This is a genomic window from Rhodoferax sp. MLSD5-FHT05B10, assembly GCF_058793415.1.
This window is the reverse complement of record NZ_JBXAFT010000011.1, coordinates 1-56293: the sequence shown is the minus strand read 5'-3', so window position 1 is coordinate 56293 and position 56293 is coordinate 1. Positions and strand designations below refer to the sequence as shown.

54 protein-coding genes and 3 tRNA genes (1 of these 57 cut by a window edge) are annotated in these 56293 nt (G+C 65.2%); 27 read left to right on the top strand and 30 right to left on the bottom strand.

The features are described 5' to 3' along the window. The 4 genes in view from AC1Q5W_RS15125 to AC1Q5W_RS15110 are tightly spaced (at most 5 nt apart) and all read right to left on the bottom strand, a layout consistent with a single transcriptional unit that may run on beyond the window. Positions 1–1438: the 5' portion of an urea transporter gene (locus AC1Q5W_RS15125; RefSeq protein ID WP_492645269.1), read on the bottom strand. Its footprint begins 791 nt before the window's first position; only the first 1438 of its 2229 coding nucleotides appear in the window; it begins with the start codon at positions 1436–1438; its stop codon lies off the left edge, out of view. Continuing rightward, the gene (locus AC1Q5W_RS15120) at positions 1438–2871 is read right to left on the bottom strand and encodes a type III PLP-dependent enzyme domain-containing protein (protein WP_492645268.1); all 1434 of its coding nucleotides are present in this window, start codon (positions 2869–2871) and stop codon (positions 1438–1440) included. Before AC1Q5W_RS15120 ends, AC1Q5W_RS15125 begins: the two co-directional genes overlap by 1 nt. After that, positions 2868–3956 (bottom strand): ATP-grasp domain-containing protein, encoded by a 1089-nt coding sequence (locus AC1Q5W_RS15115; protein ID WP_492645267.1) that lies wholly within the window; start codon positions 3954–3956, stop codon positions 2868–2870. The genes AC1Q5W_RS15120 and AC1Q5W_RS15115 overlap by 4 nt, the downstream gene beginning before the upstream one ends. Positions 3957–3961: 5 nt before the next feature. After that, a complete protein-coding gene (locus AC1Q5W_RS15110) occupies positions 3962–4255 on the bottom strand; it encodes a PqqD family protein (RefSeq protein WP_492645266.1) in 294 nt (97 codons plus the stop codon). A gap of 411 nt (positions 4256–4666) precedes the next feature. Here AC1Q5W_RS15110 and AC1Q5W_RS15105 point away from each other — a divergent pair, with 411 nt between their 5' ends. Then, positions 4667–5542, top strand: coding sequence for a dienelactone hydrolase family protein (locus AC1Q5W_RS15105; protein ID WP_492645265.1), 876 nt, complete (start codon positions 4667–4669; stop codon positions 5540–5542). 24 nt (positions 5543–5566) lie between these two features. Here AC1Q5W_RS15105 and AC1Q5W_RS15100 read toward each other — a convergent pair whose 3' ends face one another. From AC1Q5W_RS15100 to AC1Q5W_RS15075, 6 genes are read right to left on the bottom strand one after another with little or no spacing between them, the layout of a single operon-like run. Next, positions 5567–6238, bottom strand: coding sequence for a CBS domain-containing protein (locus AC1Q5W_RS15100; RefSeq protein WP_492645264.1), 672 nt, complete (start codon positions 6236–6238; stop codon positions 5567–5569). Positions 6239–6272: 34 nt separating this feature from the next. Beyond that, entirely contained in the window at positions 6273–7511 is a 1239-nt protein-coding gene (gene hemW / locus AC1Q5W_RS15095) for a radical SAM family heme chaperone HemW (RefSeq protein ID WP_492645263.1), read from the bottom strand. Then, positions 7508–8116 (bottom strand): RdgB/HAM1 family non-canonical purine NTP pyrophosphatase, encoded by a 609-nt coding sequence (gene rdgB / locus AC1Q5W_RS15090; protein ID WP_492645262.1) that lies wholly within the window; start codon positions 8114–8116, stop codon positions 7508–7510. The genes hemW and rdgB overlap by 4 nt, the downstream gene beginning before the upstream one ends. Before the next feature lie 43 nt (positions 8117–8159). Next, on the bottom strand, positions 8160–8888 hold the full coding sequence (gene rph / locus AC1Q5W_RS15085) for a ribonuclease PH (protein WP_492645261.1): 729 nt from the start codon (positions 8886–8888) through the stop codon (positions 8160–8162). Between the two features lie 40 nt (positions 8889–8928). Further along, positions 8929–9843 (bottom strand): PP2C family protein-serine/threonine phosphatase, encoded by a 915-nt coding sequence (locus tag AC1Q5W_RS15080; protein ID WP_492645260.1) that lies wholly within the window; start codon positions 9841–9843, stop codon positions 8929–8931. Beyond that, a complete protein-coding gene (locus tag AC1Q5W_RS15075; RefSeq protein WP_492645259.1) occupies positions 9840–10847 on the bottom strand; it encodes a serine/threonine protein kinase in 1008 nt (335 codons plus the stop codon). The genes AC1Q5W_RS15080 and AC1Q5W_RS15075 overlap by 4 nt, the downstream gene beginning before the upstream one ends. A 78-nt stretch (positions 10848–10925) precedes the next feature. Between AC1Q5W_RS15075 and AC1Q5W_RS15070 the strand changes: the two genes are divergently transcribed. The 4 genes from AC1Q5W_RS15070 to AC1Q5W_RS15055 all read left to right on the top strand — a co-directional run bounded on the left by AC1Q5W_RS15070 (position 10926) and on the right by AC1Q5W_RS15055 (position 15093). Next, positions 10926–11840, top strand: a complete 915-nt coding sequence (locus AC1Q5W_RS15070) for a YicC/YloC family endoribonuclease (RefSeq protein ID WP_492645258.1) — start codon at positions 10926–10928, stop codon at positions 11838–11840. Positions 11841–11874: 34 nt separating this feature from the next. After that, positions 11875–12495 carry a guanylate kinase gene (gene gmk / locus AC1Q5W_RS15065; protein ID WP_492645257.1) on the top strand — a complete coding sequence of 207 codons (621 nt, stop codon included), beginning with the start codon at positions 11875–11877 and terminating at the stop codon, positions 12493–12495. A 16-nt stretch (positions 12496–12511) separates the two neighbouring features. After that, the gene (gene rpoZ / locus AC1Q5W_RS15060) at positions 12512–12715 is read left to right on the top strand and encodes a DNA-directed RNA polymerase subunit omega (protein WP_492645256.1); all 204 of its coding nucleotides are present in this window, start codon (positions 12512–12514) and stop codon (positions 12713–12715) included. Positions 12716–12813: 98 nt separating this feature from the next. Next, positions 12814–15093, top strand: coding sequence for a RelA/SpoT family protein (locus AC1Q5W_RS15055; protein WP_492645255.1), 2280 nt, complete (start codon positions 12814–12816; stop codon positions 15091–15093). On the opposite strand, the gene greB is transcribed toward AC1Q5W_RS15055, so the two are convergent. From greB to AC1Q5W_RS15020, 7 genes are all read right to left on the bottom strand, one after another. Continuing rightward, positions 15090–15656, bottom strand: coding sequence for a transcription elongation factor GreB (gene greB / locus AC1Q5W_RS15050; RefSeq protein ID WP_492645254.1), 567 nt, complete (start codon positions 15654–15656; stop codon positions 15090–15092). The two genes, AC1Q5W_RS15055 and greB, sit on opposite strands and share 4 nt — an antisense overlap. 68 nt (positions 15657–15724) lie before the next feature. Then, positions 15725–15801, bottom strand: a tRNA-Arg gene (locus tag AC1Q5W_RS15045). A 75-nt stretch (positions 15802–15876) separates the two neighbouring features. After that, on the bottom strand, positions 15877–16752 hold the full coding sequence (locus AC1Q5W_RS15040) for a beta-keto acid cleavage family enzyme (protein WP_492645253.1): 876 nt from the start codon (positions 16750–16752) through the stop codon (positions 15877–15879). Next, positions 16749–18713 carry an acetyl/propionyl/methylcrotonyl-CoA carboxylase subunit alpha gene (locus AC1Q5W_RS15035; RefSeq protein ID WP_492645252.1) on the bottom strand — a complete coding sequence of 655 codons (1965 nt, stop codon included), beginning with the start codon at positions 18711–18713 and terminating at the stop codon, positions 16749–16751. Before AC1Q5W_RS15035 ends, AC1Q5W_RS15040 begins: the two co-directional genes overlap by 4 nt. Then, positions 18710–19528, bottom strand: coding sequence for an enoyl-CoA hydratase/isomerase family protein (locus tag AC1Q5W_RS15030; protein ID WP_492645251.1), 819 nt, complete (start codon positions 19526–19528; stop codon positions 18710–18712). The genes AC1Q5W_RS15035 and AC1Q5W_RS15030 overlap by 4 nt, the downstream gene beginning before the upstream one ends. Positions 19529–19539: 11 nt before the next feature. Then, complete coding sequence (locus tag AC1Q5W_RS15025) at positions 19540–20691, bottom strand: acyl-CoA dehydrogenase family protein (RefSeq protein ID WP_492645250.1); 1152 nt, start codon at positions 20689–20691, stop codon at positions 19540–19542. Positions 20692–20738: 47 nt separating this feature from the next. Continuing rightward, positions 20739–22349, bottom strand: coding sequence for an acyl-CoA carboxylase subunit beta (locus AC1Q5W_RS15020; protein WP_492645249.1), 1611 nt, complete (start codon positions 22347–22349; stop codon positions 20739–20741). Between the two features lie 181 nt (positions 22350–22530). On the opposite strand from AC1Q5W_RS15020, the gene AC1Q5W_RS15015 reads away from it, so the two are divergent. Together AC1Q5W_RS15015 and AC1Q5W_RS15010 are read left to right on the top strand one after the other, a co-directional pair. After that, the gene (locus AC1Q5W_RS15015; protein WP_492645248.1) at positions 22531–22827 is read left to right on the top strand and encodes an SCP2 sterol-binding domain-containing protein; all 297 of its coding nucleotides are present in this window, start codon (positions 22531–22533) and stop codon (positions 22825–22827) included. A gap of 20 nt (positions 22828–22847) precedes the next feature. Continuing rightward, positions 22848–23363: a MerR family transcriptional regulator gene (locus AC1Q5W_RS15010; RefSeq protein WP_492645247.1), complete on the top strand. Its 516-nt coding sequence runs from the start codon at positions 22848–22850 to the stop codon at positions 23361–23363. A 202-nt stretch (positions 23364–23565) separates the two neighbouring features. Here the strand turns inward: AC1Q5W_RS15010 and AC1Q5W_RS15005 are convergent, their stop codons facing one another. The 3 genes from AC1Q5W_RS15005 to hrcA form a co-directional block, all read right to left on the bottom strand. After that, a complete protein-coding gene (locus AC1Q5W_RS15005) occupies positions 23566–24294 on the bottom strand; it encodes a hypothetical protein (protein ID WP_492645246.1) in 729 nt (242 codons plus the stop codon). A gap of 106 nt (positions 24295–24400) precedes the next feature. After that, a tRNA-Ile gene (locus AC1Q5W_RS15000) sits at positions 24401–24477 on the bottom strand. Between the two features lie 24 nt (positions 24478–24501). Continuing rightward, a complete protein-coding gene (hrcA, locus tag AC1Q5W_RS14995; RefSeq protein ID WP_492645245.1) occupies positions 24502–25506 on the bottom strand; it encodes a heat-inducible transcriptional repressor HrcA in 1005 nt (334 codons plus the stop codon). 28 nt (positions 25507–25534) lie between these two features. Here hrcA and AC1Q5W_RS14990 point away from each other — a divergent pair, with 28 nt between their 5' ends. From AC1Q5W_RS14990 to rapZ, 3 genes are read left to right on the top strand one after another with little or no spacing between them, the layout of a single operon-like run. Then, complete coding sequence (locus tag AC1Q5W_RS14990) at positions 25535–26431, top strand: NAD kinase (RefSeq protein WP_492645244.1); 897 nt, start codon at positions 25535–25537, stop codon at positions 26429–26431. Between the two features lie 2 nt (positions 26432–26433). After that, complete coding sequence (gene recN / locus AC1Q5W_RS14985; RefSeq protein WP_492645243.1) at positions 26434–28083, top strand: DNA repair protein RecN; 1650 nt, start codon at positions 26434–26436, stop codon at positions 28081–28083. 4 nt (positions 28084–28087) lie between these two features. Next, positions 28088–28978 (top strand): RNase adapter RapZ, encoded by an 891-nt coding sequence (gene rapZ / locus AC1Q5W_RS14980; protein ID WP_492645242.1) that lies wholly within the window; start codon positions 28088–28090, stop codon positions 28976–28978. A 21-nt stretch (positions 28979–28999) separates the two neighbouring features. Here rapZ and mutY read toward each other — a convergent pair whose 3' ends face one another. From mutY to mutM, 3 genes are read right to left on the bottom strand one after another with little or no spacing between them, the layout of a single operon-like run. Continuing rightward, positions 29000–30055 (bottom strand): A/G-specific adenine glycosylase, encoded by a 1056-nt coding sequence (gene mutY, locus AC1Q5W_RS14975; RefSeq protein ID WP_492645241.1) that lies wholly within the window; start codon positions 30053–30055, stop codon positions 29000–29002. Between the two features lie 2 nt (positions 30056–30057). Continuing rightward, entirely contained in the window at positions 30058–32013 is a 1956-nt protein-coding gene (locus AC1Q5W_RS14970) for a dynamin family protein (protein ID WP_492645240.1), read from the bottom strand. Positions 32014–32064: 51 nt separating this feature from the next. Next, positions 32065–32880 (bottom strand): bifunctional DNA-formamidopyrimidine glycosylase/DNA-(apurinic or apyrimidinic site) lyase, encoded by an 816-nt coding sequence (mutM, locus tag AC1Q5W_RS14965; RefSeq protein WP_492645239.1) that lies wholly within the window; start codon positions 32878–32880, stop codon positions 32065–32067. 37 nt (positions 32881–32917) lie between these two features. Between mutM and AC1Q5W_RS14960 the strand changes: the two genes are divergently transcribed. From AC1Q5W_RS14960 to AC1Q5W_RS14925, 8 genes are all read left to right on the top strand, one after another. Continuing rightward, complete coding sequence (locus AC1Q5W_RS14960; RefSeq protein ID WP_492645238.1) at positions 32918–34651, top strand: tetratricopeptide repeat protein; 1734 nt, start codon at positions 32918–32920, stop codon at positions 34649–34651. Then, positions 34648–35151 (top strand): lipoprotein insertase outer membrane protein LolB, encoded by a 504-nt coding sequence (locus AC1Q5W_RS14955; RefSeq protein WP_492645237.1) that lies wholly within the window; start codon positions 34648–34650, stop codon positions 35149–35151. The genes AC1Q5W_RS14960 and AC1Q5W_RS14955 overlap by 4 nt, the downstream gene beginning before the upstream one ends. Before the next feature lie 24 nt (positions 35152–35175). Further along, entirely contained in the window at positions 35176–36039 is an 864-nt protein-coding gene (gene ispE / locus AC1Q5W_RS14950) for a 4-(cytidine 5'-diphospho)-2-C-methyl-D-erythritol kinase (protein ID WP_492645236.1), read from the top strand. Between the two features lie 14 nt (positions 36040–36053). Continuing rightward, positions 36054–36130 (top strand) — tRNA-Gln (locus AC1Q5W_RS14945). Between the two features lie 77 nt (positions 36131–36207). After that, positions 36208–37185 (top strand): ribose-phosphate pyrophosphokinase, encoded by a 978-nt coding sequence (locus tag AC1Q5W_RS14940; RefSeq protein ID WP_492645235.1) that lies wholly within the window; start codon positions 36208–36210, stop codon positions 37183–37185. 127 nt (positions 37186–37312) lie between these two features. Beyond that, on the top strand, positions 37313–37960 hold the full coding sequence (locus tag AC1Q5W_RS14935; protein WP_492645234.1) for a 50S ribosomal protein L25/general stress protein Ctc: 648 nt from the start codon (positions 37313–37315) through the stop codon (positions 37958–37960). Between the two features lie 108 nt (positions 37961–38068). Beyond that, positions 38069–38737, top strand: coding sequence for an aminoacyl-tRNA hydrolase (gene pth / locus AC1Q5W_RS14930; protein ID WP_492645233.1), 669 nt, complete (start codon positions 38069–38071; stop codon positions 38735–38737). Beyond that, positions 38734–39138, top strand: a complete 405-nt coding sequence (locus tag AC1Q5W_RS14925) for a hypothetical protein (protein ID WP_492645232.1) — start codon at positions 38734–38736, stop codon at positions 39136–39138. The genes pth and AC1Q5W_RS14925 overlap by 4 nt, the downstream gene beginning before the upstream one ends. Here the strand turns inward: AC1Q5W_RS14925 and AC1Q5W_RS14920 are convergent. The 4 genes from AC1Q5W_RS14920 to rsmD form a co-directional block, all read right to left on the bottom strand. After that, positions 39135–39392, bottom strand: coding sequence for a YfhL family 4Fe-4S dicluster ferredoxin (locus AC1Q5W_RS14920; protein ID WP_492645231.1), 258 nt, complete (start codon positions 39390–39392; stop codon positions 39135–39137). The genes AC1Q5W_RS14925 and AC1Q5W_RS14920 overlap by 4 nt on opposite strands. A 109-nt stretch (positions 39393–39501) precedes the next feature. Then, the gene (locus AC1Q5W_RS14915; protein WP_492645230.1) at positions 39502–39951 is read right to left on the bottom strand and encodes a universal stress protein; all 450 of its coding nucleotides are present in this window, start codon (positions 39949–39951) and stop codon (positions 39502–39504) included. Between the two features lie 43 nt (positions 39952–39994). Next, positions 39995–40492 (bottom strand): pantetheine-phosphate adenylyltransferase, encoded by a 498-nt coding sequence (gene coaD, locus AC1Q5W_RS14910; RefSeq protein ID WP_492645229.1) that lies wholly within the window; start codon positions 40490–40492, stop codon positions 39995–39997. 38 nt (positions 40493–40530) lie between these two features. Then, complete coding sequence (rsmD, locus tag AC1Q5W_RS14905; protein ID WP_492645228.1) at positions 40531–41184, bottom strand: 16S rRNA (guanine(966)-N(2))-methyltransferase RsmD; 654 nt, start codon at positions 41182–41184, stop codon at positions 40531–40533. Between the two features lie 358 nt (positions 41185–41542). On the opposite strand from rsmD, the gene AC1Q5W_RS14900 reads away from it, so the two are divergent. Further along, positions 41543–42124 (top strand): hypothetical protein, encoded by a 582-nt coding sequence (locus AC1Q5W_RS14900; protein ID WP_492645227.1) that lies wholly within the window; start codon positions 41543–41545, stop codon positions 42122–42124. A gap of 326 nt (positions 42125–42450) precedes the next feature. Here the strand turns inward: AC1Q5W_RS14900 and AC1Q5W_RS14895 are convergent, their stop codons facing one another. Beyond that, a complete protein-coding gene (locus AC1Q5W_RS14895) occupies positions 42451–43800 on the bottom strand; it encodes a M16 family metallopeptidase (RefSeq protein WP_492645226.1) in 1350 nt (449 codons plus the stop codon). Positions 43801–43807: 7 nt separating this feature from the next. Further along, positions 43808–45292 carry a M16 family metallopeptidase gene (locus tag AC1Q5W_RS14890; RefSeq protein ID WP_492645225.1) on the bottom strand — a complete coding sequence of 495 codons (1485 nt, stop codon included), beginning with the start codon at positions 45290–45292 and terminating at the stop codon, positions 43808–43810. Between the two features lie 29 nt (positions 45293–45321). Here AC1Q5W_RS14890 and ftsY point away from each other — a divergent pair, with 29 nt between their 5' ends. From ftsY to AC1Q5W_RS14855, 7 genes are all read left to right on the top strand, one after another. Continuing rightward, the gene (gene ftsY / locus AC1Q5W_RS14885) at positions 45322–46392 is read left to right on the top strand and encodes a signal recognition particle-docking protein FtsY (RefSeq protein WP_492645224.1); all 1071 of its coding nucleotides are present in this window, start codon (positions 45322–45324) and stop codon (positions 46390–46392) included. 25 nt (positions 46393–46417) lie between these two features. Then, positions 46418–47644, top strand: a complete 1227-nt coding sequence (locus tag AC1Q5W_RS14880; protein ID WP_492645223.1) for an ABC transporter substrate-binding protein — start codon at positions 46418–46420, stop codon at positions 47642–47644. Positions 47645–47723: 79 nt separating this feature from the next. Next, positions 47724–48824: an SMP-30/gluconolactonase/LRE family protein gene (locus AC1Q5W_RS14875; RefSeq protein WP_492645222.1), complete on the top strand. Its 1101-nt coding sequence runs from the start codon at positions 47724–47726 to the stop codon at positions 48822–48824. A 79-nt stretch (positions 48825–48903) separates the two neighbouring features. Next, positions 48904–49365: a hypothetical protein gene (locus AC1Q5W_RS14870; protein ID WP_492645221.1), complete on the top strand. Its 462-nt coding sequence runs from the start codon at positions 48904–48906 to the stop codon at positions 49363–49365. Between the two features lie 86 nt (positions 49366–49451). Next, positions 49452–50150, top strand: coding sequence for an alpha/beta hydrolase (locus tag AC1Q5W_RS14865; RefSeq protein WP_492645220.1), 699 nt, complete (start codon positions 49452–49454; stop codon positions 50148–50150). A gap of 15 nt (positions 50151–50165) precedes the next feature. Further along, positions 50166–51443 carry an Hsp70 family protein gene (locus AC1Q5W_RS14860; RefSeq protein ID WP_492645219.1) on the top strand — a complete coding sequence of 426 codons (1278 nt, stop codon included), beginning with the start codon at positions 50166–50168 and terminating at the stop codon, positions 51441–51443. A gap of 117 nt (positions 51444–51560) precedes the next feature. Next, a complete protein-coding gene (locus tag AC1Q5W_RS14855) occupies positions 51561–54503 on the top strand; it encodes a putative bifunctional diguanylate cyclase/phosphodiesterase (protein WP_492645218.1) in 2943 nt (980 codons plus the stop codon). A 31-nt stretch (positions 54504–54534) separates the two neighbouring features. Here the strand turns inward: AC1Q5W_RS14855 and AC1Q5W_RS14850 are convergent, their stop codons facing one another. Further along, positions 54535–55230 carry an N-acyl amino acid synthase FeeM domain-containing protein gene (locus tag AC1Q5W_RS14850; protein ID WP_492645217.1) on the bottom strand — a complete coding sequence of 232 codons (696 nt, stop codon included), beginning with the start codon at positions 55228–55230 and terminating at the stop codon, positions 54535–54537. 242 nt (positions 55231–55472) lie between these two features. Here AC1Q5W_RS14850 and AC1Q5W_RS14845 point away from each other — a divergent pair. Beyond that, a partial coding sequence (locus AC1Q5W_RS14845; protein WP_492704233.1) for an ABC transporter permease family protein occupies positions 55473–56293 on the top strand: 821 nt, incomplete at its 3' end.

The following is a 56293-nucleotide window of genomic DNA, read 5'->3' as shown; positions in this document are numbered from 1 at the left end:
GCGAACGCCCGGAGTTGCCCACCAGTCCCAGGTAGTTTCCGGTTTCCACGCGCGCGCCGGGCGCCACGGCAACGGTCCCCTGCTGCAGGTGGGCCACCAGGACCCAGCCGCCCTTGTCCAGGCGAATGACCACGAAATTGCCCCACTTGTCGGCGTAGTTGCACTCCCCCATCGCGTTGTCCGCCACCGTGTTCTTGATGCGCTCCACGATGCCCGAGACCGGCGAGAAAACACTGGCGCCCCAGATGGAGCCCGACGCCGACGGGCGCTGGAAGTCCAGGGCGTGGGAATAGGCGCCCGTGTGGCTGAGATCGCCCGCGAACCCCTGTGAAATCTTCAGCTCGCCCGCCACCGGAACCGCCAGCAGCGAAAAGAATGGCCCGAACCGCTGGTACCAATAGGCCGCCAGCCACCACCGCTGTTCCGGCGGAATGTCCGACGCGAAACTCTGGCGCACGACAGACCGGTCCCGGGTGAACGCGCCCACGCCCACCCAGATCGCCACCGCGGAAGACACCGGCAGATAGGCAATCGCCGACCAATCCAGCGCGTACTGCAGCACCAGGGCAAAGAACGAGGCGGCACACCCGCCCACGACGGCCACCAGCAAGCTCAGCCGGCCCGGCAGGAACACCACCGAACCCAAGGCCATGCCGGTGATGAAGTAGTTGTATGACACCGGCAACCAGTAGTACACCAGATGCATCTGCTGGAACGCGAGCGCCACACCGACCCCGCTGATCCAACCTGCCAGTCCGTTGAGGAACATGGTCCGGGACCACAGCAGTATGGCCACGCAGACCAGCAGACCGACGCCGACTTCGGACGTGTACATCAGCGATCCCATTGACCGCAGGAAACTCTCTCCCCAGCCGGTTACGTCATGCGGCAGGGGCCAGGCGGGCATGGTGTTGGCCGCAACGACCGTGCATTGCGGGCAGACCTTGAACAACATGATGGCCACCAGGCAATAGCCCCAGAGCAGCGGCGGAAAGACGCTCCTGGAAAAGGCTCGCATCAGGGCGGCAGACACCATGGTGGCAGCCAGGGCCGCGGCAGCCGCCATCCCCAGCCGCGGGCCCCAGGCCAGTCCCAGGCCGCTGGTCATCCAGCCCGTGACAATGGCCGCCATCAGGGCATTGGCCTTCAGCCCGCCCCCCAGAATGGGGGTTTCGTGGATCCGCAGCATGCGCTTGATCAGCGCCCCGGTGGCCAGCCCCACCAGCGCAAAGACGGCATAGGACGGTTGGCGCAAAAGGGCGATCCACAGCAGGAGCCCGATCAGAGGGTCCGGAATGAAGAAAATGCCGCCGAGAACCCGCCCGAACGGCGTCAGCAGGGGGTCGAATTTTCTGCGCAGGGCGCTACCCGCCCGGGCCAGCGCCTTGCCCAGGCCGGCCGATGCCGGAACCCGCAGGGTCGCAGAGTCAGCAGCCATTACGCCTTGCCTCCCAGATGGGCCGGGAGCCGTTCGGGGCGCTGGATGTCGTCCAGGACCTCGCGCGCACGAATGATTTCCGGTTTTCCGTTCGCGTCGATCAGGACGACCGCGGGGCGGTAGCAGATGAACTGCATGGACTGCGACAGGTTGTAGGCCCCCACCGGATGCAGGGTGACCACGTCGCCCACGCTCAACGGAGGCAGGTCCACGCTATAGCGCACCACGTCAATGGACATGCACAGCGGGCCGTAGAGCCGCACCGGAGAAGGCGGCGCATTGACCACGCGCGCCGGCAGAGCATTGATCTGGTACCAGGTGGCGGTGTAGAGCAGGTTGACCCCGGCATCCATGACATAGCTCGCCCGTGCCTGCTCCCCCAGCAACATCTGGTCCTTGTAATCGCGCCCGGTAAGGTCGGCGTTGACGGCGACCGGGTGGCGCACCCCCTTGATGGCCACCACCGAGGTCAGCAGATAGCCGGCGTCATCCACCAGATGGCGCCCGCTCTCAAAACGCAGTTGGGGGCGCTTCTTGGCGGGCAGGCGGTTCAGCACTTCGGCAATGGCATCGGCATACGCCTCGATCGGAGGGATCACCCGCTCGGCCGGTCCCTCCATTCCGTGCAGCAGGCTGTGGGACGGGAAACCACCCCCCAGGTTGATGCAGGGAACAAGGTGCTGGTGCTCCGCAAAGATCTGCTCGCGCAGTGCCACCAGCTTTGCCGCCGCCACCGCATAAGCTCCGGGAGCCAGGATATAGGTTCCGATGTGCGTATGCAGCGTGTGCAGCCGCAGCCGGGAATTCCTGGCAACCCGATCGGCCGCACGCCCGGCCTCCCCGTTCTCCACCGAGAAGCCGAACTTGGACCAGACAGGCCGGATGCCCGCGTCCAGCCAGACACGGATGCCCACATCCAGTGGCTTGCTGAGGTGGCGGGTGAGCTCCTCGACCAGGCTCAACTCGTCCCAGTTATCAATCTGGATCAGGGCTCCCTCGCTGATGGCGCGCTCCAGAATGCTGCGGGGTTTGTACGGCCCGTTGAAAATGATGTTGCCACCCGGAATGCCGAGCTTGCGTGCCTTGTGGTACTCGAAATCGGAGACGACCTCGGCCATCCAGCCTTCCTGGTGAAAGACCGTGCAAATGGCGTTCAGATAGTTGGTCTTGTACGACCAGGCAAATTGCGTGTTGTCGTAGCGGCTGCGAAACGCCTCGCGCATGCGGCGGGCCTGGTCGCGCAGGCTGTTCTCGGAAAAGACAAAGAGTGGCGAACCAAATTGCGCAATCAGCTCCGTGACTGAAACACCGTCAATCTCCGGCAAGGTGGGTGAGCAGGCACCACGCGCATAAAAATTGCGCTCGGCCTGCGCGTCCAGCGCCTGGCGGCCCAGTTCGGCGCCGACGCTTGGGGGGAGGTATTCGCTGCTCATGACGTGCTTCCAGTTGGGACGGGAACGGGTTGAAGAACGCGCTCGCCACGGCTGGCCATGTCAGCGAAGTCGGCAAAATCACCCGTGAGATCGACGCAGTGGCGGACAAACATCTGGCCTGCCACAGGCGTTTTCAGATACGCTGGAGCCTGGCCCAGCAGGCGGTCCACCAGCAGGGCAGGGAGATTGCAGCCAATCTGGGACGGGAAGTCGATCCACGCCGGGAAACGGGGATTGATTTCCATGAGCGCATAGGGCTTGCCCGCTGCCTTGAGAAACTCCAGCTCGAACGGCCCGTTCCAGCGCAACCCATGGATGATGCGCTGCGACAGCTCATCAATTTCCGGGTTTTCGACCACGATGCCGCCATAGCCCTTGCCATGCGCTGTGCGCAGCAGCTTGCGAATGGTGCAGCTCTTGACAATACGCCCCCGGCCATCGCCCACGCCGGTCACGTCGTACTCTTCGCCGGCAACGGCCTCCTGCACGACCAGGGGCCATCCCCAGATGTTGACAATGTCTTCGTAGGCCAGCGCCAGGTCCGCACGGGACTTGACCAGGTGCGCGTTGTACAGACGGCCCTTGACGTAAACCGGATAGCCGATTTCCGCGGCACATTGCTCAACCTCCCAAGGGTTCTTGGCAACTTTGGTAACCGGTGACGGAACGCCGATGCGCTGGCAGAAATCGTACAGACCCGCCTTGCTGCTGGCCTCAAACGAGGCCGGCGACGGAAGAATGCACCCAATTCCCCACTCCTGCAACTTCGGGGCGATGCTGCTGAAGTTTTCAAGCTCCGAATCCAGGCAGGGAATGATGAAACCGATGTCTTCCTTCTGGCGGATGGCGTCCAGCCGCTCCTGCAGGGCGGCTGCGCCTGCCCCCGGAAAAGGTATCAGGTAGGCGGCATCCGGATGGTCGAGCCCCTGCCCATACAGGCTGCTCTCCATGGGGTCGTAGGAAAGCCCGATGAGGCGCAGGCCAGGAAAGCGCCGGCGCAGGCTGGCGATGACGGCTGCACCCGGCTGCGGATTCTCACCGCGGTGTAACCCGGTAACAGCAACGGCTTTGATCTGGATTTTCATGGTTTTCACTTCACCGGTTCGGTGTCGAGCAGTCCCAGCGCGGTCAACTGGTTCAGCAAGAGTTCCGTATCCCGCACGGCGGTCGCGTGGTCCACCCCGTAGCGCGCCATGATCAGGTCGGCAAACTCTTCTGTCCTGGCACCGGCATCCCGTGCACGCAACAGGTAGTCCGCTGTCGGGCTCAGCCGGTAAAACATGCCCGAAGCGGTGTTCAGGACAAACGAATCGCCATAGAAACGCAGCGCATCCGCGGGCCGCGCCGCCGGGGCGCCTTCCGCATTCTTTTTCTTCCCAGCCACGTTATTCCCCATTCATGATCGGTATAGACAAAGACTAAACACTTTGCGCGCCCGATAATTGACAAAACTCAACGTGCAACACCGGTCGGCAGTCTCCTCTGAGGCACCTTGAAAACACCCCTGTTTGTCCCTATATTGAGTGTGGGTAGTGAGAATCGACTGAAAGCCGCCCAGTGGACTCCTTGGACAATGGGGGTCAGGCGGTAGGTAAATCGTTTACCCGGCGTTCACCGCTACCTGATGTGAGCAATCGCAACCATGACCGAACCTGTCTACAGAACCCGATGGCATATGGCAGCTACGCTGCTGGCCCCGTTTTTCGACCGACGCAAGGGCGAAAGACGGTCTGCGGGCGCTGCATCTCCCACCGGGGCACCGGTGGCGGAAAGGCGGGGGGACAGACGGCGCCTGGTGAGCGTCGCGCTGTGGAGCATGCCGTCGCTGTTCCTGCCGGCGGCCCACGCCGGTGAAAAGGTCATGTTTGAGGCCAGCCGCGCCTACTACGCGGACCATGTAACCCTGCGCGCCGACATCTCCAAACCGGCGGGCGAAGGCCCGTTTCCAGCCGTAGTGCTGATGCATGGCTGCGGTGGCTGGCAACCAGCCGTGCGCTACACCATGAACTCCTACGCCGACTTCCTGGTCAGCAAGGGTTTTGTCGTCCTGAACCTCGACAGCTTCGGTCCCCGCAGCATCGGTGGCGGCAAGGTCTGCGAGAACGTCAGCAAGCAGGTCGATGCGCTGGATTACCGCACCTACGACGCCTACGACGCCCTGAAGTACCTGCAGTCCCTGAAGTACGTGAACCCCAAAGGCATCTTCCTGATGGGCCAGAGCAATGGCGGCAGTGTGGCCATCAACGTGGCACTGGGCGATGGACCGCGTGAAATGAAAGCCAAGGACGGCGGTTACCGCGCGGTCGTGGCCTACTACCCCTGGTGTGGTTCATTTGGCAACCGCCGCATCGAACTCGCCAAACCCCTGCTGGTTTTCGGTGGCGGGCAGGACAGCTGGACTCCTACACAGGAGTGCGAAAACGCCCGCTCCACCGGTGCATCGCTGGATGTGAAGGTGTACCCGGAGGCCGCACACTCGTTTGACCTGGAAATGGTGCCGCAGCGGTATCTGGGTAACTTGGTAGGCCTCAACCGGCCCGCGGCAGACGACAGCCGGGAGCGCATGCTGTCCTTCTTCATCAAGCACATCGACGGTTACGGCTGGCAAACCACGGCCCAAGCGCCTGGCACGCAGCGCACCGCGCAGCTGGCTAACGCCAACGTCCAGTAAACCTGCGGGGCCGACTTCCGGCCCTCAGGTCCACAAATCCAGCGGCGGGTCTGCCACCACGGCGCGCAGGATGTCCGAGCGCGATACAAAGCCAGTCACCTGCCCGTGGTCGTCCACCACTGGCAAACCGGGCAGGCCGGTATCAAGCAGCACGCGAGCCACCCGGCGAATGTCGGTGTCGGCCGCCACGCTGGGCACCGGCGTCCACATGACCTCGGAGACGTTCTGCAGCAACAGGGCACGCCATACCAGCGCATGGCTCTCCGGGCCGGGCAAGCGCTCCGGGCGCATCAGGTCGGCACGCGACAGCAAGCCCACCAGCACGCCGTCGCGGGCCACGACCGGTGCCTGGCCCAGGTGGTTTTTCGCCAGCACCTGCCAGGCCTGCTCGACCGTGAAGGTGTCGGCAATGGTGGTCACCGGGCTGCTCATGATCGCGTCCACCCGCGTCAGCAGGTGCCGCGACGCGTCCGGCTTGCGGGTCTGCTCGTAGGCGGCCAGGGCACTGCGGTGCACCACGTCCGTCGGCACGACCGGATGGGGGTCGGAGAAATGGGCGGGGTTCTGGTCGCGGGGGTCCAGCCCTATGGGCCGCACCGCATACGAACGGGTCACCGCGGACACCGGCCCCACATGCCGCAGTTCCTCCATGGAGCCCCGAAACAGGCGCCCTGCTTTGCCGTACACCGAGAACATCGCACCCCCCTTTCACGTGCCCGCGGCACGCCACTCAAGCTGCATTGGACAGGAAAAGCGCCTGCAAGTCACTGAGGAAATCAAAGCCCCGTTGCGTGGGGCGAACACGGGCAAAGTCACGCTCGATCAGGCCCTTGGCCTCGGCCTGCGTCAGGGCGGCCTCGATGGCGGTCACCGCCAGCCCGGTGCGCTCCGTGAAATCACGCAATCCAAATCCGTTGCGCAGGCGCAGGGCATTGAGCATGAATTCAAACGGCAACTCGGCGCGGCCAACCTCCTCCACCTGCGCCACGGCGTTGCCCGCCAGCGCGTGTTCCATGTACAGGCGCGGTTCCCGAAAGCGCACCTGACGCACCACCCGGTGCGCAAAGCTCAGCTTGCTGTGGGCGCCCGCGCCAATGCCCAGGTAATCGCCGAACTGCCAGTAATTGAGGTTGTGCCGGCAGCGGTGGCCGCTCCTGGCATAGGCCGACACCTCGTAACGCTCCAGCCCGGCCACGCCGGTAAGCTCGGTGATGTGGTCCAGCATGGCGTAGGCCGTGTCGTCCTCGGGAATGGCCGGCGGGTACTTGGCAAAGTAGGTGTTGGGCTCGATGGTGAGGTGGTAGATGGAAATGTGGGGCGGCGCAAACTGCAGCGCCATGCCCATGTCCTGCCCCACCTGCTCCAGCGTCTGGCCCGGCAGGGCATACATGATGTCCAGGTTGAAGGTGTCAAAGGCCTTGGCCGCCTCCTCCACCGCCGCCAGCGCCTGCGCGCGGTCGTGCACGCGGCCGAGGGCCTTCAGGTGGTCATCGTTGAAGCTCTGCACGCCCACCGACAGGCGCGTGACGCCCGCATCGCGGTAGGCGCGGAAGCGGTCTTTCTCGAAGGTTCCGGGATTGGCTTCCAGCGTGATCTCGCAGTCCGGCTCCAGGCGCAGCCGGGCGCGGATGTCCCCCAGCAGGCGGTCGATGGTGGCGGGGGCAAACAGGCTGGGGGTTCCGCCGCCGATGAAGATGCTGTGGATACCACGGCCCCAGATCAGCGGCAAGGCGGCTTCCAGATCCGCCACCAGGGCGTCCACATAGCGCTGCTCGGGCAGGTCCGTGGGCGCCATTTCGTGCGAGTTGAAGTCGCAGTAGGGGCATTTCTTCAGGCACCACGGCAGGTGCACATACAGCGACAGCGGAGGCAGCGCCGTCAGTTGCAGCGTGCCGGGGCGCATGTAGTGGGTGATGTCCTGCACCACCACCGGGCTTGCCGCCGCCGACACCGTAACAATGGGAATCATGGCGCGGCCAGCCAGCGTTCGCGGATCAGCGCGGCCATGGCCTGGGCGGCGCGCCCGCGGTGGCTGTTGGCGTTCTTGACCGCAGTGGGCAGCTGGGCAAAGGTCTGCCCGAACTCGGGAATCCACATGACCGGATCGAAGCCGAAGCCGTTGGAGCCGACCGGCTCCCGTGCAATCTGGCCCACCACGCGGCCCATGGCAATCAGCGGCTCCGGGTCGTCCGGGGTGCGCACGGCCACCAGGGTGCTGACCAGCGCCGCGCGCCGGTGGTCGATGCCCTGCATCTGCTCCAGCAGGGCACGCACGTTGTTGCTGTCGCCCTTGGCGTAGCCAAACTGGGTGGCGTAATAGGCGGTGTCCACGCCCGGCAAGCCGTTGAAGGCGTCCACGCACAGGCCAGCGTCATCGGCCAGCGCCGGCAGACCGGTGTGCAAGGCCGCGTTGCGCGCCTTGGCCAACGCGTTTTCCACAAACGTGCGGTGCGGCTCCGGCGCCTCGGGCACGCCCAGTTCGCCCTGGGGCACCAGCGTGCAGCCCAGGGGGGCAAACATGGCCTGCAGCTCAGCGAGCTTGCCCGGGTTGTTGGAGGCAAGAACAATTTTCATAGAAATACAGCCTTAGGCTCCGTCAATACTGCGTAGATTGCTACTATTTTGATAGCGCCTGCTGCTGCAGATCCATCAACTCGGCGATGCCTTTCTCGGCCAGCGCCAGCAGGCTGTCCATTTCGGCCCGCGAGAAGGCCACGCCCTCGGCGGTGCCTTGCACCTCCACAAAATGCCCGGCACCGGTCATGACCACATTCATGTCGGTGTCGCAGGCCGAATCCTCCGTGTACTCCAGATCCAGCAGCGGCGTGCCCTGCACGATACCCACCGAGATAGCCGCCACCGGGGCGGTAATGGGCGACGCGGTGATCTTGCCGGCCGCCAGCAGGCCGTTGACGGCATCCTGCGCCGCCACGAAGGCGCCGGTGATGGCGGCCGTGCGCGTGCCGCCATCGGCCTGCAGCACGTCGCAGTCGAGCTGGATGGTGCGCTCGCCCAATTTCTTGAGGTCGAACACGGCGCGCATGGAACGCCCGATCAGGCGCTGGATTTCCTGGGTGCGCCCGCTTTGCTTGCCCCGTGCCGCCTCGCGGTCGCTGCGCGTGTGGGTGGCGCGGGGCAGCATGCCGTATTCGGCGGTGACCCAGCCTTCACCACTGCCGCGCTTGTGGGGCGGCACCTTTTCTTCCACCGAGGCGGTGCAAAGGACACGGGTCGCCCCGAACTCGATGAGGACCGAACCCTCGGCATGCACGGTGTAGCCGCGCGTGATGCGCACCGGGCGCAACTGGTTGGCGGCACGTGTGCCGCTGCGAACAAATTCAGTCATGGAACAACCTTGGAAATAGGGCGCCATGCGGCGCCAGGGGTCAGGATTTGCGGGACGCGGTGCGTCGGATGGCTTCGTTGATCTCGGCAATGGAGCGCTCGATGGCGTCGTCGTCCAGATCGTCCACGCCGGAGTCCAGCCATCCCACCTGCACGGTGGAGGCAAACACGCCGTCGTCGATGCTGTCGGTCGAAATGCTGCCGCGGGTGGACTCGAACGTGTCGGGTGTCTCCCACTCCATGGCAATCACGGTCACGTTGTCGCTCTGAGAGCCGGCCTTGATCAGCGCACGCTCGGCCAGATCGGGAACGGACGAGGCGACGGGCTTCTGGCCCAGGTGGTAGACGATATCGGCATCGTCCAGACTGCTCCACAGGCCGTCGGAACACAGGAGTATCCGGTCCCCCTGCTGCAGGGGCACCGGCCCGGTCACGTCGAAGATGGGGCGCGCCGGCGAACCCAGGCAGGTGTAGAGCACGTTGCGGTTGAAGTTGGCCGGCAGCGGAATCGTGGGCTTGGCCGACTGCTGCTGCTCCAGGTAGGAGTGGTCCCGCGTGCGGGCCAGCAATTCACCCGAGCGCACGAAATACAGGCGCGAATCACCGCAGTGCGCCCAGGTCGCCACGCCCCCCTGCACGATGGCCGCCACCAGCGTGGTGCGCGGGGTGTCGGTCAGGTTCTTTTCTGCGGCGTACCGCAGGATCTGCCGGTGGGCAGCCAGGATCGCGGTGGAAAAGAAGGCCTTGACGTCTTCGATCTCCGGCTTGGCTTCCTGCTGGTACAGCGCAGAAATGACCTGCAGGGACATCTGTGCGGCAATCTCGCCCTCGGGGTGCCCGCCCATCCCGTCGGCCAGCAGGAACAGCCCGGAGCTCTTGGTATAGCAGTACCCCATGCGGTCTTCGTTTTTCTCACGACCGCCTTTGCGACTGATCTGGAAAACAGAAAATTTCATTTGGTCTTTGTGCCTACACCCGTGGGACCCTGTGCAGTCTTCTTGGTGTCAGACACCATGGTGTCAAACTGCATGCGCATCTTCTCGGTCACACTGAGCTTGGTGTAGTGCCGCTCGCCTTCGCGGCTCAATTCCTTCTGCAAGGCAAAGACCGACTGCGGGCGCGACAGGGGGTCCAGCGACATGCACCACTCCACCACCTCGATCAGGTTGTCGGAATAGACCCCGCGCAGACGGGCCAGCGCAATGGCAATGCGGTCTTTCTCCAGGCGCTGCGGCGCCTCATTGGGCGGAAACCCCTGCATGCAGGCGTAAATGCAGGCGCCAATGGCGTAGATGTCGGTCCACGGCCCCATGGAGGCATCGCGCCGGTACATCTCGGGCGCTGCGAAGCCGGGCGTGTACATGGGGCGGATGAAGTTGCCTTCCTTGCTCAGCACCTCGCGGGCCGCGCCAAAGTCGATGAGCACGGACTTGTTGTCGTCAGTGATGAAAATATTGGCCGGCTTGATGTCCAGGTGCAGCATCTTGTGCTGGTGCACGATGCGCAAGCCGCGCAGGATCTCATCGAACAGCGAGCGGATGGTGGACTCCCGGAACACCTTGCTCTGCTTGAGGTCGCGTGCGGTCACGATGAAGTCCTGCAGGGCCGCGCCCTCCAGGTAGTTCATGACCATGTACACGGTCTCGTTCTCGCGGAAGAAGTTGAGCACGCTCACCACCGAAGGGTGGGAAATCTGGGCCAGCGAGCGCCCTTCTTCAAAAAAACTCTTGAGACCCAGGCGGTACAGCGACAGCTTCTCCGGCTGAATCTTGGGCAGCAGCTCGCCCGGCGCGCGGGTCGCCAGCGATGACGGCAGGTATTCCTTGACAGCAACCTGCTGGCCATCGGGGTCGAGCGCCAGATACACCAGCCCAAAGCCACCCGCCGCCACTTTGCGGATGATGCGGTAGCCACCGATGACGGTGTCCGGGGGTAAGGGTGCTGGCTTGACCTTCGACATAAATAAGGAATGAAAGCTCGTTGGATTCGGCTGAACCGGGTTATTCTTGGGGCCGTTCCCCTGACCCGAGAGACCGCTATGCCAGTTTACAGTATGACGGGTTATGCCAGTGCACAACACAGCACGGCCTCCACTACCCCCGATTCCGACACCAAAACCCCTTCCGGCCAGCTCGGTCTGGAGATCCGTTCCGTCAACAGCCGCTTTCTGGACCTGTCGTTTCGCCTGCCCGAAGACCTGCGCCAGTTCGAACCGGTGCTGCGTGACCTGCTGGTGGGCCGGCTCAAACGCGGCAAGGTGGAAGTCCGCGCCTCCATCGAGATGGCCTCCGCCACCAGCGTTCCCGACCCCACCCCCCGGCTGCTGCAGCGCCTCAATGCGGTGCAGGACAACGTGCGATCGTGGCTGCCCAGCGCCACGGCGCTGAGCGTGGCCGACGTGATCCGCCTGGCCGCGGCCGAACAGGGCAGCGCACGCGACTGGAGCGCCGAGGTGCTGCCCCTGGCGGAAGAGGCTCTCAAGGCCCTGCTCAGCGCCCGCCAGCGCGAGGGTTCCCGGCTGTCCACCATGCTGCTGGAGCACATCGCCCAGCTGCGCACGCTGGCGCAGCAGGCCATTCCGCTGATCCCCCAGCTGGTGGAGCAAAACCGCCAGCGCTTCCTGACCCGCTGGCAGGAAGCCATGGCCCTGGCCGACGGCAGCACCCTGCCGGAGGCCGCGCAGGACCGCGCACTGACCGAAGCCACCGCCTTTGCCATCCGGATCGACGTGGCCGAAGAAATCACCCGCCTGGGCTCGCACCTGGACGAAATCGAGCGCCTGATCAAGAAGGGCGGGGAAATCGGCAAACGGCTGGACTTCCTGATCCAGGAACTGCACCGCGAGGCCAACACCCTGGGCTCCAAATCGGCGGCACTGGAACTCACCCACATCTCGGTGGACATGAAGGTCCTGATCGAGCAGATGCGCGAGCAGGTCCAGAACATAGAATAAGCGACCTCAGTTACCGCCCTCAGTGCCAATATCTATGGACTACCCCGGGAATCTCTTTGTCGTTGCAGCGCCCAGCGGGGCTGGGAAATCCAGCCTGGTCAAGGCCTTGCTGGAACTGGACTCGCACGTGCAGCCTTCGGTGTCGCACACCACGCGCGCGCCCAGGGGCCAGGAAAAGCACGGACGCGAGTATTTTTTCGTTTCCCAGCAGGAGTTCGACGCCATGGTGGCGGCCGACGCCTTCGTGGAATGGGCCCATGTGCACAACCACCGCTACGGCACCTCCAAAAAGGCCATTGAGGAGCGCATGGCGCAAGGCGCCGACGTGATTCTGGAAATTGACTTCCAGGGCGCCCTCCAGATCAAGAAGATCTTTGCCAACGCCATTTCCATTTTCATCCTGCCCCCCAGTTGGGAAGAATTGCGCGCCCGCCTGGAGCGCCGCGGAGAAGACACGCCAGAGGTGATCGAGGTGCGCATGAAAAACGCCGCCACCGAAGTCGCCCATGTGGATAAGTTCGACTTCGTTATAATAAACGAACTGTTTGACCGCGCGCTTTTCGACCTGAAAGCGATTGTTCACGCCCAGCGCCTCCGATTTGCGGCCCAGCGCCGTGCCCGGGCTGAAACATTCAAGGCGCTGCTTATCCCTTAGTCCTCCGGAGAACTCCATGGCCCGTATCACTGTCGAAGACTGCCTGTTGCAGATCCCCAACCGCTTCCAGCTGGTGCTGGCCGCGACCTACCGCGCCCGCATGCTCAACCAGGGCCACACGCCCAAGATCGAAAGCAAGAACAAGGCTGGCGTAACGGCATTGCGCGAAATTGCCGCCGGCAAGGTCGGCCTGGAAATGCTCAAGAAGGTTCCCCTCTGAGCGTCCCGCCCCCCAGAAAGGCACCGCATGCGGTGCTTTTTTTTGGTCTTTATGCCGACCGGACAGCCAAAATCCAGGCAGCGCGCTACATTTGAGACATGGGATCTTCGCTAAAACCCACGCCACGCAAGGATGCCCCGGTTCCGGAAGGGGGGCAGAAAGAGGCACGCCCTCCCGCCGCCGTCACTGCCGCTTCCGCCAGCCTGGCGGGGCTGACCGCCAAGCTCGATTACCTGACCCCGTCGGACTACGAGCAGGTCCGCCAGGCCTACCGCTTTGCCGACGAAGCCCACCTGGGGCAGCTGCGCAACAACGGCGAGCCCTATATCACGCACCCCATTGCCGTCGCCACGCAGTGCGCCGAATGGAAGCTGGACGCGCAGGCCCTGATGGCTGCACTGCTGCACGACGCCATGGAAGACTGCGGCGTGACCAAGGCCGAACTGATCGAGCGCTTCGGCTCCCCCGTGGCGGAGCTGGTCGATGGACTGACCAAGCTCGACAAGCTCCAGTTCAACACCCGTGAAGAGAACCAGGCGGAATCGTTTCGCAAAATGCTCCTGGCCATGGCGCGGGATGTGCGCGTCATCCTCATCAAGCTGGCCGACCGCACCCACAACATGCGCACCCTGTCGGATGTGCCCCGGGCCAAATGGGGCCGCATTTCGACCGAGACGCAAGACATCTACGCCCCCATCGCCCACCGCCTGGGGCTGAACCAGACCTACCGCGAGTTGCAGGACCTGGCTTTCCGCCACCTGCACCCCTGGCGCTACGCCACGCTGTCCAAGGCCGTGGCCAAGGCGCGCAGCCGGCGCCGCGACCTGATCCAGAAAGTGCAGAAGGAAGTGGAAGCCGCGTTTGCCGCCGCGCACATGAACGTGCGCATTGCCGGACGCGAGAAAACGCTTTACTCCATCTACCGCAAGATGGACAGCAAGAACCTGAGCTTTGCCCAGGTCACCGACATCTACGGTTTCCGGGTGCTGGTGCCCCAGGTCACCGATTGCTACACGGCCCTGGGCATCCTGCACCAGCTCTACAAGCCGGTTCCGGGCAAGTTCAAGGACCACATCGCCATCGCCAAGCTCAACGGCTACCAGTCCCTGCACACCACGCTGGTGGGGCCGTCGGGTGTGAACGTGGAATTCCAGATGCGCACCGAAGCCATGCACATCGTGGCCGAGTCGGGGGTGGCGGCGCACTGGCTGTACAAGGTCAAGAATCCGGACGACACCTCTTCCGACCGGCTGGGCACGCAGTGGCTGCAATCCCTGCTCGACATCCAGGACGAAACCCGGGATGCCGCGGAGTTCTGGGACCACGTCAAGGTGGACTTGTTCCCCGACGCGGTCTACGTGTTCACCCCCAAGAGCCAGATCATGGCACTGCCCCGCGGGGCCACCGTGGTCGACTTTGCCTATGCCATCCACAGCAATGTGGGTGACCGCACCATGGCGGCCCGCATCAACGGCGAGCAGGTGCCCCTGCGCACCGAGCTCAAGAACGGCGACGTGGTGGAAGTCGTGACGGCCCCGGTGTCGGCACCCAACCCCGCGTGGCTGGCGTTTGTGCGGACAGGGCGCGCGCGCTCCAAAATCCGCCACCATCTCAAGACCCTGGCGCAGACCGAATCCGAAGAGCTCGGCGGCAAGCTGCTGGCGCAGGCCCTGCGCGCCGAGGGCATCGAACATTTCCCCGACGACGATCCCGCCTACGAACCCATCTGGGAGAAGCTGCTGCGCTTCACCGGCAGCAAGAACCGCCAGGAACTGCTGACCGATATCGGACTGGGCAAGCGCATTGCCCACATCGTCGCCAAGCGCCTGGTCCATCTGCTGGCCGAAAAAGGGGAGCGCCCGGACGCCCTGCTGCTCACGCGCGAGCGCTTCACCGCCCACGAAACCACTTCGCAGGGTTCCATCACGCTCGACGGCAGCGAGAACGCGTCGGTGCAGTTTGCCCACTGCTGCCGGCCCATACCCGGCGATGCCATTGTGGGCTACCTGGGGCGCGGCGAAGGTCTGGTGGTGCACGTGCAGGACTGCCCCATTGCCAAGAAACTCCAGCACAAGGACAGCGAGCGCTTCATTGGCGTCGAATGGGCTGACGAACCTGTGCGGGCGTTTGAAGCCGGCATTGTGGTCACCGTCACCAACGGCAAAGGCGTACTGGCCAAGGTTGCTGCAGCGCTGGCGGCGGCCGAAGCCGACATCGTGCACATCGACATGGGGCAGGAAGCTCCGCACGACGACATGGACCTGCGCTTTGTGGTGGCCGTGCGCGACGCCAGCCACCTGGAAACCGCCTTGCGCAACCTCAACCGCAATCCGTCCGTGATACGCGCTTCGCGCAGCAAGGTGGCAACGCCGGGTTAAGCCTTCGCGGGACTGGGGTAGCGCACCGCAAGCACCTCGATCTCGCTCACCCGCTCGGGCATGACCAGTTTGAGTTCATCGCCCTCGCGGGCCTTGAGCAGCGTGCGGGCAATGGGCGAAATCCAGCTGACTTCGCCCTGCGCACTGTTGGCCTCGTCAATGCCCATGATCGTGACGGTGCGCTCCTGGCCGGTCTCGTCGGCGTAGGTCACCGTGGCGCCAAAGAAAATCTGGGTATTGCCGAAATGCACGGACGGGTCGACCACCTCGGCAATCTCCAAGCGCTTGGTCAGAAAGCGGATCCGGCGGTCGATCTCGCGCAAACGTTTCTTGCCGTAGAGGTAATCCCCGTTTTCCGAACGATCCCCATTGCTGGCCGCCCAATGCACGATGTCCACGACCTTGGGGCGCTCAACGTCAATCAGCGCCAGCAGCTCGTCGCGCAGTCGCGCATAGCCCTGTGGGGTGATGTAGTTCTTGCCACCGGCCGGAATGGGGGGCAGTTGCAATTCGTCGTCGGCATCGTCTGCGCCTGCCGACTCTTTGGTAAAAGCCTTGCTCATGGAACACCGTGCAACAGGATCGGAATAAGAAAAAGGCCTGTGATCTTGCAATCACAGGCCTTTACTTTTGGTGCGGCTGGCAGGAATCGAACCCACGACCCCTTGGTTCGTAGCCAAGTACTCTATCCAGCTGAGCTACAGCCGCTAAGCCTCGAAGTATATCAGAAGATTTGCCACTTCGGCAAGTTTCATCCAGTTACGGCCCACATTCTTGCCGATGTCAGGGTTTGAGTCCCAGCAGTGCACGGGCTTCGGCCGGGCTGGCAATGGAACGCCCAGCGCGCTCTGCGCAGGCGGCCAGTTCAGTGATCAGGGCACCGTTGCCGCCAGCGCGGTCGCCGTTGGGCAGGTAGAAGGTGTCTTCCAGGCCGGTGCGCAACATGCCGCCCAGATCGGCGGTCTTTTGGTGCACCGGCCAGATTTCCTGGCGACCAATCAGCGTGGCTTGCCACACGCTGTTGGGCACCATCCACTGGGGCAGCAGCGCCAACAGGTCCGCATCGCACGGCATGCCCGAGGCCACACCCATGACCAGGTTGTACTCGGGGCGGCCCATCTCAGGCTTGAGCATGCCGTTTTTTACAAACATGCCCACCGCGCGCACAATGCCCACGTCGAAACATTCAAATTCCGGGTGGGTGCCACACTCGGCCATCACGTCCAGAAACTGCTGAACCTTGGACACCGGGTTGTCAAACACCATGGGCGGCCAGGCCCAGTTGCCGTCATCCTTGATCTTGAGGTAGTTCAGGCTGCCGGCGTTGCAGGCGGCAATCTCGGGCTTGACGCGCCGGATGCAAGCCAGGGGGCCGGAAACGTCCTTACCCACCACCCCCGTGGTCAGGTTGATGATGACGCCGGGGCAGGCAGCGCGAATCGCGTCCACCACCGAGGCCATCACCTCAGGGTCCCACGAGGGCATGTGGCCCATGCCCTCCTCCTGGTTGCGGACATGCACGTGCATGATGGACGCGCCGGCATTGAACGCATCGCGCGCCTCCGCCGCCATCTGGGCCGGTGTCACCGGAACCGGGTGCTGCTTGGGGTTGGTCAGCACGCCAGTCAGCGCACAGGTGAGTATTGCTTTTTCCATCATGCTTCCTTGGTTGGGGTCAATTCAAGTTCTACCAGCAGGGCACCGGCCTCCACCTGGTCTCCGACGTTGGCATGCACTGCCAGCACCTGGCCCGCGGCCTGGGCTGACAACCACATTTCCATCTTCATGGCTTCGACACAGACCATGGCCTGGCCGTCTTCCACCGCAGCGCCCGGCGTCACCAGAATCTGCGTGACCTTGCCGGCCACCGGCGAGCGCGCCTTGCTGGCATCCTTCAGGGCGTCGGCGTCCGGGAACGGTGACACCTCGGTGAATACAAAGGCGCGTCCGTCCAGCGCCAGATGCAGATCCGAACCACTGAGGACCGATATGGCCGAGCGCACCACGCCGTCGATCTCGTAGCGCAGTTCCCCTTCCACACCGCCGAGCACCTTGGCGTGGCGCGTGGCGCCGTCGAGCATCAGCACCACACCGCCATGGCGGTCAGGGCGGACCCGCACGCTGCGCACCGTGTCGCCGTTGCGCAGCAGCAGTTCAAACGCGGCCACGCTGTCGGCGCGCCAGCTGTTGCCGTGGCGCATGGCCAGGGCCATGGCCGCCACGGACCACACCTCGTCGCCGGGTGCAGCTTCCTGCAGCAGAGGTTCGCCCTTGTCCAGCCACTGGTCGATCAGGGTGGTGGTCATCTCGGCCTTTCGGAAAGCCGGGTGGTCCACCAGGTCGCTCAGGAAACGCCCGTTGTTGCGCAAGCCCAGCAGAGGCGCATTGGCCAGCGCTGCACGCAGGCGGCGGATGGCGTCGTCGCGGTCGCGTCCGTGCACGATCACCTTGGCCACCATGGGGTCGTAGTACGGGGAGATCACGCTCCCCTCGCAAATGCCGTCGTCAATGCGCACGCCCGCGTGCAAGGCATCGGCGGGGCGCCACCACAGCACGGTTCCGGTCTGCGGCGCAAACCCAGCGTAGGGGTCTTCCACGTAGAGGCGCGCTTCAATGGCGTGGCCGGTGAGGGTGATATCAGCCTGGCGTGCCGGCAGGGGTTCGCCCGCCGCCACCAGCAGCTGCCACTCCACCAGGTCGTAGCCGGTGATGCACTCGGTCACCGGGTGCTCCACCTGCAGGCGGGTGTTCATTTCCAGGAAGTAGTGGTTGAGCTTGTCGTCCACGATGAACTCCACCGTACCCGCGCCGCGGTAGCCCACGGCCAGCGCTGCCGCCACGGCGTCCTTGCCCATGGCTTCGCGCATGGCGGGAGTGACCACAGGCGACGGCGCTTCCTCAATCACCTTCTGGCGGCGGCGCTGGGCCGTGCAGTCACGCTCGCCCAGATACACGGCGTTGCCATGGGCATCGGCAAACACCTGGATCTCGATGTGGCGGCCGTTGTCGATCAGGCGCTCCAGCATCAGCGTGCCGTCGCCAAACGCGCTGGTGGCTTCCCGGCGCGCACCGTCAATGCCCTGCTGCAGTTCGCTGTCGGCGCGCACCAGGCGCATGCCGCGTCCGCCGCCGCCGGCAACGGCCTTCACCAGCAGGGGGTAACCCAGCTTCTTGGCCTCGGCAATCAGGTTGGCATCGCTCTGGTCGGCACCCAGGTAGCCGGGCGCACACGGCACACCGGCATCCAGCATGCGGCGCTTGGCCAACGCCTTGTCGCCCATGGCCTCAATGGCGCTGGCAGGCGGGCCGATGAAGACCACGCCGGCATCGGCGCAGGCCTGCGCAAACGCGGCGTTCTCGCTCAGGAAACCGTAGCCGGGGTGCAGGGCATCTGCACCGGTCTTGCGGACCGCGTCCAGCAGGGCGTCAAACCGCAGGTAGGACTCGGCGGCAGGCGAAGCGCCAATGTGCACGGCCTCATCGGCCAGGGTCACGTGGGGCGCATGGCGGTCCGCGTCACTGAACACGGCCACGGTGCGGTAGCCCAGGTCACGGGCGGTGCGGATGACCCGGCACGCGATCTCGCCCCGGTTGGCAATCAGAATTTTGGAGAAGGTCATTGCGGTGCCCACTGTGGTTTGCGCTTTTGAATGAATGCAGTCATGCCTTCCAGCCCCTCCGGGCCTTGGGCTGCACGGGAAAAGATGGCGGCCGCCGCTGGCACCAGCGCCTGCGGCTCGCTCAGACGGGCCTGGGCCATGAGGGCCTTAGTGGCCGCCAGCGCGCCGGGGGCGCAAGCCAGAATGTCGGCCAGCACGGTGTCGAGTTCCGCTGGCAACGCCGCGGTGGTGGCCACGGCATGCACCATGCCAATGCGTAAGGCCGCTGCGGCGTCCAGGCGGCCACCGGTCACGGCCAGGCGCTTGGCCTGCGAGTAGCCCAGGCGCTCCACCAGGAACGGGGCAATCTGGGCCGGCACCACGCCCAGCGTGGTTTCCGGCAGACGGAAACTGGCCGTCTCGCTGGCGAGGGCCACGTCGGCCACGCAGGCCAGACCAAAGCCACCGCCCATGACCGTGCCTTCCAGCACCGCCACCACGGCCAGCGGTGTGCGGGAATAAGCCACGCACAGCTCACCAAAGGCGGCATTGACCTCCGCAATGGGGTCGCCGCCACCCTGCGTGGCCTGCATGGCCCGCATGCGGGCGCCGGCCATGTCTTTCAGATCGGCGCCGGCACAGAAGTGCCCCCCTGCACCGCGCAGCACCACGACACGGACCGCGTCGGGCTGGCCCACGGTGGCTTCGGCAGCCTGCAGCGCCTGGCGCAGCTCGGCCACCATCTGCAGCGACATGGCGTTGCGCGACTCCGGTCGATTCAGCGTGATATACAGCGCAGGCCCCGTCTGCTCTGCGTGGATTGCTTCAAATTGCATAGCAAATGCCATTACGCTTTGCCCGGCAAAGTGCCTTCGAACTTGCAGATGATGCCCAGCATGATTTCGTCGGCGCCGCCGCCAATGGAAATCAGACGGCCGTCGCGGTAGGCTTGCGAGATAGGGTTGTCGGCGGTAAAGCCCATGCCACCCCAGTACTGCAGGCAGCTGTCGGCCACTTCGCGGCTCAGACGGCCGGCCTTGAGCTTGGCCATGGAGGCCAGCTTGGTCACGTCCTTGCCGCTGACGTATGCCTCCACCGCGCGGTAGGTCAGCGCACGCAGGGCCTCCACTTCGGTGCGCAGCTCCGCCAGGCGGAAATGCACCACCTGGTTGTCCAGGATGGGCTTGCCAAAGGTCTGGCGTTGGCGGGTGTATTCGATGGTCTGGTCGATCAGCTTGTCCAGCGAGCGCAGCGAACCGGCGGCGCCGTACAGGCGCTCTTCCTGGAACTGCAGCATCTGGAACATGAAGCCCATGCCTTCCTGACCAATCAGGTTGCTCTGGGGCACGCGCACGTTGTCGAAGAACAGCTGGGCGGTGTCGCTGGAGTGCATGCCGATCTTCTCGATCTTCTGGCGTGTCACACCCGGGCTGTCCAGGCGCACCATGATGAGCGACTTGTTCTTGTGCACCGGGCCGTCCGACGTGTTGGCCAGCAGGCAACACCAGTCGGCCTGCATGCCATTGGTGATCCACATCTTGGAGCCGTTGATGATGTAGTCGCCACCGTCCTTGCGGGCGGTGGTCTTCAGGGCGGCCACGTCCGAGCCGCCGCCGGTCTCGCTCACGCCGATGCAGCCCACCATGTCACCGGCAATGGCCGGTGCCAGGAACTCGCGGCGCAGGGCGTCGGAGCCAAAGCGCGCCAGTGCCGGGGTGCACATGTCGGTTTGCACACCAATGGCCATGGGCACGCCGCCGGCATTGCACTCGCCCAGGGCTTCAGCCATCACCATGGAGTAGCTGAAGTCCAGACCCATGCCGCCGTATTCCGTGGAGTACTTGATGCCCAGCAGGCCCAGGTCACCCATCTTCTTGAACAGCTGGTGGGCCGGGAAAATGCCCGCCTTCTCCCACTCGGGCAGATGGGGGTTGATCTCGTTGGCCACAAACTTGCGTACCGTGTCGGAAATTTGCTCGTGTTCGGGTGTGAATTTCATGGTGAATGCCTTGAAGTTGAAGGTGGGTGTGTTGGGAGATAGGGGAGTTACATGCGTGCCACACCGAAGGTGTTGGGGCGCAGGGTTCGTTGCTCGGCTTCCTGGGCCAGTGCTAGGCACAGCCCCAGGACGCGCCGTGTGTCGCGCGGATCGATGATTCCGTCGTCCCACAGGCGGGCAGTGCCAAACAGGGCGGCAGACTCCTTGTCCAGCCGCAGGCGCAGGCCGTCGGACATGGCCTTGAGGGCTTCTTCGTTGGCCTCGCCGCCAGCGCGTTCGATCTTGGCGCGGTTGACAATGTCCATCACCTTGGCCGCCTGCGCGCCGCCCATCACGGCGGTGCGGGCCGTTGGCCAGGAGAAGATGAAGCGCGGGTCGAAACCGCGGCCGCACATGCCGTAGTTGCCGGCGCCATACGAGCCGCCCACCACCACGGTGAATTTGGGCACGCGGGCGTTGGCCACGGCCTGGATCATCTTGGAGCCGTGCTTGATGGCGCCGCTGCGCTCGGCCACCGAGCCCACCATGTAACCGGTGGTGTTCTGCAGGAAGATCAGCGGCGTGCCGCTCTGGTCGCACAGCTGGATGAACTGCGCGGCCTTGGTCGAACCGGCGGGCTGGATGGGGCCGTTGTTGCCCAGGATGCCCACCAGATGGCCCTGCACCCGGGCGTGGCCGCACATCATCTCGGGGGCGTAGCTGGCCTTGAACTCCAGGAAATCGGAGCCATCCACCAGGCGGGCAATGATCTCGCGCACGTCGTAGGGCTCGCGCTCGTCAGCCGGCACGATGCCCATCAACTCCTGCTCGTCGTACAGCGGCTCGGCATAGCTGGCGGCTGCGGGCGTCTGGTCCCAGCGCAGCTTGTCCATCACCTCACGGGCCATGCCGATGGCGTGGGCATCGTCTTCGCACAGGTACTCGCCCAGGCCGGTGACCTGGGCGTGGGTCTCGGCGCCGCCCAGCTCTTCGTCAGTGCAGTCCTCGCCAATGGCGGCCTTGACCAGCGGGGGGCCAGCCAGGTAGATGTTGGAACGCCCGCGCACCAGAATCACGTAGTCGGAAAGGCCGGGCAGATAGGCGCCACCGGCCGTGGACGAGCCGTGCACCACGGAGATCTGCGGCAGGCCGGCTGCCGACATGCGTGCCTGGTTGGCAAAGCTGCGGCCACCGTCCACAAAGATCTCGGCCTGGTACATCAGGTTGGCGCCGCCGCTTTCCACCAGATAGATCAGGGGCAGCTTGTTTTCGATGGCGATGGTCTGCGCCCGCAAGGCCTTGCGCAGACCCATGGGTGCCACCGTTCCGCCCTTGACCGCGCTGTCGTTCACCGACACCAGGCAGCGCTTGCCCGCCACCACGCCGATGCCAATGATGGAGCCGCCGCCGAGTACGGCCTTCTTGCCATCGTCGTCGTGCATGTTGAGCCCCGCCAGGCGGCTCAGCTCCAGGAACGGTGTGCCGCGGTCCAGCAGGCGCGCCACGCGTTCGCGCGGCAGCAGCTGCTTGCGCTTTTCGAACTTCTCGCGCTTGGATTCGGATTCGGCGATGACCAGGCCTTCCAGCCTTTGCACCTCGGAGAGCAGGCCCTGCATGCGCTGCACATTGGCAGCGAAGGCATCGGCCTTGACGTTGATTTTGGAACGGATAGCAGGCATCAGAACGGGTCCTTGCGTTGAAACTGGGCGCAGTTTAGTGCAGGGTAACGTTAACGTCAACCAAATATCGTATAGGTATTAATACTATACTTAACGTCATGCAATGTTGCTAAGATTCGGGCCGGTTCCTGCAGCCACCGCTGCGGGAGACACCCCCAAACCACACACCAAGGAAATTCAAATGAACCTCGAAGAATGCACACAAGCCATTCGCACCAAAGTTGGCGCTGACAGCGGCCTGGGCGCCGTCCTGAAATTCGATTGCGGCGCTGACGGCGTCATCCTGATCGACGGCAAGTCCACCCCCAACACCGTGTCCAACGCCAACACCGACGCCGACTGCACCGTGGGCATCACCCTGGACAACCTCAACGCCCTGCTCAGCGGCGACCTGGAGCCCACCACCGGCTTCATGGCCGGCAAGCTCAAGGTCTCTGGCGACATGGGTGTTGCCATGCGCCTGCAACGCGTCATCTAAGACCACCGGGAGCCGCCAGCGTGACCACGTCCAAGAAAACGGCCAAGGCATCGCAGTCGCCCCGGGTGGCCGCGAGCACTGCGGCCGTCACGGACGCCCAGGCCTTCGTCGACTCGCACCGCGACGAGGGCACTTCCGAACTCTTCGGCATCACCGAGTTGTGCCGCGAGTTCGGCATCACGCTGCGCGCCCTGCGTTTTTATGAAGACAAGGGGCTGCTGTCGCCGCGACGCATCAACGGCGCGCGGGTCTACACCCGCCGCGACCGCGCCCGCCTCTCCCTCATCCTGCGCGCCAAGGACATCGGTTCACCGTTGTCCGAAATCAAACGTTACCTGGACCTGTATGGCCACCAGGGCGAAGGCCGCGCGCAACAGCTCAGCTACGTGATCGAGCGCACCGACACCGAGATTGCCGAGCTGGAAAAGAAACGCGCCCAGATCGACAAGACCCTGGCCGAACTGCGCGTCATCAACGCCAGCTGCCGCAAGCACCTGGAAGCGCGCCTGCTGGCGGACAAGAAGACAGCCGCCTAAGGTGCTGCTACCTGGACATTCGCGGCCAGGCGGCAAAGGTAGATTTTCAGTTTCGGGGTATCAGGGCGAAAGCCGCAACCTACACGGGCGACCTGGCGCACTCGCAAAAGCTACTAGCGCACAAGAAGCGCGATATGACAGAACACGACTTCAAGTCCCGGATGGGGGAGCGAGTTAAACCGCTGCGCTAAGACTTCGTTACCTAGGCTTTTACCTTCACGGTTGGTAGTGAATGCCGATCTCGTTTTTCGAAAAATTGCTGCCAATTTTTTAAGTAATTTTCGACCTCTCTAATTGAAAAATGACGACGAAAGACTTTGTGATCGTCATATTCAAAAATAAAGTCGAAATCGCCAAACCTATCCAAAAATTCATATGCGTAAATTGGCGGGGAAAATTCCGCTACGCCACTGATCCAAATGCCCGATACACAGGATTCAACCGTTGATGCCGGTACATAGCCTCCGGCAAGGGGAGGACCTGCAAGTGCAACTGGAATGGATACACCGGTCACTCGACTCCGGATTACTGCAGATATTGGATTCAAGTCACGTCGTCCGTTCGCCTTCAAATAAAAGGGGAAATTCGCGATCAAAAATTTATTTTCGTAGTCACTATAGCTATTGAAGAGGCGTTCGAAGCGCCATGAGATTCGCCGGAAAGGAAATAAGTAGAACTTAAAATATTTTGGCAAGGAATCCGGATGCATCGGATCGATTGGCATACGAAGCAGCATGACAAGGCCGGCGGTTGAAGCGAAGGCCAATGATGCCCAGACGACAGCCTGGAGGGGCAAGGGGTAACCTCGAAACACTACCCAGAGCTCATGAAACCACTCCGAAGTGAACCCGTAGTAAGCGAGCACAGACGCAATAAGGAATTTGACTCCAGCGAGTACTGCGCCACTCAATAGACGACTCATCCATTTCATGTCTAAGCTCCTATTACCGAAGACTTTATCTTCTGAAATGTAGAAATGCGCGCCTGTTTGTAGAAACGCCTCCGATCCCGAGACGGGTGCGGAGGCGCATGGATATTGGTAGGGCGTGAGGGACTTGAACCCGCGACCAAAGGATTATGAGTCCTCTGCTCTAACCAACTGAGCTAACGCCCCAACCGAAGCGCTGATTGTAATGGGCTACTTGTGGTGGCTCAGGGCGTTGCTTACCAATTTGGAGGTGATGTCCACAATCTGGATCATGCGGTCGTAGGCCATGCGCGTGGGGCCGATCACGCCCAGGGTGCCCACCACCTTGCCGTCCACCTCATAGGGGCTGCTGACGATGGACAAGTCCTCAAAGGGAACCACTTGGCTCTCGCCGCCGATGAAGATGCGCACGCCTTCGGCCTGGCCGGCAATGTCCATCAGCCGCATGAGCTGGGCCTTTTGCTCGAACAGCTCGAACGCGCGGCGCAAATGCCCCATGTCGCTGGAAAAATCGGACACCGACAGCAGGTTGCGCTCGCCCGAGATGATGACCTCGTCCTGCGTTTCGGTGATGGCCTCCGAACTCACGGTCACGGCCGCTTGCATGAGCGCGGCAATCTCGGAGCGCAGGGACTCCACCTCGCCTTGCAGGCGCTCGCGCACGTGCTCAATGTCCAGCCCCACATACTGGCTGTTGAGGAAATTGGCCGCCTCCACCAGCTGGGCCTGCGAATAGTCCTGCTCGGTGAAGATGACGCGGTTTTGCACGTCGCCATCGGGCGAGACGATGATCACCAGCAGGCGGCGCTCCGACAGGCGCAGAAATTCAATATGGCGGAACACCGAGGTGCGCCGGGGCGCAATCACCACGCCCACAAACTGCGACAGGTTGGACAGCAGGTTGGCCGCGTTGGAGATGACTTTTTGCGGCTGGTCTGGCGCCAGGCTGTGCGCCGCGTACTGGGTGGGCTGCACGGTGAGCATGGTGTCCACGAACAGGCGGTAGCCGCGTGCCGTGGGAATGCGTCCGGCCGAGGTGTGCGGGCTGGCAATCAGCCCCATTTCCTCTAGGTCCGACATGACGTTGCGGATGGTCGCCGGCGACAGCTCCAGCCCGGATGCCCGCGACAGCGTGCGGCTGCCCACCGGCTGTCCATCGGCGATGTAGCGCTCAACCAGCGCTTTCAACAACAACTTGGAACGATCATCGAGCATGGGATCATTTTAATGATGTAATTTGCGGATGAAGTCCCAATTCCGCCACGTTGCACTGATCGGCAAGTACCAGGCCAGTTCGTCCGGCGCCTCCGGCGCGTCGTCACGCCAGGCCCTGGATGACATTGCCCACTTCCTCATGGATCAGGGCTGCGAGGTGGTGGTGGAAACCGACACCGCCACCAACATGGGGCTGACGACCTACACCGCCATGAGCCTGGCGCAAATTGGCAGCACCTGCGACCTGTGCCTGGTGGTGGGCGGCGATGGCACCATGCTGGGCATAGGCCGCCAGCTGGCGCCCTACGGGGTGCCGCTGATTGGCATCAACCAGGGGCGCCTGGGTTTCATCACCGACATTCCGTTCGAAAACTACCAGGCCAGCCTGTTGCCCATGTTGGCCGGCCACTACGAAGAAGACCACCGCAGCCTGATGCAGGGCAAGGTTATGCGCAACGGACATTGCGTGTTCACGGCGCTGGCCATGAACGAAGTGGTGGTCAACCGCGGAGCCACCTCGGGCATGGTGGAGTTGCGGGTGGAGGTGGACGGGCATTTTGTGGCCAACCAGCGGGCCGACGGCCTGATCATTGCCACGCCCACCGGCTCCACGGCCTATTCGCTCTCCGCTGGCGGGCCGATCCTGCACCCCGCCATTCCGGGCTGGGTGCTGGTGCCCATTGCGCCGCATACCCTGTCAAACCGGCCGATTGTGTTCGCCAATACTGCGGAGATAGCTATAGAAATCGTAGCAGGACGCGATGCCAGCGCCAATTTCGACATGCAGTCCCTGGCCTCGCTGCTGCACGGTGACCGCGTCGTGGTCACCCGCTCGCAGTACCACGTGCGCTTCCTGCACCCCAAGGGCTGGAGCTATTTTGACACCTTGCGCCAAAAATTACACTGGAACGAAGGAGCAGCGTAACCGTGGCCCTGAAACGTATTGTCCTGCGGGACTTTGTCATCGTCAGCGAGCTGGAGCTTGATCTGGAAAGCGGCTTCACGGTGCTCACCGGGGAAACCGGCGCCGGCAAGTCCATCCTGATCGACGCCCTGCAGCTGGTCACCGGCGCACGGGCAGATACCGGCGTGATCCGCGAGGGCGCCAGCCGCACCGACGTCAGCGCCGAATTCGATACCCCGGCCGGCGTGCGCGCCAGCCTGCAGGAAGCCGGCTTTGACGACAGCGAGCTGTTGCTGCTGCGCCGCACCGTGGACCTGCAAGGCAAGAGCCGCGCCTGGATCAACGGCAGCCCCGCCACCGCGCAGCAGCTGCGGTCCATTGGCGAGCAGCTGCTCGACATCCACGGCCAGCACGCCTGGCAGAGCCTGACCCGCCCGGACGCCGTGCGCGGCCTGCTGGACGCCTATGCCCAGGTGTCCACCACCACCCTCGCTGCGCGGTGGCAGGAATGGCGGCAGAGCCAGAATGCCCTGACCGAAGCCCTGGCCGCCCAAGACACCCTGCAGCGCGAACGCGAACGCCTGACCTGGCAGATTGGCGAAGTCGACAAGCTGGCCCCGCAGGCCGACGAGTGGGACGAGCTGCAGAGCAGCCACAATCGGCTGGCCAACGGCCAGGCCCTGCTGGATGCCGCGCAAGGCGCCCTGCAACGGCTGGAAGACGAAGACGGCAACGCGCTCAAGCTGCTGCACAGCGCGCTGCAACTACTGCAAGGCCAAGCCCATCTGGAGCCCGACTTCAAGGACCCGGTAGACGTGCTGGGCTCCAGCATTGCGCAGGTGGAAGACGTCGTACACACCCTGCGCGCCTACCTGCGCCGCACCGAGCTCGACCCCGAACGCCTGGCCGAGCTGGATGAACGGCTGTCGCTGTGGATCTCGCTGGCACGGCGCTACAAGCGCCCGCCAGAGGAACTGCCGGCCCTGCTGGCCGCCTGGAAGGCCGAACTCGCCCAGCTGGATGCGGCGTCCGACCTGGAAGGACTGCAAAGCGCCGAAAAGAAGGCCCACGCCGCGTACTTAGCCGAGGCCAAGACCATCACCAAGGCCCGCACCAAGGCCGCGCCGCTGCTGGCGCAGGCCATCACCCAGGCCATGCAGGGCCTGGGCATGCAGGGCGGCCAGTTCCAGGTGGTGCTGGAACCCGCTGCACAGCCCATGCAAAGCGGGCTGGAAGACGTGGGCTTTCTGGCGGCCGGCCACGCCGGCAGCACACCGCGCCCGGTAGGCAAGGTGGCCTCGGGCGGCGAGCTATCGCGCATGGCGCTGGCCATTGCCGTGACCACCAGCCAGCTGGGCACCGCGCAAACCCTGATCTTTGACGAAGTGGATTCGGGCGTCGGCGGCGCCGTGGCCGAAACCGTGGGGCGCCTCATGCAGCAGCTGGGCCAGGACCGCCAGGTGCTGGCCGTCACCCACCTGCCCCAGGTGGCCGCCTGCGCCAACCACCACCTGGTGGTGGCCAAGCAGATGGACGGCAAGGTCACGCTCAGCACGGTGGCCGCGGTGCACGGCGAGCAGCGCGTGACCGAAATCGCCCGCATGCTGGGCGGCGAGAAGCTCTCGGGCACCACCCTCGCCCACGCCCGCGAAATGCTGGAATCCGGAGCCTGATGCCATGAGCGACACACCCCACGCCATGGAACTGTTGCTGATCACCGGCATGTCGGGCTCCGGCAAGTCGGTCGCCCTCAACGCGCTGGAAGATGCCGGTTTCTACTGCGTGGACAACCTGCCGCCGGAGCTGCTGGTGGCGTTTGTCGAGCTGGAGCAAAAACACCAGGCACGCCGCGTGGCCATTGCAATGGACGTGCGCAGCGCCACCTCGCTGCCGCTGGTGCCGCAGCAGCTGGAAGCCCTGCGCAGCCAGGGCATTGCCGTCAAGTCGCTGTTTCTGGACGCCAATACTGATACGTTGGTGCGCCGCTATTCCGAAACCCGGCGCAAGCACCCGCTGTCGCAGGGCCCTGCCGGACATGGCGAGCAGGACGCGCGCCGCGCGCTGGTGGACGCCATCGAGCTGGAGCGCAAGCTGCTGGCGGCCCTGCGCGCGCAGGCGCACGTCATCGATTCCAGCATCATCCGCCCCTCGCAATTGCAGGCCTACGTCAAGACGCTGATTTCGTCACCGGACGCGCAGCTGACCCTGGTGTTCGAGTCGTTTGCCTTCAAGCGCGGCGTGCCCACCGACGCCGACTATGTATTTGATGTGCGCATGCTGCCCAACCCGCACTACGAGCCCGAACTGCGCCCCCTGACCGGGCGCGACCAGGCCGTGATGGACTTCCTGCACACGCAGCCCGACGTCGACCTGATGCTCCACCACATTGCGCATTTCCTGGAGAGCTGGCTCGACGCCCTGGTGCGCGACCACCGCAGCTATGTCACCGTGGCCATCGGCTGCACCGGTGGCCAGCACCGCTCGGTCTACTTGGTGGAACGCCTGGCGCAGCACTTTGCCGCGCAATGGGTCACGCTCAAACGCCACCGCGAAATCGACGGCCTCTAAGCGCTGTTCCTTAAGGCCCGCCTAACCCGGGTCCGCCTGCGCCAGCAGCTTGCGAATGGGCGCGGGCAAACCCAGCTGCGGCCACGCGTGCGCCGCCACCCAGCGCCCGTCACCCCACTCCAACGCCTCGTCCGGCACCGGCAAACGCCAGACGTGCAGGTGCAAATCCTTGTGCGTGAGCACGTGCTGGAACGCCGGTTGCGCCTGCAGACCGGCACGCAGGGAAACCGGCACGGCGCGCACCAAGGCGTCCTCGCTGTCAAACAGGGGCAGGCAGTGCAGCCCTGCCCACACCCCGGGCGTGGGGCGTTTGTCCAGCCACACGGCGCCGTCCGCGGTTTGGGCCCACAACAGCCAGAGCGACTGGCTGCTGCGTTTGAGCGTGCGCGTGCGCACCGGATACTGCTGGGGGTTGCCGGCCGCTGCGGCCACACACACGGACTGCACCGGGCAGGCCGCGCAATCGGGCTTGCGGGGCAGGCACACCGTGGCGCCCAGGTCCATCATGCCCTGCGTGTAGCGCGGCATGGCCGCCGCGGCGCCGTCCGGCCGGGGCAGCAGCCCTGCGGCCACTTCCCACAGGGCGCGCACGTTGGCCGCCTGCGCCAGGTCGGCGTCGAAACCCACGACCCGCGTCACCACCCGCTTGACGTTGGCATCCAGAATGGCCACCCGCTCGCCAAAGCATAGCGACGCGATCGCCGCCGCCGTGGAGCGCCCAATGCCGGGCAGGGTTTCCAGCACCTGCGCAGCGCGGGGAAACGCGCCGCCGTGCAGCGCCATGACCTGCTGCGCACAGCGGTGCAGATTGCGCGCGCGGCTGTAATAACCCAGGCCACTCCACAGGCCCAGCACGTCGTCCAAGCTGGCCGCAGCCAGCGATTGCACATCCGGAAAGCGGGCCACGAAACGGGCAAAGTAGTCGCGCACCGTCACCACCTGCGTCTGCTGCAGCATGATCTCGGACAGCCACACCCGGTACGGGTCCTGGGTGTTTTGCCACGGCAGGTCGTTGCGGCCGTGCTGCTGCTGCCACCGCACGACGCGGGTGGCAAAATCATCCACCGGCAAGGCCACGCTCAGGCGAATTCCACGTCCACCACCGTACTGGACGGCTGGTTGGAGACGATCAGGTACTCGGTCAGCTCTGCCAGCTTGGCATCGATCTGGTTCAGGGCCGCGCTCTGCTGCTCGATGTCCTGGATACGGTCTTCCAGGCCGCCGGCGGCCTGCTGGATGCGGTCGATGGCTTCGATGCGGCGGGTGAAGTTGCGCCGGCGCTCACGCAGCTGGGCGTCGAGCTGGGCCGCGGCCGACTTGCTCCACAGCTCCACATCGGCCAAGGCCGCCTCGTGCGTGTTGCGCAGACGGGTGGACAGAGCCCGCACCAGGCGATCGGCGAATTCGGGTTGCGCCAGTTTGAATGCGTTACCGATGCCCAGGTACTGCAGGTGGCTGCGCTCCACCAGATCCAGCTCCTCCAGGTAGCCGGCCATCTGGGGTTCCGTGGGCGCCTGCAAGGAGAAGCCGTACTCGCCATTGAGCTGGCGGAACGTGGCCGCCAGCATGGTCTGGATTTCGTTGCACAGCGCCTGCACCTTCTGCAGGTTGCCCCGCAGGCGGTCAAAGGTTTCGCCGTAGGCCTTCTTGACGCCCAGCTTGAGGCCCTTTTGCGTCAGGGTCTCGGTGAGCTGCGACATTTCCTTTTTCAGCGTCCGCGACCCCAGGATGCTGAACACCTCGCGCAGCAGCTTGAGGTGCACCGAGCGCACGGCATGGATCTTGGCGCCGCCCAGGTCGAACTCCGTCTGCTCCTGCGAAATGCGCGAGCGCATGTGCTTGATCACCGTGGCATTCTTGCCCTGCAGGCCCTTGAGCTCCATCATCTGCTCGGTCAGATCCCGCTTGCGGATGTTGATGACACGGCCGGTTTCGGTGCGCAGGTCCGAAATGCCGGACACCATGGCATCGGCCAGAATCTGCTGGCGCTTGCCCATCATGCCGCGCCCCAGCGCGTCTTCCAGTACCGGCAGGCAACTCTGCTGGAGCAGCGCCGCGTCGTCGGTCACCTTGGCCACCAGGCCCTTCTGGGCCGACACGGCAATCACCCGGTCGCGGGGAATGCCCAGGATGTCGGCGGTGCTGGTCTTCTGGCGGTCGATCTGGGCCTGAATCTGCGCCGGGGTGCTCAGCGCGTCCCACAACGTGTCGATCTTGTTGAGCACCACGAGCCGGGCGTTGGTGTCGTGGGTCTCGGTGATGAGATGCTCGCGCCAGATGGACAAGTCGGATTTGGTGACCCCGGTATCGGCCCCCAAAATGAACACCACGGCATGCGCCTGCGGAATCAGGCTGACGGTGAGTTCCGGCTCGGCGCCAATGGCGTTGAGTCCGGGCGTGTCCAGAATCACCAGCCCCTGCTTGAGCAGCGGGTGGGCAATGTTGATCAGCGCGTGGCGCCACCTGGGCACCTCGACCATGCCCTGCGCGTCCAGCACGGGGTTGTCTTCCGGCGCCTGGTTGTGCCAGAAGCCCAGCGCACGCGCCTCGTCCTGGGTCACCTTGCGCGTTTCGGCCACTTTTTCCAGGGCCAGCGCCAACTGTTGCGGATTGTTCACATCCAGGTCGATGCGGGTCCACTTCTCGGGCGCCATGCGCCACTCCATGAGCGCCTGCGGCTGCAGCCGGGTCTCGATGGGAAGCAGGCGCAGGCAAGGGGGCACGTCGGCGTCGTACCCCATTTCGGTGGGGCACATGGTGGTGCGCCCCGCGCTGGCGGGCATGATGCGCCGGCCATAGCCGGCGAAGAAGACGGCGTTGATCATCTCGGACTTGCCGCGGGAGAACTCTGCCACAAAGGCCACCATCACCTTGTCGGAGCGCACCTGGGTTTCCAGGCGGCGCAGGCGTTCCTCGACTCCGGCATCGAGCAGCTCGTTGTCCTTCATCCACTCCGCAAGCAGCTTCAGGCGCAGCGCAAATTCCCGCCGCCAAGAGCCGTGCTGGTCAAACTGGTCGTTAAATGAAGTAGCCAAAAGTCGCCCCCAAGGAATCGCTCAATATAGCATTGCACCCACGCGGCCCCCTCAGGGTTTCTGGCAGTGGCTGCAGAAATAGGTGGAGCGCTGCCCCTGCCGGATGGCGCGGATCGGCGTGCCGCAAACCTTGCACGCCTGCCCCTGGCGCCCATACACCATGGCCTGGGCCTGGAAATGCCCCGCCTCGCCATGGGCGTTGGAAAAATCCCGCAGGGTGCTGCCACCCTGCTCCACCGCCCGCGCCAGCACCTCGCGGATGGCCTGGTGCAGGCGGGCTGCGCGGGGCCGGCTCAGCTTGCAGGCCTGCGTGGTGGGCCGGATGCTCGCCAGAAACAGCGCCTCGGATGCATAGATATTGCCAACCCCCACCACCACGTCGCCGGCCAGCAACACCTGTTTGATGGGCGCCCGGCGCCGCGCCAGGCCCGCGTGGAACAGCGCCGCGTCAAACCCGGCTCCCAGCGGCTCCATGCCCAGCTTGCCCAGCAGCTTGCGGGCCGTGGCGTCCTGCTCATCGGGCGCGTACACCACGGCGCCAAAACGGCGCGGGTCGTGCAGGCGCAAGACGCCCTGCGTGGTGCGCAATTCAAAATGGTCATGCACTCCCGGGGCCGGCAACTGGGGGGCAAACGTCAGACTACCCGACATGCCCAGGTGAATCAGCAGCAGACCCGGGTCCAGGTCCAGCAGCAGGTACTTGCCGCGCCGGCGCACGCCGCGCACCTGGCGCCCCACCAGGGACTGCGGCGCGCAGTTCAACGGCCAGCGCAGCGGCTTTCCCAGGTGGACGGCCTGAATGCGCGCGCCGGCAATGCGCCCGGCAAAACTCAGGCGCGTCACTTCGACTTCCGGCAGTTCAGGCATGGGGCAGCGATCCTTCAGGTTGGATTATTATGGTCCGATGTCACGACCTTCCCGACTCCTCGCCCTGGCCCTGCTGGCCGCCCTCGCCTGCGGCAGTGCCGCGCAGGCATCCGCCAAGCAGTCCGGCCCCAACAACTCCAACCTCAACAGCGACCTGTTCTACCAGCTGCTGGTGGGCGAGCTCAGCGCGCAGTCGGGCGACAACGGCTCCGCCTACGCCCTGATGCTGGACGCCGCGCACAAGACCAACTCGCCGCGCCTGTACGAGCGCGCCGTGGAACTGGCCCTGCAGGCGCGCAACGGCGAATCGGCGCTGGAGGCCGCCCAGTCGTGGGCCCGCGCCTACCCGACATCGCTGGACGCCAACCGCTACCTGCTGCAGATCCTGATCGGCCTGAACCGGATCGCCGAAACCCAGGAGCCACTGCGCCGTGGGCTGGCCGCCCTGCCCCCGGCAGATCGTGCGGCAGCCATCGACCTGGTGCCGCGCTACTACGCCCGCGCCACGGACCGCCCGCTGACCGCCAGCGTGGTCGAGAAAGCCCTGGCCCCGGAACTGGGCAACCGCGCCACCGGCCCCGCTGCCTGGGCCAGCATTGGTGTGCTGCGCCTGCAGGCCAACGATGCCGACGGGGCTCTGGAAGCCACACGCCGCGGCGTCGCCCTGAACCCCAAGGCGCAGGAGCCCGTGCTGCTGGCACTGGCCATGATGAACGCCAAGCGCCCCGCCGCCGAGGCCCTGGTGCAAAAGTATCTGTCGGGCCAGCCCCAAGCCGAGATCCGCATGGCCTACACCCGCAACCTGCTCAATGCCCAGCGCTACGCCGACGCCTACGCCCAGACGCTGCTGCTTAATGCCGAGAAGCCGGACATGGCGGAAGCCTGGCTGGTCCGCGGCTCCCTGGAACTGCAGGACAAGAAAGTGGCACAGGCCGAGTCCTCGCTCAAGACCTACGTGGCCATGAAGCCGGTGCCCGCCGACGCCGCGCCGTCGGAGATGGACCGCGGGCTGGTGCAGGCCTACCTGCTGCTGGCCCAGATTGCCGAACAGAACCAGCGGCCGGACGAGGCGCTGGCCTACCTGAGCCGCATCGACAGCCCGCAGGATGCCCTGCGGGTACAGAGCCGGCGCGCCGCCATCCTGGCGCACCAGGGCAAGCTGGCAGAGGCCCGTGCCCTGATCCGCAGCACGCCCGAGACGCAACCGGAAGACGCCCGCGCCAAGATCAGCGCCGAAGTGCAGCTGCTGCGCGAAGCCCGCCAGTACCAGAATGCCTACGAGGTGCTGTACAACGCCACCGCCCAGTACCCCGAGGACATGGACCTGGTCTATGACCAGGCCATGATGGCGGAAAAGATCGGCCGGCCGGACGAAATGGAAGTGCTGCTGCGCCGCGTCATCGCCACCAAACCCGACTACCACCACGCCTACAACGCGCTGGGCTATTCCTTCGCAGACCGGGGCGTGCGCCTGGCCGAAGCCCGCGAACTGATCACCAAAGCGCTGGAATTTGCGCCCAACGACCCCTTCATCGTCGACAGCCTCGCCTGGGTGGAGTTCCGCTCCGGCAACCCCGCCGAAGCCGCGCGCCTGCTGCAGGGCGCCTACAAGGCCCGACCGGACGCCGAGATTGCCGCCCATCTGGGTGAAGTGCTGTGGTCCCTGGGCCAGCGCGACGAGGCCAACACGGTCTGGGCGGCCGGCCTGGCGCTGAGTCCCGAGAACGAGACCCTGCTGGAGACCATGAAGCGCCTGCGCGGCAAGCTGTGAAGACGGCACTGCCCTCGGCGCTGCGCCTGGCGCTGGTTATTGCTATCTTTTTGCTAGCTGGCTGCGCAATACCCGTGCGCACCAGCGGCATAAATGATGCCGAAAATGCGCACTGGCAGGGGCGCCTGGCCGTCAAGGTGTACAGCACCCCGGTGCAGGCCTTCTCGGCCGATTTCGACCTGCAGGGCAGCGCCCAGGCCGGCACCCTGGTCTTCAGCAGCCCACTGGGCAGCACCGTGGCGCGCCTGCAGTGGGACGCCCGCTCCGCACAACTGCAGACCACGGGGGAGCCCCGGTACTTTGACTCGCTGGACGCGCTGACGCGCCAGGCCACCGGTACCGAGCTGCCCATCGCCAGCCTGTTTGCCTGGCTGCAGGGCAACGAACCCCGCACGCCCGGCTGGCAGGTTGACTTGCAGAACCTGCCCAACGGGCGCCTGAGCGCCCAGCGGCTGCCGCCGGAAACGCCGGCCGAGCTCACCATCCTGCTGGAGCGCTAGGCCGGCGCACCGGATAATCACCCCATGCAGTCGCTCTACGACATTCCCGCCCCCGCCAAGCTCAACCTGTTCCTGCACATCACCGGGCGCCGGACGGACGGCTACCACCTGCTGCAATCGGCCTTCATGCTGATTGACTGGTGCGACACCCTGCACTTTTCCGTGCGCAACGATGGCCAGATCAGCCGGGAAGACCTGACCTGGGAATTGCCCCCCGACGACCTGGTGCTGCGGGCCGCCCGCGCCCTGCAGCAGGCCACGCAGTGCCCGCTGGGCGCGCACATCGGCGTCGCCAAATCGGTTCCGGCCCAGGCAGGCATGGGTGGCGGCTCGTCCGACGCCGCGTCCACCCTGCTGGCGCTCAACCGCCTGTGGAAGCTCAACCTGCCTTTGCCGGCGCTGTCGCGCCTGGGGCTGGCACTGGGGACGGACGTGCCTTTCTTCCTCGGCGGGCACCATGCCTGGGTCGAGGGCATCGGCGAGCAACTCACCCCGCTGGAGCTGCCGCCGGCAAGGTTTGTGGTGGTCAAACCGGACGCCGGTTTGGATACCCGACAAATTTTCTCTGACCCATCTTTAAAACGCGACACAAAACCAGCTATAATTTCAGGCTTCGCTGCGAATGCTTTTGGTTTTGGCCAAAATGACTTGCAAGCGGTTGCCCAGAAGCTCTGTCCTGGTGTGAATCAAGCCCTTGAGTGGCTCGAATCCCAGGGTTTGAACGGCAGGATGACCGGTTCTGGAAGTGCGGTGTTTGCGCAACTGCTGCAGAATGTCGAGATCGGCAACGCGCCGGACGCGTTGCAAGTCAAGGTGTGCAGCAATATGGATGTCCACCCCCTGGTGGGATGGGCAACCAGCGATGGTTTATCGGTGGGCAGCGTTTAGCTGTCAACCTGTGTAGGGGAGTCGCCAAGTTGGTTAAGGCACTGGATTTTGATTCCAGCATGCGAAGGTTCGAATCCTTCTTCCCCTGCCAAATCTGTTGTCCGGGCCGTTCCGGCAACAGCACGCGCAACGTACAGACATAAACCCACTCTCTTCGCTGGAACCCACATGCAGGCACCCACCCCTCCTGATTTCATGGTTTTCACCGGCAATGCCAACCCTGGCATGGCGGCTGATATCGCTAGCCACCTGGGCATTTCGCTGGGCGCGGCCACGGTGGGTCGCTTCTCCGACGGTGAAGTCACCGTGGAAATCAACCAGAACGTGCGGGCCCGTGACGTGTTCGTGGTGCAAAGCACCTGCGCACCCACCAACGAAAACCTGATGGAACTGCTGATCATGGTCGACGCGCTCAAGCGCGCCTCGGCCGAGCGCATCAGTGCCGTCATTCCCTATTTCGGCTACGCGCGGCAAGACCGTCGCCCCCGTTCCACTCGCGTGCCCATCACCGCCAAGGTGGTGGCCAACATGCTGCAGGCCGTGGGCGTGGCCCGCGTGCTGACCATGGACCTGCACGCCGACCAGATCCAGGGTTTCTTCGACATTCCCGTGGACAACATCTACGCTTCGCCCGTGCTGCTGGGCGACCTGCGCCAGAAGAACTACGAAGACCTGATCGTGGTGTCGCCCGACGTCGGCGGCGTGGTACGCGCCCGTGCACTGGCCAAGCAGCTCGGCTGCGATCTGGCCATCATCGACAAGCGCCGCCCCAGGGCCAACGTGTCCGAGGTGATGCACGTCATCGGTGAGATCGAAGGCCGCAACTGCGTCATCATGGACGACATGATCGACACCGCCGGCACCCTGGTGAAGGCCGCCGAAGTGCTCAAGGAGCGCGGCGCCAAGAAGGTGTACGCCTATTGCACCCACCCCATTTTCTCGGGCCCCGCCATCGAGCGCATCGCCAACGGCGGCGCACTCGACGAAGTGGTGGTGACCAACACCATTCCGCTGAGCGCTGCTGCAGCGCAATGCCAGAAAATCCGCCAGCTCTCCGTGGCTCCGCTGTTCGCCGAAACGATCCAGCGCATTGCCAAGGGCGAGTCGGTCATGAGTTTGTTCTCGGATCAGGAAAACCTTTTTTAAGGTTTCTATAAAACCTTGAAAAAGGTTGTTCGGGGCAAAAAGCAAACGCCCGGCCCCTTGGGGCCGGTTCGCGTTTTTATTAAACCGGAGTCACACTGGTCGCGGTGGACTCTCACAGGAGTTAGTTATGAAATTTGTCGCTTTTGAGCGCGCCAAGCAGGGCACGGGTGCGAGCCGCCGTCTCCGCAATTCGGGTCGCACACCCGGTATCGTTTACGGTGGAGCCGCCGAGCCTCTGGCTATCGAGCTGGACCACAATGCCCTGTGGCATGCCATCAAGAAGGAAGCGTTCCACGCCTCCATTCTGGACATGGAACTCAACGGCAAGGAAAGCAAGGTCCTGCTGCGCAACGTGCAGATGCACCCGTTCAAGCAACTGGTGCTGCACATCGACTTCCAGCGCGTGGATGCCAACACCAAGCTGCACATGAAGGTGCCATTGCACTTCAAGAACCAAGAAGAGTCTTCCGCATTCAAGGTCGACCACTGCCTGATCACCCACGTGCTGAACGAAATCGACGTGGCTTGCCTGCCCGGCGACCTGCCCGAGTTCATTGAAGTGGACCTGAGCGACCTGAAGAAGGGCGCTTCCTTCCACCTGAGCGACGTCAAGTTGCCCAAGGGCGTGTCCGCCGTGGTGCGCGGCAAGGAAAACCCGGTTCTGGTGTCCGTGGTGGTTCCCGCTGCCGAAGTGGCCGCCGAGGCTGCTGCCGAAGCCGCTGCCGCAGCTCCCGCCGCCAAGGGTGGCAAGGCCGCTCCTGCTGCCAAGAAGTAATCGGAGTCATCCGGTCACGCACAACGGCCCACTTCGGTGGGCCGTTTTCGTTGGGGGGCACCCCGTTTTTGCCCTACCATCCACGACACACACGCCATCCTGCTTTTCATGATCAAACTGTTTGTTGGCCTGGGCAACCCAGGACCGGAATACGACGCCACCCGCCACAACGCCGGTTTCTGGTGGGTGGACGCGCTGGCGCGCGAACTCAAGGTGCCGCTCAACATGGACAAGGGCTACCACGGTCTGGTGGGGCGCACCACGCTGCACGGGCAGACGGTGTGGCTGCTGGAGCCACAGACCTTTATGAACGTGTCGGGCAAGTCGGTGGCGGCCCTGGCCCGTTTCTTCAAGATTGCGCCGTCCGAAATTCTGGTCATCCACGATGAACTGGACATTGCGCCCGGCCAGGCCAAGCTCAAGCGCGGCGGCAGCCACGCCGGCCACAACGGCCTGCGCGACATCCACGCCCAGCTGGGCACCGACGACTACTGGCGCCTGCGCCTGGGCGTGGGGCACCCAGGCAGCAAGGCCGAGGTGGTGAGCTGGGTGCTGAAGAAACCCATCCTGGACGACCGCATCGCCATCGAGCAGTGCATAGACCGCACGCTCAAGGCCGTGCCGGCCTTCCTGGCCGGCGAAATGGACAAGGCGACCCTGCTGGTGCACACCAGCAAGCCGCCGCGCCCCCATGTGCCCAAGGCGCCGCGCCCAGCCCAGGCGCCCGCCACCGCCGTCACCACACCCGAACCGGTACCCCCCAAGGAAACACCATGAAGCAACGCCTGCCACTTGCTCTGTTTTTCATAGCTGTCTGCGCAATGAACACGGGGGCCTGGGGCCAGAAAGTCTACCGTTGTGGCACGGCCTACAGCCAGACGCCCTGCGCCGACGCCGTGGCCGTGGATGTCACGGATTCACGCAGCAAGGCGCAAAAGGCGCAGGCCGATGCCCTGACCCGGCGCGATGCGGCAACGGCCGACACCCTGGAAAAAACCCGCCTGCAGGACGAGGCGCAGGCCCAGGCCGACAGCCAGGCGGAACGCCACAAGAACAGCAAGGCCGCCAGCGCCGTGGCCAGGAAAAGCACGAAAAAGAAGAAAAAGGAACCGGACTACTTCACCGCCCGCGATACGGGCGCAAAGACGAAAAAGACCGCCGAAAAACCCGCGAATTAAGCCTTGACGGCCTGCTGCAGCCGGCGGTACTTCTGCCACAGGGTTTCCTGGTCTTCCACATGCTCCGGGTTCACCGGAATGCACGACACCGGGCACACCTGCACGCATTGCGGCTCGGCGAAATGGCCCACGCACTCGGTGCATTTAGCGGGGTCGATCTCGTAGATGGCAGCGCCCAGGTAGATGGCCTCGTTGGGGCACTCGGGCTCGCACACATCACAGTTGATGCACTCGGTGGTGATCATCAGCGCCATGGCAGAGGCTCCACCCGCAGGGCTGCAGAAAAAAGGGCATGTTGCATGCCCCTAATTATCGTTACTTGTCAGCAGCAGGGTTTTTACCCGCCGCGCTGTCGCCGTCTGCTCAGGGCAGGTCCGCCATCAGGGGGTCGGGTTTGACGATCATGACCGGGATGAGGCTGGCGTGCAGCACCTCGTTGGAAACCGAGCCCAGCATGGCGCTGCGCAGGGCACTGGTGCCGCGCGCGCCCATCATGATCAGATCACAGGCAAAGCGCTCGGTCATGTCGATGATGGTATGGGCGGGGTCGCCCCGGGCCACTTCGCACTCGTACTCCACGCCGGCGGCGTCCAGCAGTTCCTGCGCACCCTGCAGGGCATGCAGCCCCGCCTCGGCGCTGGCACGGTCTATCTGTTCCGGGTCGTGCACCACCACCAGTTCGTACAGGCTGGGCGTCTCCTGCACATTGGCCAGCACCACCTCAGCCCGCCACCCCGCCAGCAGCATGCGCACGGCAAAACGCACCGCCTCCAGCGCCAGCTCCGAACCGTCCACGGGTAACAAGATTCTCATGGCAACCTCCTGTTGGGCGACGACCCGCCCCCAGTATGCCGCGCTAGGCCTTGGGTGTCTGCACTTTTTGCAGCAGGCGGGCATGCACGGCCGGTGCCACAAACTGGGCCACCTCGCCCTGCAAGGTGGCAATCTCGCGCACCAGCGTGCTGGAGATGTGCTGGTAGCGGGCGTCAGGGGTCAGGAACACGCTCTCCACCCCGGGCGCCAGGGCGCGGTTCATGCCCGCGAGCTGGTTCTCGAAATCAAAGTCGGTCACCGAGCGCACGCCGCGCAGCATGGCCTGCGCGCCCTGGCTTTTGGCGAACTCCACCACCAGCCCGGTAAACGGCTCCACCCGCACGTTGGCGTAGGGCTTGAGCACTTCGCGCACGGTCTCCAGGCGCTCCTCCAGGCTGAACATCGTCTTCTTGTGGTGCGCCGCAGCCACTGCCACGATCACGGTGCCGAACAGGTCCGCGCCGCGGCGGATGATGTCCTGGTGGCCCAGGGTGATGGGATCGAAGGTGCCGGGGTACACGGCAATCACGGGTTTTGACATGGCATGCTCCGGGGCCGGTGGCCCTGCTGGGAAAACGATTATGCGGTGGCGCGCAGCAAGTGGGCATGCACGGCGCCAGCCTTAAGGTAGCGGTGCACCACTAGGCCCATGGGCTCCAGCGTGGCGTCCGTCCAGGCCTTGGGCGCTTCCAGGTACACAAAGCCCTCGGGCGCCAGCACGCGCGCGGCGGCGGCCAGCGCGGCCTCGTACACATCGGCATCAAACGGCGGGTCGAGAAAAACCACGTTCTGGCTGGCTGGTGCCAGCGCGCGCAGGGCGGCCACGCCCTCGCCCCGCTGCACCTGCAGGTTCTGCACCACCGGCTCGGGCAACTCCAGCGCCAGCAACTGCGTGCGCACGCGCTGCAGCTGCTCGACCAGGGCGGCGTCCTTCTCCACCAGCAGCACATCGGCCGCGCCGCGTGAGGCGGCCTCAAACCCGAGGGCGCCGGTGCCAGCAAACGCATCGACGCAGCGCAGGCCCGCCATGTCCTGGCCCAGCCAGTTGAACAGGGTCTCGCGCACGCGGTCGGGCGTGGGACGCAGGCCGGGCTTGTCGGCCACCTTGAGTTTGATGCGTTTCCAGTGGCCGCCGATGATGCGGACCTCGTGCGACTGCACGGCTTTGGCGTGGACGGGACGTTTGGGTGCGCTGGCTTTGCCGCGCGGGGCTGGGGAGGCTTTGGCTTTCATGGGCAAAGCTTAACCCACGGCGGAACGGTCTTCTTCGCCCGCGGGGGGCGCACCCAGGGTCCGGCGGGCGGCCTCAGCTGCCAAGCGCGCAGAAATCGGCCGCCCGCCGGGCCCTGGGTGCTGATTGGGTGGCGCGCGGTTGTTGAATTGCTATTGAATTAGTAGCTGTTCGGACAGGCATTGCAGGGGCTGCAGGCACTTTTTGCGTTGAAATGTCAACAGGCACACTCTTCTGCTTCGCCGTTACACGACGGACGAGTATCTTGCGGTAATGCGCTCACCCGTTTTGGGGATGGGCACCCGGCAAACACCTCGTACCATGGTGCCCTTACATCGTCAGGCTTACAGGAGAAGACCGTTGAATATCACACAAGAACAACAGAATGCCGCGGGGGAATTGGTCGATTTGATTGCGGCCAAAGTCGGAAACAACCGCGCCATTCATGCAGAAACAGCAATTTCCGCTTCGGCGCGACTGTCTGGCAGCCTTTTACTACGTTCCTTTGATCTGCGTCTTGAAAACTTTAAGCAGGGAACCGTTCTTCTTTCAAATGAAGCGAACGAGAAAGGCCCCATGCTTGCAAACACGTTAGCCGCAGTACTGTCCACCTCAAGCGTATCTTTGGATCAAAGCAAGCTGGGAGGGCAAACGGAACAAAGGGGTGAAGAACCTCGCCTTGATATTCTGAGCGCACTTACTCTGCTGCAGGAAGATGCTATAAAAATTTGTGAAACCAACCATCTCAGCCTTGAGCAAGCAGCACAAGCCGCAGCTCTAGCGACTGCATTCATCGTTAAAGAGTGCGCCCCGCAGATTGGTGCTGAAACAGGGTTCAATGTCGCAGTTTTTGGGTTCGTCGAAGGTAGCAAAACGGTGCCGCCGAGTACCAGCAGGACAACCAAGTTCAGTACCAAACCTTGGTTCAAGTTCTGGCAATAAAGCCAAGCCCAACATTCAACACGGACTGGCGCGATAGGGTCGCGTCAGCAGATGAATTCAAACGTTGGAACCTGCTCGAAATCGCACCCATCCCAACTCCGACAAACCAGCCCCAACGCCAGCCCTGACCCCGCACTCCGCCCTTCGGCGCGGCCGAGCAGCGCAGCATCGGGCGGAATCAGAGGCTCAGATGTTTGAGCCCGCAGGGCGAGTTTCTGAGACTCCCGCCCGGTGCGAGCAGCGCAGGGGCGTCGCGCAGCGACCCGCGGCATAGGGCGGGGTGCGGGGCCAGGGCTGGCGTGCCAGCGCCCACCCAGCCCCGTGTACTACTTCTGCGCCGCAGCCCCCAGCACCACCGTCACCATTTTCTCGGGCTGGATCTTGCGCGCAAAGGCGGCGCGGATGTCGGCCACGGTGACGCGCTGCACCTGCTGCGTCCAGGTGTCCAGGTAGTCCAGCGGCAGGCCGTTCCAGGCTATGTTGGCCACGTTGTCGAGCAGCTTGCGGTTGCTGTCGGTCATCAGCGCAAAGCCGCCGATGAGGTTGGCCTTGGCGGCGGTCAGTTCCTTCTCGGTCGGGCCCTCGGCCACAAACTTGGTCAGCACCTCCCGCACCAGCTGCAGCGCCTGCTGCGCCTGGTCGGGGCGGGTCTGCAGGCCGATAGTGAAGGCGCCGGCGTGCAGGCCGGGCGCAAAGTAGCTGTACACGCTGTAGCTCAGGCCGCGCTTCTCGCGCACCTCTTCGGTCAGGCGCGAGGTGAAGCCACCGCCGCCCAGAATGTGGTTGCCCACCATCAGGGCAAAGTGGTCGGGGTCGTTGCGCTTGTAGCCGGGCTGGCCCACCAGCACATGGGCCTGGGCAGAGGCAAAGGCAATATCCTTTTCCTGCGCCTGCTGCAGGGGCTGCACCTCGGGCACCGGCGACAGGGCCGGGCAATCGCCCGCAGGCAGGCGGGCAAAGAGCTGCGTTACCAGCGCATCGGCCTGCGCGCGATCGAGGGCACCCACGATGCTGACCTTGGCGTAACAGGGGCGCACGGCACGGCCATGCAGCGCCACCAGGTCTTGCACGCTGACGCGGTTCAGACTTTCTTCAGTGGTCTCCGCGCCATACGGGTGGCTGCCGTAAACCGCGTGCGAATAGGCCCGCGCCGCCTGGGTGGCCGGGCGCGTGTTGGCTTCCTTCAGGGCCGCCACGAGCTTGGGCCGGTCGCGCAGCCACAGCGCTTCCGGAAACGCGGGCTCGGCCAGTTGCCGCGCCGCCAGGGCCGCGGCTTTTTGCAGCAGGTCGGGATAGGTAAGTGAGCGCAGCGAGAAACTCAGGCGGTCGCTCCCCGCGCCACCGCCGAACGAGGCTCCCAGATCGGCCCAGGCTTCGCCCAGACCGTTTTCATCCAGCGCGGGCTCCTGCGCGGTGGCGCGCACGCCGTCGCTGGTGGCGGCGGCCATGAGGTTGCTCAGGCCGGGTTTGTCGGCTGGGTCGCGGCGGGCTCCTGCGTCGAAGTCGATGCGCACGTCCACCATGGGAATGGCCGGGCTTTCGGCCAGATACACCTGCGCGCCCGAGGGTTGCGTCCAGTGCATGATGGGGATGCCCGCCCACGCAAAATTGGCACAAAAAAGGCCTACAGCCCCCGTAAATACTGCGCAAGCAGCTCTCATTTTGATAGTAATCATGGTGGCCTCAGTCGCGCATGCCAGCCATGGGCACGCGGGGTTTGCGGGTTTTGTCCAGCGGTTGGGGCAGCAGGGTGGCCACGGTGAGGGCATCGTCGCCAAAGTACTTGGCCGCCACGGCCTGCACCTGCGCGGCGGTCACGGCGCGCAGGCGGGCAATCAGTTGCTCGTCGGCGCCCAGTGCAAAACCGGTCACCCAGTTCGAGCCGAGCGTGCGGGCCTGGTTGAACACGCTGTCGCGCTTGTAGACCTCGCCCGCTACCCACTGGGTCTTGACGCGCTGCAGCTCCGGCTCGGTCACGCCTTCGGCCGCCACACGCGCCACCTGCGCACGCAGGGCCTGCTCCACCTGGGCGGCGGTCTTGCCAGCCGCCGGCACGCCGGTAAGCAGGAAAAGCTGCGGGCCGCGCCCGGTGAGGCCGAAGGACGCGCTGGCGCTGTCGGCCACATGGTCTTCGGGCTGGGTGAGTGCGCGGTCCAGGCGGGCACCGCTGTAGCCGTCGAGCACAGCGGACAGCACGGTCAGGGCCAGGGCGTCATCGCTGCCCGCATCGACCCCGGCACGCTCCAGCCCCTGGGGTGTGAGGCCTGGCCCCTTGAAGGCCAGCGCCACATAGGCCTGCTCGGCCGGGGCCTTGAAATCAAAGCGGCGCAGGCCGGCCTGCGCCGGCTCTTCCCGCGGCTTGCGCGCGGGCACGGCGCGCTGCGGAATGCGGCCGTAAATCTTCTCGGCCAGGGCATGCACCCGGGCCACGTCCACGTCGCCGGCCACCACCACGGCCGCGTTGGCCGGGGTGTACCAGCGGCGGTAGAAGGCGCGGGCATCGTCGGCGGTCAGGGCGTCCAGGTCGCTCATCCAGCCCACCACCGGGCGGCGGTAGGGCGAGGCCAGGTAGACGGTAGCGTCCAGCGCCTCGTGCAGGCGGGCGTGGGGGTTGTCTTCGGTGCGCAGGCGGCGCTCTTCCTTGACCACTTCCAGCTCCTTGGCAAACACGGCGTCGCTCCACTGGTTGTGGGCGAAGCGGTCGGCCTCCAGCTTCATCACCTCTTCCAGGCGCGCGGCGGGAATCTGCTGGTAGTAGCCGGTGGCGTCCTTGCCGGTGAAGGCGTTCTCACGCCCGCCCAGGGCGGCCACGCGGCGCGAGAAATCGCCGGCCTTCACGGTGGGCGTGCCCTTGAACATCATGTGCTCCAGCACGTGCGCCACGCCCGTGGTGCCATCCACCTCGTCCATGGAACCCACCCGCACCCAGACCATGTTGACCGCCGTGGGGGCCCGGTGGTCGGGCTGCACGATGAGCGTCATACCGTTGGACAGGGTGAACTGCATGGCCGATGCCGGCTCGGCCGCCCGCACCCGGGGCACGGCGCCCAGGCCTGCCGCCAGCAGCAGGGTCAGCGCCAGCGCACGGAAACGGGAGGGGAAACGGGAGGAAACAGGGCTTGCGGCGGGCGCCAGGGGGCCCGCGGACAGGGGGTGTGGGTGTTTCATAGAATGGTGTGATTCTAAGAACGCCCCACATGTTCAGTTTTTTTAAAAAAAAATCCCCTCCCCCGCCCGCCGCCGCGCCCGCGGCACCGGCCGCCCCTGCTGCCGCGCCCGCCGGGTCGCCCGCCGCTGCCGGCGGCTCCCTCATTGGCAGCGCGCTGGTTGCCCCCATTGATGTACCGGTCCCCAGCGCCGCGCCGCCCGAGCGGCAGAAGTGGCTGGACAAGCTCAAGGCCGGGCTGGGCAAGACGGCCTCCAGCATCTCGGGCGTGTTTGGCGGCTCGCAGGTGGACGAAGCCCTGTACGAAGCCCTGGAAGACGCACTGCTGATGTCCGATGCCGGCGTCGCCGCCACCCAGTACCTGCTGACCGAGCTGCGCCGCAAGGCCAAGGAAGGCGGCGTGACGCACCCGGTGGCCCTGAAGAACGTGCTGGTGGCCCTGCTCACCGAGCTGCTGCAACCGCTGGAAAAACCGCTGGTCATCGGCCAGCAGCAACCCACCGTCGTCATGGTTGCGGGCGTCAACGGCGCGGGCAAGACCACCTCCATTGGCAAGCTGACCAAGCACCTGGCCGACCACGGCGCCAGCGTGCTGCTGGCGGCTGCCGACACCTTCCGCGCCGCCGCGCGCGAACAGCTCAGCGTGTGGGCCGACCGCAACCTGGTGGAGATCATCAGCCAGGCCGGTGGCGACCCGGCTGCCGTGAGCTTTGACGCTGTGAGCGCCGGCCGGGCCCGCGGCAAGGACGTGGTGCTGATCGACACCGCCGGACGCCTGCCCACCCAGCTGCACCTGATGGAAGAGTTAAAGAAGATCAAGCGCGTGATCCAGAAGGCCGATGCCTCGGCCCCGCACGAGGTGCTGCTGGTCATCGACGGCAACACCGGGCAAAACGCCCTGACCCAGGTGCGCGCCTTTGACGACGCCCTGGGCCTGACCGGCCTCATCGTCACCAAGCTCGACGGCACGGCCAAGGGCGGCGTGCTGGCGGCCATTGCCCGCGAGCGGCCCATCCCCGTCTACTTCATTGGCGTGGGCGAAAAGCTCGAAGAGCTGGAGACCTTCAACGCCCGCGAATTCGCCCAGGCACTGCTGGGCTGACCTTTTCTTGATCCTGGGGCCCACCATGTTCCAACACCACGCCAAAACGAACACCCCCACCCTCTCGCGCCGTCACGCCCTCGCGCTGGCCGCCGCCAGCCTGGCGCTGCCGACCTGGGCCCAGAGCCCGACCGCCTGGAGCGAGATCGAACGCGCGGCCCGTGGCCAGACCGTGTACTTCAACGGCTGGGGCGGCGGCGACGCCATCAACGCCTACATCCAGTGGGCGGCAGAGCAGGCCCTGCAGCGCTTTGGTGTGCAGGTGCAGCACGTGAAGGTGAGCGACGCCGGCGACGTGGTCAAGCGCGTGCGTAACGAGAAGGCCGCCGGCAAGTTCACCAACGGCACGGTGGACATGGTCTGGATCAACGGCGAGAACTTCCTGGCCATGAAGCAGGGCGGCCTGCTGATGGGCCCCTTTGCCGAGCGCCTGCCTGCCTACGCCTATGTGGACGTGAAGGGCAAGCCCACCACCCGCATCGATTTTTCCGAGCCAGTGGACGGCATGGAGGCGCCCTGGGGCATGGCCCAGCTCACCTTCTTTGTCGACCGGCAACGCGTGGCCGAGCCGCCGCGCAGCATGGGCGAGCTGCTGGCCTTTGCCAAGGCGCACCCGGGGCGCGTCACCTACCCGCGTCCGCCCAACTTCCACGGCACCACGTTCCTGAAGCAGGCCCTGCTGGAAATCCACACCGACCGCACCGCGCTGTACCAGCCGGTCACGCCCGAGGCCCTGGCCCGCATGACCGCGCCGCTGTGGGCCTACCTGGACGCGCTGCACCCGCACCTGTGGCGCGCGGGCCGGCAGTTCCCGCAGAACGTGGCCGCCGTGCAGCAGATGATGGCCGACGGCGAGCTGCTGCTGGCCTTCACCTTCAACCCCAACGAACCAGCCAACGAAATCGCTGCCAACCGGCTCGCGCCAAGCGTGTACAGCTACCAATTCAATAGCGGAACCATCGGGAACACGCACTTTCTGGCCATTCCGTTCAACGCCCGCGCCAAGGAGGGCGCGCAGGTGTTCATCAACTTCCTGCTGGGCGCCGAGGCGCAGGCGCGCAAGGCCGACATTGCCGTGTGGGGCGACCCCACCGTGCTGGCCGTCAACCGCCTGCCCGCCGCCGAGCGCGCCCGCTTCGCCGCCAAACCCCAGCCCGGCCAGGTGGAGGTGAGCGCACCGGCCATTCCCGAGCCGCACGGCAGCTGGGTGGAACCGGTGGAGAAGGAATGGATCAGCCGTTACGGCGTTTGACAGTCACCTAGGTGGCAGCCTGCAGAAGGCATTTGCCGACAATGGGCCGCTTCCATAACAACGAAGGAGGAGAAGGTCCATGAAAAAAACAATCCAACTGATCGGTGGCGTGGTCGCCGCGCTGGCGGCTTACCTGCTGCTGTGGCCGGTGCCCATTGCACCGGTGGCGTGGAACGCGCCCCAGGCCCCCGGCTACGTGGGGGCCCATGCCCCCAACACCCGGCTGGCCAACCTGCAGATGATCGACTTGCACGGCGAAGTGGGCCCCGAGCACATCGCCTTTGGCCCGGACGGCAAGCTCTACACCACGGTGGCCAGCGGCAACATCCTGCGCATGAACGCCGATGGCTCGGCGCAGGAGGTGTTTGCCAACACGGGCGGGCGCGTGCTGGGCTTTGATTTCGACGCCAAGGGCAACCTGATTGCGGCCGACGCCGTCAAGGGCCTGCTGGCCATTGCGCCCGACGCCAAAGTCACCGTGCTCACCGACACGGTGGGCACCGACCCCATCCGCTACGCCGACGGCGTGGTGGTGGCCAAAAACGGCAAGATGTATTTCAGCGATGCCTCCACCCGCTTCGCCCCCAAGGACTGGGGCGGCACCTTCGAGGCCAGCGTGCTCGACATCCTGGAGCAGTCCGCCACCGGGCGCATCCTGGAGTTCGACCCCGCCAGCAAGACCACGCGCGTGGTGGCGCAGGGCATCAGCTTTGCCAACGGCGTGGCCCTGAGCCAGGACGAGCAAAGCCTGTTCGTGAACGAAACCGGCAAATACCGCGTCTGGAAAATTGCCGTGACCGCCAACGCGCTGGATGTAACCCAACCCAGCGCCCAGGCCCGCGTGCTGCTGGACAACCTGCCCGGCTACCCCGACAACCTGATGCGCGGGCGTGACGGCAAGATCTGGCTCGGCTTTGCCAAGCCCCGCAACCCGACCATCGACAACTTGGCGACCAAGCCCCTGATGCGCAAGATCACCCTGCGCCTGCCGCGCGCGCTGTGGCCCATTCCCAAGGCCTACGGCCACGTGATGGCCTTCACCGAAGACGGCGCGGTGGTGGCCGACCTGCAGGACCCCAGTGGCGCCTACCCCGAAACCACGGCCATCACCGAGACCAAGGACCGGCTGTACGTGCAGAGCCTGCATGCGCATGGCCTGGGCTGGCTGCCCAACAAATAAAGACACCGCGCAACGCCTCAGGTTTGGACGCGTTCTGCCGATACCAGTAGGTATACGTCCAACCCGAGACCTGCGCGGCATGAACTCCCCCCTACTCCGCCCCATCACCCGCGAACTGGAACTGCTGCAGTGGTGCGGCCAGTTGCGCACCATCCGCTTCAACGAATACGCGGCCCTGCGCTTTGCGACCAACGCCATCCAGGCACTGCGCGATGCCCGGCTCACCGACCGCAACCCCATGGGCCAGTACACCATGGCCTACGAGGGCGTCTATGCCCTGTGCCTGGGCTCCATCTACCGGCACGGCCTGCTGCCCACCGGCCAGGTCCGCCAGCGCCCGCTGGTGATCCAGCTGGGCTGCGAGATGATGCAACTGTCCTTCCAGGACCGCGACAAGATCCTCAACGCCAGCAAGTACCGCGAGCTCATCACCTGCGACGCGCCCGAGCCGGTGGAAGCGGTGGTGGCCCGGGACATGGTGGTGCTGGGCAGCCGGGCCCTGGCGCAGGCGCGGCGCGTCTATCCAGACTGGTTCCTCTAGCCCCCGGGCAGGCGGTGGTCCGCATCGGGGCGCTGCCGCGGGAGGGCAACACGCTGCATAATCCGCAGTCGCTTTGAGGCCATCCCATGACGTTCCTACTCCCCCGCATTGAACTTGAAAGTGCCCCCAACCCCACGGCAGCCGTCATCTGGCTGCACGGCCTGGGGGCCGATGGCAACGACTTTGCCCCCATCGTGCCCGAGCTGGCGCTGGAGGGCTGCCCGCCCATCCGCTTCGTGTTTCCGCACGCGCCCAGCATCCCGGTCTCGCTCAACGGCGGCTACGTCATGCCGGCCTGGTACGACATCTACGGCATCAACCTGGTGGACCGCCAGGACGACAAGGGCATCCAGAAGTCCGAGTGGGCCATCAACGCCCTGATCGAAGACCAGGTGGCGCGCGGCATTCCCCATGAGCGCATCGTGCTGGCCGGCTTCAGCCAGGGCTGCGCCATGGCGCTGCACACCGGCCTGCGCCTGGCGCACCGGCTGGCCGGCATCATGGCGCTGTCGGGCTACCTGCCGCTGGCCGACCGTTTTCCCAGCGAGCGCCACGCCGCCAACGCCCACACCCCCATCTTCATGGCGCACGGCACGCAAGACCCGGTGGTGGTGCTCCAGCGCGGCGAGGACTCGCGCGACGCCCTCGTCCGGCTGGGCCACCCGGTGGACTGGCACACCTACCCCATGCAGCACAGCGTGCACCCGCAGGAGATTGCCGACATCTCCGTGTTCCTGACCCGCGTACTGGGCGATGTGGCCCCCACGGTTGCGCACCATGCGTAGCGCCGTGTCCGCCGCGTGAGCGACAGCACCCGCCCGCTGGTGCTGGGCATCGACTTCGGCACATCCAACTCGGCGGCCGCGCTGGTCGACGCCAGCGGCCAGCTGCACACAATCACGCTGGACGGTGCCCGCGCCGAGATGCCCACCGCCCTGTTCTTCTCCAGCGAAACCCACACCGTGCTGTACGGCAGCGCGGCCATGCAGGCCTACCTGGCCGGCACGGAAGGGCGCCTGCTGCGCTCACTCAAGAGCCTGCTGGGCAGCAGCCTGATGGAGGAGTACACCGCCGTGGACGGCCAGAGCGTGCGCTTCTTCGACATCGTGGTCCTGTTCTTCAAGGAACTCAAACGCCGCTGCGAAGCCCAGGTGGGCCAGCCACTGAGCCGCGCCATGCTGGGCCGCCCGGTGCACTTTGTGGACGACAACCCCGAGCGCGACACACTGGCGCAGGAGACCCTGGCCCGCGCCGCCCGGGAGGCCGGCTTTGCCGAGATCGCCTTCCAGGCCGAACCCATTGCCGCCGCACTGGACTACGAGCGCCGGGTGACGGTTGAGACCACGGCGCTGGTGGTGGACATCGGCGGGGGCACGTCGGACTTCACGGTGATCCGCCTCAACCCGGAGCGCAGCGCCCAGCGCGACCGCACGGCCGACATCCTGGCCACCACCGGCGTGCACATTGGCGGCACCGACTTCGACCGCCTGCTGGACCTGGCCACCGTGATGCCGCTGCTGGGCTACCGGCACATCGGCACCGGCGGGCGGCCCGTGCCCAACAGCGTGTTCTTTGACCTGTCCACCTGGCACCTGATCCACCAGGCCTACACCCGCAAGGCCCTGCACTTTGCCAAGGAGCTGTGGACCGACTACACCGACCAGACCCTGCACCGCCGCCTGATGGACGCGCTGGAAGGCCAGCACGGCCACCGCATGCTGGCCGGGGTGGAGGCGGCCAAGATTGCCTGCTCCCTCACCGGCGACGACGCGCTGGTGGACCTGGACTTTCTGGGCCACGGTCCGTCCGAACACCTGGGCGCCACCATCTCCGCGCCCGGCATGGCCGATGCGCTGCAGAACGCGCTCGGCCAGGTGGTGCAGTGCGCGCAAGCCTGCGTGCAGCAGTCCGGCCTGGCGGCGGTGGACGTGGTGTACCTCACCGGGGGCTCCTCTGCCCTGCGCCCGCTCATCGACGCCCTGCATGCCGCCATGCCGGCCGCCACGCTGGTGGAGGGCAACCGCTTTGGCGGGGTCGCCGCCGGCCTGGCCTATGCCGGCGCCACGCAGTCGTTCTGACACGGGGCTCGGTTGCTACTGATTTGGTAGCAACATGTGAATATTTCACAGTACACGGGGCGCTATTTCCCTATAAGCTCGCGGGAATTACTCACCCGTTGCACTTTGTTACATACGATGCTGGTCCAAAAAATTATCGCCACCTGGCTGCAGCAACTCACCGCGCTGGTATTCCCGGCGGTGCTGGTTGCCATCGCCGCAAGCGCGCTGGTTTGGCAGCTGGTCCACGTCGAGTCGCAGGAGCAAGCCCCTGTCCCCATCCGGGTATGGGAGCAGACCGCGGCGGACCCCGCCTTGCCGCACACCGAAGCACTGCGCCACCTGGACGCCAGCGCACCCACGCGCGCCTTCGAATCCCGCCTGTCGACCCACGATTTCTGGCTCACGCTGGAAATGCCGGCCAGTGATGCCGACCATCCCCTGGTGGTGGACTTCCCCTCGCGCCACGCCACCAACCTGACGTGCTGGGACCGTGCCAGCGACCGCCTGCTCGGCAGCGCCGACCGGCGGAACACCAGCGGCGGCCTCTCCCGGAGCCGGGCGGGGTTTGCACTGGCGCTGCCGGGCCTGCAGCACGCCACCCCGATCCTGTGCCGGGGCGCGTTCCGGGGGCCCGCCAAGATTTCTGCCCAGGTCTGGTCCGGCGAAGCCCTGGATGCCGCCCAGGCCGCGCACCAGAAGAAAGGCTCCATGATCGAGGCCGGCATTGGCGTGCTGGCTCTTTTCATGCTGCTCACAGCCCTGGTCAACCACAGCCGGCTGTACTGGACGTTTGTGGGGTGGCTGCTGCTCAACATGCGCATGGCCGCCCTCTCGGCGGGAACCGATTTCGACCTGTTCGGCCTGGCCATTGACCCGGCGGCCATGATTGCCGTGCGGCAATGGACCGTATGCGTGTACTACGCCATGACCATCGGCCTGTTCAGCCTGCTGTTCCAGGCGGAGCTCAAGAACATCCGCGCGGGCTGGCCGCTCACCCTGCACCAGCTCAGCGCCCTGGCCCTGATCGCGGCCCCTCTGTTCCTGTCCTTCGAAAACACCTTGCCGGCGCTGTGGCTGGCCACGACTTCGGTCGTGGCTTTGATGGTGTACTACCTGTGGCGCATCCTGCTTCGTACCCATTCCCGGGTAGCGGGCTGGTATGCGGCATCCATCGTGGTGACGCTGGTTGCAAGCCTGAATGAAGTGGTGGCCGCCGCCACCGGGCAGCGCAACCTGCTGATAGGCCTCAACAGCGTGACGGCAGCCATTGCGTCGGCGCTGCTCGCGTCGGCAGCCATCGCCGAGCACATGCGCTCGGACCGGCTGCAGAAGATCGCGGCCCAGAAGACCCTGCAGGCTGCCTACGACGATTCACCCATAGGGCTGTTCACGGTGGGCGACGGCGGCCTGATCGCCAAGACCAACCCGGCCTTCCAAACCAAGCTCCAGGGCATGGCGCCGCCAAAGCCCACGCACCTGACGCAACTGTTCGACGACCGCGTGGTGCGCGCCATCACGGCCCTGCAGACATCCCGCTCCCAGTCGTCCATCGAGCTGCAGACAAAGATCCGCCACCCCGGTACCGGTTCCGACCGCTGGTTTGCCATCAAGGCGTCCACCACCGACGGCAGCATCATCGAAGGCACCTTGCAGGACATCACCGAGCAGGTGCTGGCAACCGAGCGGCTGGAGTTCCTGGCCAACCACGATCCGCTCACGGAGTGCATGAACCTGCGGGGCATTGCGCGCAGGCTGGGACGGCAGGAGCGCCTGCCCACGGCACTGGTGTACTTTGATCTGGACCGTTTCAAACTGATCAACGACCTCTACGGGCACGCCGCAGGTGACAACGTGCTGAAACAGGTTTGCGAACGCATGCAGCGCCCACTCGAACCGGGCGATCTGCTCGCCCGGGTGGGGGGCGACGAGTTCGTGATCGCATTTGCGCGCGCCACGATGAGCCAGGCCGCCGAGCGCTGCGCCGCGATCATGGACCTGATCTCTTCGCAGCCCTACCAGATCGACAGCCAGAGTTTTGCCCTGAGCGTATCCGGTGGCCTGGTCGGAACGGAGCACTTCGTCCAGGCCCCCCTCAAGGAAATCATCTCGGCGGCCGATACGCTGTGCCGCATGGCCAAGAAGCGCACCACCGAGCGCCTGGTGGTGATGGAATCGGGCGACCAGTTCCTGCGGCACCACAAGGACGAGCTGGACCTGATCGCGTCCCTGGAGCGCGGCGAAACGCCCGAGGGCCTGTTCCTGGTCATGCAACCCGAAATCTGCCTGTCGCGCCCGTTCGAGTCGCTGAACTTCGAGGTGCTGCTGCGCCTGCGAAAACCCGACGGGCAGGTCGTTCCGGCCAACGTCATCATCGAGGCGGCCGAGGCGCATGGAAAGACCGCCATCATCGACCGCTGGGTTGTCACCACGGCCATCACCTGGCTGGAAACCCATGCCGCCGCCCTGCACAACACCCGGTTTGTCGGCATCAACCTGTCGGGCGGCTCGCTCAACGACGAGACCTTCACCGAAGAGTTGTTCGCGCTGTTTGCGCAGCACCCTGCCGCCCTGTCCATGGTCTGCATCGAGATCACCGAAACCGTCGCCCTGACAGACATGCGCAACATGCAGCGCTTCATCGACCGCATTCACAGCATCGGCGCCAAGGTCGGGCTGGATGACTTCGGCGCCGGCTACTCCTCGTTTGGCTACCTCAAGGACCTGGCCGTGGATGCGCTCAAACTCGACGGCTCCCTGGTCAAGGGCGCGGCGCGCAACCCGGCCAGCATGGCCATCATTGTGGCGATCGCCGGGCTGGTCAACAGCCTGGGCATGAAGTCGATTGGCGAATTCGCCGAAGACCTGCCCACCATCAAGGTACTCGTCGAGGCGGGCGTGAACTACGCGCAGGGGTACGGCATCAGCATGCCCGTGCTGCCGGAGCGCATCCTGGCCGCCACCTCGGTGGCGGACTTGATCGAAGACCCCGAGGTCCTGGCCTACATCCGGCAGTTGCAGGCCCCGCCCGACGACGCCAGACCGGCGCAGAACATGCCGGGCGAACACACCGTCCTCTGACGCCGCTCCGCCCGCCAGGGCACCTGCGCCTTCAGTCCGCCGAAACCGCCTCCCCACTGACCGGGGCAGTGTCCGGGCACGTCCACGCACCGTCCAGGCTGCGGGCGCCCGACAGGCCGATGTCGGGGTGCGAGGTCTCGAAGAAAAAATGGTACAGCGGATGCCGGCTGGCGCGCCACAACGGCTCCACGTCCGTGGGCGCCAGACACATCACGCGGTGCGGCACCCCGCCGGCGTGCGCCATCGGATAGAACATGCCGGGGTCACCCACGTCGCGAAACAGCAGCCCGTCGTAGATGCGGTCCACCGGACGGCGGCCGGCCGCCATCATCCAGTCCACCTTCTGCGCCAGGCAGTACAGGTGCAGGGCCTTGAACAGCGCACTGCGCACGGCCGATGCATCCGAGTTGCCCTTGATGCACAGCCGCGTGGTCTCCACCATCCGCGTGCCGCGAAAGCGCTCCGGCAGTTGCAGGGAGGTCTGCAAGGGCAGCACCGCGCAGACATTGGCATGGGTCCTGAAACTGCCCAGCAGGCTGCCATCGAACTTGGATTGGGCCACGAAGACGGCGCATGCAGGATCGTAGTCCGCCGCTTCGGGCTGGTGCAGTGTCGCGCCCAGGGTGGGAAGGTGTTTTCCATACGACGCCGCGCGCAGCGCCGCGACCTCGGCCAGACTCTGCCGCGAGGCCATGACCACCCGAAATGGCAGACGCTCGAGCGCCACAGCCGCCCGATCCCCAGTGCTTGAAATATCCACGGATCCCCCCTTGAATGTCGAACCAGAAACAGGCAGGAGTGTGCACCCGGAATCTGACGACCTGAAGTCACCACACGGCCAGCCGGCCGCGGTGCGGCCGTTGCCCCCCAAGCAGCCGCTGGCACGCCCCCGCTTTGCTATCAAAACAGAAGCTGTCGACGAACGTCCTGCGGGGCCATACATCGGTTTTGCCGATAAACTGGCGACCCATGCATTTCCTCGCCTCCCACCCCTTGCAGCACCGCGTGGCCGCCGCCGGACTGCTCGCCCTGCTGGGCGTGCCCCTGCTGTGGAGCCTGTGGGGTGCCGTGGCCGCCGCGCTGGACGCCTCCGCCTGGCAGGCGCTGGCCGGCGATGCCCAGACCCGGCCGGCGCTGGGCATGAGCCTGTGGACCGGTCTGCTCTCCAGCGCGCTGGCGGTGGCCGGCACGGCCGCTGTGCTGTCGCACAGCTTTGGGCACGCCACTGGGCCACGGTGGGTGCGCTGGCTCGGCCCCATGCTGGCGGTGCCGCACGCGGCGTTCGCCATTGGCCTGGTGTTCCTGCTGGCCCCCAGCGGCTGGCTGCTGCGCGCGCTCTCGCCCTGGGCCACCGGCCTGGACGCCCCGCCGCCCTGGCTCACCACGCAGGACCCCTGGGGCCTGGGCCTGGTCGCCGTGCTGGTGGCCAAGGAGATTCCGTTCCTGCTGTGGGCCGCGGCGGCCCACCTGCAGCGCCCCGATGTGGCGCGGCGCCTGCAGCAGGAGCTGCAACTCGCCCACACCCTGGGCTACGGCGCGCGCGCGGCCTGGTGGCGCGTGGCCTGGCCGCAGCTCTGGCCGCGCCTGACAGCCCCCATGCTGGCCGTGCTGGCCTACGGTCTGACGGTGGTGGACGTGGCGCTGGTCATCGGCCCCACATCGCCGCCCACGCTGGCCGTGCTGGCCTGGCAGTGGCTGCAGGATGCCGACCCCGCCACCAAGGCGCAGGGCGCGGCCGCGGGCTGGCTGCTGGCGGGCATGCTGGCGCTGGGCGCCGCGCTGCCCTGGGC

Coding starts and splice junctions, on each gene's coding strand:
- AC1Q5W_RS15120 (WP_492645268.1), bottom strand. CDS start 2,871: ATGAGCAGCGAATACCTCCCCCCAAGCGTCGGCGCCGAACTGGGCCGC.
- AC1Q5W_RS15115 (WP_492645267.1), bottom strand. CDS start 3,956: ATGAAAATCCAGATCAAAGCCGTTGCTGTTACCGGGTTACACCGCGGT.
- AC1Q5W_RS15100 (WP_492645264.1), bottom strand. CDS start 6,238: ATGTTCTCGGTGTACGGCAAAGCAGGGCGCCTGTTTCGGGGCTCCATG.
- hemW (WP_492645263.1), bottom strand. CDS start 7,511: ATGATTCCCATTGTTACGGTGTCGGCGGCGGCAAGCCCGGTGGTGGTG.
- rdgB (WP_492645262.1), bottom strand. CDS start 8,116: ATGAAAATTGTTCTTGCCTCCAACAACCCGGGCAAGCTCGCTGAGCTG.
- rph (WP_492645261.1), bottom strand. CDS start 8,888: ATGACTGAATTTGTTCGCAGCGGCACACGTGCCGCCAACCAGTTGCGC.
- AC1Q5W_RS15080 (WP_492645260.1), bottom strand. CDS start 9,843: ATGAAATTTTCTGTTTTCCAGATCAGTCGCAAAGGCGGTCGTGAGAAA.
- AC1Q5W_RS15075 (WP_492645259.1), bottom strand. CDS start 10,847: ATGTCGAAGGTCAAGCCAGCACCCTTACCCCCGGACACCGTCATCGGT.
- AC1Q5W_RS15070 (WP_492645258.1), top strand. CDS start 10,926: ATGCCAGTTTACAGTATGACGGGTTATGCCAGTGCACAACACAGCACG.
- gmk (WP_492645257.1), top strand. CDS start 11,875: ATGGACTACCCCGGGAATCTCTTTGTCGTTGCAGCGCCCAGCGGGGCT.
- rpoZ (WP_492645256.1), top strand. CDS start 12,512: ATGGCCCGTATCACTGTCGAAGACTGCCTGTTGCAGATCCCCAACCGC.
- AC1Q5W_RS15055 (WP_492645255.1), top strand. CDS start 12,814: ATGGGATCTTCGCTAAAACCCACGCCACGCAAGGATGCCCCGGTTCCG.
- greB (WP_492645254.1), bottom strand. CDS start 15,656: ATGAGCAAGGCTTTTACCAAAGAGTCGGCAGGCGCAGACGATGCCGAC.
- AC1Q5W_RS15040 (WP_492645253.1), bottom strand. CDS start 16,752: ATGATGGAAAAAGCAATACTCACCTGTGCGCTGACTGGCGTGCTGACC.
- AC1Q5W_RS15035 (WP_492645252.1), bottom strand. CDS start 18,713: ATGACCTTCTCCAAAATTCTGATTGCCAACCGGGGCGAGATCGCGTGC.
- AC1Q5W_RS15030 (WP_492645251.1), bottom strand. CDS start 19,528: ATGCAATTTGAAGCAATCCACGCAGAGCAGACGGGGCCTGCGCTGTAT.
- AC1Q5W_RS15025 (WP_492645250.1), bottom strand. CDS start 20,691: ATGAAATTCACACCCGAACACGAGCAAATTTCCGACACGGTACGCAAG.
- AC1Q5W_RS15020 (WP_492645249.1), bottom strand. CDS start 22,349: ATGCCTGCTATCCGTTCCAAAATCAACGTCAAGGCCGATGCCTTCGCT.
- AC1Q5W_RS15015 (WP_492645248.1), top strand. CDS start 22,531: ATGAACCTCGAAGAATGCACACAAGCCATTCGCACCAAAGTTGGCGCT.
- AC1Q5W_RS15005 (WP_492645246.1), bottom strand. CDS start 24,294: ATGAAATGGATGAGTCGTCTATTGAGTGGCGCAGTACTCGCTGGAGTC.
- hrcA (WP_492645245.1), bottom strand. CDS start 25,506: ATGCTCGATGATCGTTCCAAGTTGTTGTTGAAAGCGCTGGTTGAGCGC.
- AC1Q5W_RS14990 (WP_492645244.1), top strand. CDS start 25,535: ATGAAGTCCCAATTCCGCCACGTTGCACTGATCGGCAAGTACCAGGCC.
- rapZ (WP_492645242.1), top strand. CDS start 28,088: ATGAGCGACACACCCCACGCCATGGAACTGTTGCTGATCACCGGCATG.
- mutM (WP_492645239.1), bottom strand. CDS start 32,880: ATGCCTGAACTGCCGGAAGTCGAAGTGACGCGCCTGAGTTTTGCCGGG.
- AC1Q5W_RS14960 (WP_492645238.1), top strand. CDS start 32,918: ATGTCACGACCTTCCCGACTCCTCGCCCTGGCCCTGCTGGCCGCCCTC.
- ispE (WP_492645236.1), top strand. CDS start 35,176: ATGCAGTCGCTCTACGACATTCCCGCCCCCGCCAAGCTCAACCTGTTC.
- AC1Q5W_RS14940 (WP_492645235.1), top strand. CDS start 36,208: ATGCAGGCACCCACCCCTCCTGATTTCATGGTTTTCACCGGCAATGCC.
- AC1Q5W_RS14935 (WP_492645234.1), top strand. CDS start 37,313: ATGAAATTTGTCGCTTTTGAGCGCGCCAAGCAGGGCACGGGTGCGAGC.
- pth (WP_492645233.1), top strand. CDS start 38,069: ATGATCAAACTGTTTGTTGGCCTGGGCAACCCAGGACCGGAATACGAC.
- AC1Q5W_RS14925 (WP_492645232.1), top strand. CDS start 38,734: ATGAAGCAACGCCTGCCACTTGCTCTGTTTTTCATAGCTGTCTGCGCA.
- AC1Q5W_RS14920 (WP_492645231.1), bottom strand. CDS start 39,392: ATGGCGCTGATGATCACCACCGAGTGCATCAACTGTGATGTGTGCGAG.
- AC1Q5W_RS14915 (WP_492645230.1), bottom strand. CDS start 39,951: ATGAGAATCTTGTTACCCGTGGACGGTTCGGAGCTGGCGCTGGAGGCG.
- coaD (WP_492645229.1), bottom strand. CDS start 40,492: ATGTCAAAACCCGTGATTGCCGTGTACCCCGGCACCTTCGATCCCATC.
- rsmD (WP_492645228.1), bottom strand. CDS start 41,184: ATGAAAGCCAAAGCCTCCCCAGCCCCGCGCGGCAAAGCCAGCGCACCC.
- AC1Q5W_RS14895 (WP_492645226.1), bottom strand. CDS start 43,800: ATGATTACTATCAAAATGAGAGCTGCTTGCGCAGTATTTACGGGGGCT.
- AC1Q5W_RS14890 (WP_492645225.1), bottom strand. CDS start 45,292: ATGAAACACCCACACCCCCTGTCCGCGGGCCCCCTGGCGCCCGCCGCA.
- ftsY (WP_492645224.1), top strand. CDS start 45,322: ATGTTCAGTTTTTTTAAAAAAAAATCCCCTCCCCCGCCCGCCGCCGCG.
- AC1Q5W_RS14880 (WP_492645223.1), top strand. CDS start 46,418: ATGTTCCAACACCACGCCAAAACGAACACCCCCACCCTCTCGCGCCGT.
- AC1Q5W_RS14875 (WP_492645222.1), top strand. CDS start 47,724: ATGAAAAAAACAATCCAACTGATCGGTGGCGTGGTCGCCGCGCTGGCG.
- AC1Q5W_RS14870 (WP_492645221.1), top strand. CDS start 48,904: ATGAACTCCCCCCTACTCCGCCCCATCACCCGCGAACTGGAACTGCTG.
- AC1Q5W_RS14865 (WP_492645220.1), top strand. CDS start 49,452: ATGACGTTCCTACTCCCCCGCATTGAACTTGAAAGTGCCCCCAACCCC.
- AC1Q5W_RS14855 (WP_492645218.1), top strand. CDS start 51,561: ATGCTGGTCCAAAAAATTATCGCCACCTGGCTGCAGCAACTCACCGCG.